Here is a 57,671-nt window from a genome sequence, read left to right on the forward strand (position 1 = left end):
TGATTAAACTTTAACAAAACACAAAAGGATTTTTTTTGGTTTATTGAAAATTATTCTTTTAAATTAATGAGTTAGCTGTTTCTGGATGGGCACTAGTTACTAGTTACTAGTTGCTAGATGCTAGATGCTAGATGTGAGACGTTAGACGTAAGACGTCCGAAATTGCCGTCATCTCGTACCGGGATGCCGGACCACTCGTATCTCGTATCTCGTATCTTACATCTCACGTCTCACGTCTCACATCTAGCATCTCGCATCTCGCATCTCGCATCTCGCATCTCGCATCTCGTATCTCACATTTACAAATAATCAAACAAACTCAACTGATTAATTGAAGTATACGTCTGCTGTACCGCTTCGAGCACAAACTCTTCATAGGTAAGCTGGCTGACGGCGGCGGCGTAGTCTAAATCTTCCAGGTCGGAGCGGATTTCCTGCGCCGAGAGAATGTTATCCGCCAGCTGGTCCGACATATCTTCGGTGGCGTTCAACCGGGTACCGATGTTTGCGCGCACGCTGGAGACGTTATCGATGGCGTTATCTAAATTACTCAACGCATCTTCAATGGCAGCGCTGTAAAGCTCGGTGTATTCGGAATCGCTGCCGTAGTTTTCCAGTGCGTAGATGAGCTTTTCAATGGTCACGAACATGCTTTGCGAGGATGAGGTTTCAATGTAGAACTCATCCCCGGCATCCGGGTCGCCGGTAATTTCCACGGTCATGCCGGCAACGGAAATATCCTGCCCTTCCACGTATTCGACGTTTTCCAGCCCATCTATCACGCGCCCGTCAGACTGGCGGTACACGGTGTAATTGGTTTGTGGCGGGTCAACATCCAGTTCGTTCTGAAACTCAATCACGATGTCTTCCGGGAAGTAGGCATCCAGCGCTTCCTGATCCACCGTGATGCCCTGAGAAACAATGCCAGAGCCGGTGTTAGAGCTGCTGCCCGAGGTATAAAAAGAGTTACTGACGGAATCGATATCCAGAAACACATCTTTACCGGAATCGCTCGAAGCCAGCGTAATACTGCTGCTGATCTGCATATAGCGAACACCCTCGTCGCCCTCGTAGCTGTAACCGCCGCCGGGGGATTCTACAAAGGCTGGCTCTTCGCTCTGGTAACCGGCGAACAAGTAATCTCCGGTGCCATCGGTGCTGTTGGCGAGTGCGACAATTTCTTCCAGATACTGTTGCATTTCATCGGCCATCGATTGCAGATCGGTATCGGTATAAACGCCTTCGTTACCGGCCTGAACCGTCAGCTCACGGATGCTGCCGAGTACATTATTCACACTGGAAAGCACGCCGTCTTCCAGCTCAAGGCGGGAATCCAGCAGCGTGATGTTATCTTCGTACTGCTCCATCTGGTTGATTTCCTGATCGAGCTGCAATACACGCGCGTAAGCGACCGGGTCGTCCGATGCAGTCAGCAGTTCTTTACCGGACGATATTTTGGCACTGGTTTCGTTTATTTGCACCTGCAGGTTCAGCATATCGCCCAGAGACTGGTTATAACTCCACGATGTAGAAATACGATCGGCCATTTTTCATCTCACTTTTCACTGTTTTTAGGGTTAGAGCTGTTGGCCTGAAGGCCAACCTACAAAAGATGTTGCCTCTGTAGGTCAGGCTTTAGTCCGACTCTAACTTGTTGGCCTGAAGGCCAACCTACAAATGACGCTGTCTCTGTAGGTCAGGCTTTAGTCCGACGTTTACTTGTTGGCCTGAAGGCCAACCTACAAATGACGTTGCCTCTGTAGGACGGGCTTTAGTCCGACTTTAACTTGTTGGCCTGAAGGCCAACCTACAAAAGACGTTGCCTCTGTAGGACGGGCTTTAGTCCGACTCTAAATTGTTGGCCTGAAGGCCAACCTACGAAAGACGTTGCCCCTGTAGGTCGGGCTTTAGCCCGACTCAAACCGGTTGGCCTAAAGGCCAACCTACAAATTAAAACGATGCCAATAAGGTATCGAATAACTCTTGCGCAATCGTAATAACTTTAGCGTTTGCGCTGTACAGCGCCTGATACTCAATCAGGTAGGCTGCTTCTTCATCCAAATTCACACCGGAAATGCTGTCGACTTCCGCCGCGGTGGTTTCCAAAATAGTTTCCGCTGCGGCCGCCTGAACCTCTGCCGTGGAGGTCATGGTGCCCACCTGCTCGACCGACTGCGCATAGCTTTCGGTAAAGGTAATTTCACCGCCGACCAGATCGGATGTTTCCAGAGCGACCAGATCGAGCGCGTTGCGGTTATCGGAGGTGCCGCCTTCGTTCCACTCAATCACAAACTCGTCACCGTCTACCGGCGTGCCGGAGATTTCGAAGGTGAAGCCAAGGTAGGTGCTTTCGGCATCCGGTATGCCATTGAAGATACCGCCAATTTCCGGGTCGGTTTCCAGGCTGATGCCATCAGACATCACAATATCGACCTCACCGCCCATGTTCACGGCAGATACTTCATCCGGGTCGCCGGTGCCGGTCACCGTCATATAAACCTGATAGCTCAGATTGCCGTTGGCATCGACAGAAACCGAGGCGCTGCTGCTGTCATCCAGCTGATCGGTAATCTGCTCTTCAAAGGCAGCGAGCAGCGAGTCGGAATCGGCATAGTATTGATCCATGGTGATGTAGCCGGTGCGGCCATCGGGCAGATAGATTTCATACTCATAGGGGCCGCCTTCGGTGAAGTCGTAACCGGTCAGGCTGTTGATCTCGCCATTGGTATTGCCGGATATCGGGTCAATGGTGTAACTCTGGCCGTTACTCAGTTGGAACGAATCGCCCGGGTCGATGTAATCGGTCAGGCCATCGACCAGAACCTCCTGCGGTTCATCGCCGGTCATTTCAATCAGAATGTCATCGCCATTCGCACTGGTAATGGTGAGCGTGGTGCCGTCCGATTTAGCAGTAATGCCCATGTACGAAAGTTCATAATTGCTGTTGATGCGGTCGGCGAGGAAATCCGGCGTCATTTCATCCGGCACTTCTTCCGGGTAGCCGTCCATGTAGGTGCTCTGATTGGAAGATTCAACCACATCGGTAATGTTGACGCCGTTAATCCAGACTTCGAAATCATTGGAAGGATTGTAAGTGGTGCCGTTGTTCGTGAAGTTGGTCAGCTGCACTTCGGTATAGGCGCGGGCTTCAATGCCATCGACCAGGTTCAGCGCATTCGCGATATCGGCCGCTGAGGTTCCGGTTTCAGTGGAGACTTCATCCAGCAGGCTGGTTTCGCCGGTTTCAGGGTCGGTGTAGTAGAACTCAAAGCGTTCAGCGTTGATGCCGTTTTCCAGGCTATCGAAGCTGCCCTGGGTGCCGGTTTCTGCCGCAGCCGGCAACCGGGCGCGCCAGCTGCTAACCTGCGTTTCACCTGGGTCGTCGGTAAAGATGGTGTTGGTTGCACCCGGCACATAGCTGAGGTTTTCCATCGGCGGGTCGAGCGCGGTTGGGTTGCTCGGGTCGGTGTTGTCATAAACCGAGTAGGTTGTCTCGCTGGTGAACACAATAATCAGAGGCGGTGAAAGCTCACCATCTACAGAGAACATACTGGTATCGGTACTGAGCATGGTGCCCTGATCGATCACACCGGTGCCGTTATTGCTCAGGCTGGTATCTGCACGAATGGGGTACGCCAGGGCAATTTCTTCCGCTTCGGTGATTGCCACATCAACTGCGGCTGCAGCGTTTGCATAGGGGTTTACAGTAAAGGAATCTCCCTCTTTAAAGGTGCCCGATTCTATAACCAGTTTGAGGCCATCGAATTCAATTTCCTGCGGGAAGGTATTTTCCAGTGACCCTTCGGCAACAACATCGCCATCGCTGTTGGTAATTTCAAAGCGGGAGGAATCCGGCCCCGGTACCGAGAGCGTATACTCGCTGCCGGTCAGCGCGCTGGTATCGTCAATATAAACACTGAAGTAGTTATCGTTCGATGATGTATTGCTGCCATAGGCAGATACCCGGTTACTGACCAGATCTTCACTGTTCATGTCTGCGAAGAAGTTTCCACCCCAATCGCCGTTCAGGTCGATACCCACCGAATGGGTGGCGTTGGTTTCTTCAACAAAGGTAATGGCCAGCAGGCCTAAGTTATTGATGGTTTCGTCGAGCGCGTTTTCGCGGAAGTTGATCATACCGGCAATGGCACCGCTGGTAATTTCATTGGTAATGTCGATCGAGGTTGTGGAACCCACAAAGGTGATGCCGGTTTGAGTCGGGTCTTCTTCCGATGGTGTGGCTTCCAGCGAATAAGCACTGTTACCCAGCACTAGTGCCTGGCCGCTGCCAATATAAATATCGTATGCGCCATCCACTTCAACCACATCGGTATCCACATAGGCTGAAAGCTCCAGAATGGCCTGGTCACGCGCGTCCAGTAAATCGTTCGGCGCTGCCGTTTCAGAGCTTCCTTCGGCGGCAATAATTTCCGCATTCAGCGTGGCAATGGTGGTGGCCAGTGAGTTCACCTGTGCGATTGAGGCTTCTAACTGGCTGTTGAGGGTATCTTCAATATCACCCAGATAATCTGCTATGGAGTTGAACTGACTGGCCAGGCTTTCGGCTTCGGCCAGCACAACATCGCGCGATGGCACATAAGATGGGTCATCCGCCGCTGTTTGCAGCGCGGCAAAGTAATCATCCATGGCCGACTGTAAACCGGTAGAGTCATTGGACAGCAGCGTATCCACCTGCGCCAGTAGGTCGGCATAGGTTTCCAGGTCGTAGTAATCGGAAGTATCGGACTGCAATTGCAGCGTCAGGTATTCATCGGTTATGCGTGATACTTCTGAAACGCTCACACCATTGCCAACATAGCCAAAGCCGTAATAGGTTGAGTTGGCGGTTTCCATGGAAACCTGCTGGCGCGAATAACCTTCGGTATTGGCGTTAGAGATGTTGTTACCGGTGGTATCCAGCGCGGTTTGCGCAACACTCAGGCCGGAGACGGCAGTTGATAGCAAGCTCATTTATCGCTCCTTAAACCTCATCAAACCATTCGCTTTGCGAAATGCGCAAAATTTTATCGGCGTAGTTCGGGTCGGTTGCGTAACCGGCTTTCTGCAGCGCGTTTACGTATTCGGCATCGTTACCGGCATTGGCAACGGCCTGTTCATAACGGCGGTTGCCGGTAATAAATTCCGCATAATCGTTGAAGGATTGTTCGGCGTTTTTATAGGCGCGGAACGGTTCTTTCACCTTAATGGCGCGGCCGTCGATGTATTCTGTTGTCATGGTTGAAGCCGATTCACCCTGCCAGCCGTTTCCGGCTTTAATGCCGAAAAAGTTGAAACTGGAATCTCCGCTTTCGGTTTCAATCTGGCTTTGGCCCCAACCGGTTTCCAGCGCCGCCTGGGCAACCAGAACCTTGGCGGAAACACCAATAATTTCCGCTGCCCGCTTCGCCAGTGGCAACAATTGTTCAATGAAATCTTTTGGGCTGCTGAAGCTTAAATTAAATGGCTTGGCTTCCGTTACCGGCTGCTGTTCAATGGAATTTGCGTCTTCAAAGAATTGGCTTTCGGTGAGTTGGGAGTAATCCAGGCTCGGAATAACCGGCCGGCTCGATTCGCTCAAAGGCTTGGGCTCAAATTCTTCGGTATTGGCATCGTTACCCATCAGCTGGCGGTAAAGCACCTCGGCAATACCAAAACCGCCCTGCTGCGATAAGCTCAGCGTGAGCTGCTCATCGTACATATCGCGGTAAAAATCGGTCTGGTAGGAGTTCATCAGATCGGAGCGCAGTACATCGTTGGCCTCGCGCATGCTGGCCATCACCATATCCATATACATTGATTCAAACTGCTGGGCGACTGCACGCAATGCCTCTGGGTCATCCTTACGGGCACTTTGTTTTAACGCATTCAGACTGTTGAGGTCGTTATAGTTAAAAGCGGCATCGAGTTGTGCGGGCATCGCCATTCTCCGGTTAAATATTGCCGCTATTTACGGTAAACAGCGGGCCTGGAAAATATATAGCTAGGGGTGTGCCAAGTTTGGGAAGACGGGAGATGCTAGATGCTAGTTGCTAGTTGCTAGTTGCTAGTTGCTAGTTGCTAGTTGCTAGTTGCTAGTTGCTAGTTGCTAGTATCATGCATCTAGCAGTATCAGAGATGCCAACCGGGACTTTCTGCGCAGGTGCCGAGGGGTGTTTGAGGCCGAAGGCCGAGTTCCCGAACACCGAAGTGGGAAGTACCGGTTGGTGGCATCTAGCATCTAGCATCTAGCATCTAGCATCTAACCACCCTAAATAATTATCAACTCCGCCTTCAACGCCCCAGCACTCTTAAGGGCTTCCAATATCGCCATTAAGTCGCCGGGTGCTGCGCCAACCTCATTAACGGCGTTGACCAGATCGTTCAGCGTGACGGTTGGGCCGAACAGGAACATGGGGCTGTTTTCCTGGGCGATGGCAATATCGGTATCCGGCACAACCACCGTTTCGCCTGCCGAGAAGCCTTCCGGCTGAGCGGCGGTTAAATCGTTCTGGATGGTGACGGTTAAATCGCCGTGAGTAATCGCCACCGGTTCAATGGCCACATGTTTGCCAACCACAATAGTGCCGGTGCGGGAGTTAATGATGACCTTGGCGGATTCTTCACCCGGCGTCACCTCAAGATTTTCCAGCACACTTAAAAAGCTGACGCGCTGGTTGGCATCGCGCGGTGCCGTCACCCGGATCGAGGTGGCATCGACGGCATAGGCAGAATCCGGCCCCAGTAAATCGGTAATGGTTTCTGCCATACGCTTGGCGGTGGTGAAATCCGGGCGGTGCAGGTTGAAAGTGAGGTGATCGCCCTGCGAAAAAGACGTCGGTACGGCGCGCTCTACGGTGGCACCATTGGGGATACGGCCGGTGCTTTCAATGTTGACCTGAATGGAAGAGCCATCGGCACCTTCAGCGCCAAAACCACTGACGATCATACTACCCTGAGCCACGGCATAAACGTTGCCGTCTGCGCCACGCAACGGCGTGAGCAACAGGCTGCCGCCGCGCAGGCTATCGGCATTACCCAGACTGGAAACGGTGATATCTATCTCCTGCCCCGGCTTTGAAAAGGCCGGCAAGGTAGCGTGCACACTGACGGCCGCAACATTGGCCAGCTTCGGGTCTTCATCATCGGCAATGGTAATGCCGAACTGCTCCATCATGTTACGGAAGGTCTGGTCAGTGAAATCCGATTTATCGCCGGTGCCATCCAAACCAACCACCAGGCCATAGCCCACCAGCTGATTGCTGCGCACACCCTGTACCGAGGCTAAATCTTTAATCCGATCGGCAAAGCCAAACGAAGCAGACAGACACAGCAATAGCGTAATGCTTAATGTTCTTGTGATTGCCAGCGTTTTCATAGTTGTCATCTCTTTGGCGTTATTTTCTTTGTTTAACTTACAGAGCAAGGTTTATGCCCTTTGGTAGTGGCTGGACGTGAGAGGTAAGACGTGGGATGTAAGACGTAAGATGTAAGATGTGAGACGTAAAAGAACACTGCACGCTAGAACCCTGGCGTCTTTCCCCTCACATCTAGCACCTAGCATCTAACCCCTCACATCTCACGTCTAACCTCTCACGTCCAACACCTAAAACGGCATCAACGAAGAATTAAAAAACGCCGACAGCCACCCTTGCTTAGAAGCACTCTGCACCGCACCGGAACCACTGTAGGTAATGCGCGCATCGGCCAGCTTTTGGCTGGAAACGGTGTTATCCAGGTTAATGTCATCCGGACGCAGCATGCCTTTAATGCGGATGAATTCGGCACCGGTGTTCAGGGTGATCCATTTTTCCCCGCGTACTTTCAGCACGCCATTGGGCAGTACCTCTGCCACGGTGACGGTAATGTTGCCTTCCAGCGAGTTGGATTGATCCGCATCGCCCGAGCCGCTGAACGAACGGTCGCCATCGACAGAGGCGCTTAACGAGCTGACCTCAAACCCGGCAACCGTTGGCACGCCTAAACTGGCGCTGGAGCTCTTACTGGAAGAAGCCGCGGAGGATTTGGAACCCTGCGTGCTTTCATCGAGCACCACGGTAATAATGTCGCCAACCTTGCGGGCTTTTTTATCGCCGTACAGGCTCAGCCCGTAGGCATCGGAAAACAGCGAGCCACCGGCATTCGGCGGCGGCATCAGTGAATCGCTCGGCACCGGCGCGTATTCCGGGTCGCCCGGCTTTTCACTTTGCGGCAAGGAAGAAACCTGCATGCTGCCGCAAGCGCTCAGGTAAGCGGTAATCAGCAACAGTAACGTCGTTTTGATTAGGTTCATTGTTTTATCCTTACGCCTTATCTGCTTTATAAGTGCGTTGAGTTACAGGTTCGAGGTTATGAAACCAAGCATAGAGTCAGCGGTACTGACCACCTTGGAGTTCATCTCGTAAGCACGCTGCGTCGCAATCAGATCCACCATTTCTTCCACGATAGAAATATTCGAGGCTTCCAGCGCGCCCTGCTCCAATGAGCCAAAGCCGTCGTAGCTCGGGTCACCAATCACGGCTTCACCGCTGGCATCGGTTTCCTGAAACAGGTTATTACCAATGGCTTCCAGGCCGGCGTAGTTGATAAAATCGGCAATCTCGATGGTGCCAATCTCTTCACCGGTGGTTTCACCTTCATACACTGCGGTGACAATGCCATCGGTGCCGATGGTGATGGTATCGGCCTGATCCGGCACCACGATGTTTGGCTCCAGCAGATAACCGCTGGAGGTCACCAGGTTGCCTTCGGAATCAATCTGGAAGCTGCCGTCGCGGGTATAGGCTAAATCGCCGTCTGGCATGGTAATTTGAAACATGCCACGGCCGTTGATCGCCAAGTCCAGCGTTTCGCCGGTCACTTCGATATCGCCCTGGGTAAATTGCTTCTGAGTGGCAACTACGCGCGTACCACAACCCAATTGCAGGCCACTGGGCAGTTGCGTGCTCTGGGAAGACTGGCCGCCCGGTTGACGCTGCACCTGATAAATTAAATCTTCAAATACGGCACGGTCTTTTTTAAAGGCCGTGGTAGAGGCATTGGCCATGTTGTTGGAAATAGCGGACAGCGAGGTATCCTGTGCTTCCAACCCGGTTTTGCCCACCCAAAGTGCTTTCATCATAATTTAAACCCTCTCAATTCGGTGCTGACCGACGGCTGTTAGCTCAGTGACAGCACGCGTGCTGCCGCCTCAGACATTTCATCAGCCGTTTTCATCATCTTCACCTGAGTTTCGTACTGGCGACTGATGGCCAGAATGTTGGTCAGTTCGGTCACGGCGTTTACGTTAGAGCCTTCTACAAAACCTGAAACCAGACTCAGTGTTTCATCGTTTTCCAGAATGGCTTCACCCTGATACGGCCGGAACAGACCATCTTCATTCTTCTCGAAATTTTGCAGATCCGGGTTGACCATCTTGATGGAATCAACCACCACCAACTGCTCAGCGCCGGCACCGGCCGGGCGAATGGTGATAGTGCCGTCTGCGCCAATGTCTACCCGTTCAAATTCCGGCAACACGATGGGACCGCCTTCGCCCATGACCGGTTGGCCTGACCCGTTAATGAGTTCACCCAAAGGTGTTACCGAAAAATCGCCGCGGCGGGTATAGGCTTCCTGCCCGGAAGCATCAAGCACCGCGAAAAATCCATCACCGGCAATGGCGGCATCCAGTGGATTGCCGGTTTCAATCAGGGCTCCATCATCGAAATCTGAAGACGGACGCTCTGTGAGTGCGAAGGCACGAGATGGATGGTGGTCACCCCATACCGGAATCGCTCTGGCCTGCTCGAAATCTGCTTTAAAGCCATAGGTGCCGGTGTTGGCAAGGTTGTTGGAATGCGCCGTTTGCGAATACATGTTGTTCTTCGCACCGGTCATTGCAATGTAGACTGCACGATCCATTTCGTACTCCTGTAATTCATAGCCATAAGTGGCAATTACAGAGAGTAAAGCGAGAGCCGTGCCAGTTTTGTTTTTTAATTTCAGAGTACGCCGAATGCACCGTATTTAAAGGGCTGTAGTGATTCAGGTAAGGAGCTGAACAACTCACATAGCAAAATATAAACAGAATTGTGGAGGAAAATGGCAAGCCATTTCCACTGCGGAGAAAAAGCGGCAACCGGTATTGCCGCTTGTTTTTGCGAAGAGGCCTAATACTAACATCATCCCGTACAGACGAGGATCCATCACCCTTTACATTGCTTGCCTCACCTCTGTAGAACTCATCCCGATATGTCGGAGCGGGATACCACACCACTTACATCTAGCATCTAGCATCTAGCATCTAGCATCTAGCATCTAGCACCTAGCATCTAGCAACTAGCACCTAGCATCTAGCAACCAACGTCTCACGCCCCACCCCTTACCTCAAATTAATAATCGTCTGCGTCACTTCATTGGCAGTCTCAATCGTCTTGGCACTGGCCTGATAGTTACGTTGCGCAATAATCAGCTGTACCAGCTCTTCGGAAAGATCGACCGTTGAGTCTTCCAGTGCTGAGGATTCAATAGACCCCAGAGTACCGGTGCCCGGTTCGCCAATGGTGGGCTCTCCGGATTCAGAACTTTCCGTCCATTCTGTATCACCGGAGGGCGTTAAGCCTTCTGTGTTGGTAAAGGTCGCCAGAGCTACCTGTCCAATCACTTCCGATTCACCGTTGGTGTATTGGGCGTAAATAATACCGGAGCCGTCGATTTCCAGGTCAGTCAGCTCACCACTGGTGTAACCGTCCTGGGCGAAATCGTAGCGTGCGAATTCACTGCCGTACTGGGTGGAGTCGGTAAATGAAATGGCGAAGTTGGAGTTTTCCGCATCGCTATCGATCGGCAACACACCGCCTTCGGCCACATTCAGTGAAGAGAACGAGCCATTGGAGGCACCTTCGCTGTCAATTGGATCCCAGTTGGAAATCAGGAACTCACCAGTTGAGTCTTCATCCAGAGAGCCATCGGCATTGAAATACATCTGGAACGAAGCCATGGTTGGCTCCAGGTTATCCGGGTAATCCAGCGTAGCATCCGGGTCACCGACGTTTTCACCATCGATTTGCACGTACACAGTCCAGGAGCTCAGATTGCTGCCGTCGGCCTCATTCTTGACGTAGTACATCTGCATTTCGTGCTGATTACCCAGTGAATCGTATACCGTAATGGATGCGGTTTCGTTGTAGGTATCGGTGTTGTCCGGGTCGAATGAGTTGATGGTGTACTCTTCATAGGAAGCACTGGTTAAACCGTTGAATAAACCGGTTACGCTTGGATCCGGGTCTTCCAGGGTGTAGCCATCGTTAAGCACAATCTCTATAGAACCACCGACTACGGCGAACGTTTCGGCATCTTCATCACCACCTAAGGTAGCGGTTGTTGCGCCATCAGAACCCTGCAGTGAAATCTGGTCAGTCTCGACAACTGAATCCACCTCAACCGAGATATCGATACCAATGGAGGAAGTCAGCAGAATATTGCCGGTATCTTCATCCAACGATGCTGTAATGCTGGAAAGCGTTGTTGATGAGTAGCTATTGATTTCATCCACGATGTCGGCAAAGTCGTCAGACTCAATAACCTGACCGTTAATGTACAAATCCATTAAGCCACTGTTGACGTAATCTTCAGCAAACAGGGTTAAGTCGGTTTCGGCCGTTGCCGTTACACCACCATAACCACTGAGCAGTGATGCAATTTCAGAGGCCTGTGAGCCTTCCTCGATCACGATCTCGGTCGTCACATCGTCCGCTTCGTTGTAGAGCTGAACGGTCTGCGCCGGATAACCGTTGGTGGTTGCAGCCTCACCAATGGTCAACAGGCTGCTGTCGTACTGATCTGCCTGCAGCAGGCCATACAGTTCATTAACGTCCAGGTCATCACCGGTTGCCTGAATATTGGTAATAGAAATTGTCGATTCTTCACCGGCTTCAGTCGCAACAAAGGTTAAAATTTCGTTGCCATCTTCGTCTTCAGAAACAACAGCCTGCACGCCAATGTAGTCAGCTTCATCTACTGAGGCCAGTTCGCGGTTGATCGATGTTGCCAGCTGGTCGATCGAGTAGATGGTTTCATCGAGAGAAATGGTTACAGAACCGGAGCGGCCATCTTCATCCGGGTCGGGTACGACCAGGTTGATGGTGAAGGAGTTGGATTTATCGACTGAGTCAGTGCCCAGCGTCGTCGTTGTGCTATCCAATCCCAGAGTTTCAAGTGCTTCGCTATCCCCGGAAATATCAATATCATAACCGGACCCAATTTCGGTCCGTTCAAATACCAGTCGACCATTAACGTGTGATACGTCAATCTCGCCTGACAGTGCAGAATTAGAAGATATTTCATCACTGATTGCAGCCACCAGGCCATCATAGGTCGTGTACGTACCTTCCGGAATTACAATGGTTTGCCCATCTGCACCATCAATAGAAATTTCCAGAACGTTATTGGCTAAAACTTCCTCTTCTCCGGCATCGTAATCCGGCGTGGATGATCCATCATCCTGCATACCAATGGCAGACATAGTGAAGGACGTTGTTTCAGAAACCACAGTACCACTGTAATCACTAATGTTGATCGTTTGGCTTCCGACTCCAGTTGCCGAACCAGCAGTTAAAACCAGCTCGTTTGCCGCACTCAAGCTGACGTCAATCACATCAGTGCTACCAAATTCATCTTCGATTTCGGTTTCTAATTCTGACAGGAATGTTGTTGTATCGGCCCAACCTCCAGCTGGAACCTGCATTGTCACCTGCTCCGTAGTGGTTCCAATTGTAATGTCGAACGCCAGCCAGTTGCCGGCATCCGTACTAGCAACAGCACCACTGGTATCCACATAAGTGCTAATAGGTAATGCACTGGTAAGTGTCGCATAGGTTCCGGAATCGTAATCGGTAAAGGTAAGCTCAGAAGTACTATTGCCCTGTACAGTAACGGCATCGCCTTCGGATGAAGACAAATCAATAGAGCCATTGTTGGCGAACAGATCGGTACCAGCCACTGCTGCAGTAACACTGGGTGATGTTATAGATGTCGTGGTATTCAGACCAAAATATTCAAGATCAGTTGCACCAGCAGTACCATCGGTAATCGCTAGCGTTGAGGCCGTACCACTGTCCAAACGATCGAAATAAAGCGTACCGTCGATCGCATAAGCCGACACCTCTCCATCAACCGCACTGCCTGATATAGCGCCGTTAATAGCCAAAGCCAGAGCATCCGCATCTGCATATGTACCACTACCGATCGAAATCGTTGCCGAGTTGGTATCGGTAGCGATTGTCATCGTGTTATTTGCATCCACACCCTGGGATGTTGAGGGCGAATACAAAGAGGAGGTCGTTATACCTAAAACCTCGACATCGAAATCACTGGTTAAGGTTGACGTAGTAAAGTAAACATCAACGTCACCAGCGACATCTGAAGTAAACACCAGCCTGTCATTTACGACGGATGCTGTAATGCCTGCCCCTTCAGCAGTAAACTCGGCATTCAGATCTGAAACCAGGGCACTGAAGTCAGCGTATCCGGTACTTGGAATGGTGATACTTATTGGGTACGAAGTGCCTGCAACACTTGCATAAAAATCAATGGTGTCATTGGCGTAGGCAGATAGAAAACCGGATTCTGTATCAATGGATGTTAAGTCTCGACCACTACTTACTGTAGTCGTGCTTGCAGAGTTGGTGACTGTTAAGCCAGCTTCACTGGTGCCGTAAACTACGACACTTTGGTTTTCAAAATTCAGGTAACTGTCACCTAATAAATTACCAACATTATCTTCAATATTAACGATCGATGTTCCATCCGTTGCATAAGTTCCTGCAGCCTCGAAAGAAACACCTCCAACATTATTGACAGTAGCCTGAACCATGCCAGCAAGATCAGAGTCTGCGTTGATAGCAGAATTAATAGCGTCTACCAGATCGTCAACACTTTCATAAATATTCTCACTGGAAAACGGTACAATGGTGCCCACTAATGAGTTGGTTTCTGTATCAATGTTCGAGCCCGATAGTGTGATATCTATCGAGTACGAAGACTCGGCAGAATCCGGTTGCCACGGAAAATCAATATCACTGTTATCATGCACAATCCCGCCTGACCACGCAGAAGCAACACCTGCCGTCGTCGGATAACCGACTGATGACAAGGTTGTGGAAACATCATCTTCAGACCCTGTCTGCACCTGACCAATTGCAAAGCCATTCGTTTCAGTAATGCTTCCTTCCGACGCCAGAACCTCTGCATAAGAAGGTACGTTCAACTGTGTTTCAACTTCGGTTGTACGCTGCGGTGCAATGTTATCGGCATCCACCTGTAAATCGGTCAAAATACCGCTGACAACGCCATTGTTATCAACACCATACCCCTGCAGCGTCGCGCCAGAGACCGAAACCACATAGCCTTCAGTATCTAAACCAAAGCCACCGGAGCGGCTATAGGTTGTTGTACCGTTGTCGTATTCCAGTACGAAGAAGCCGTCGCCATCAATGGCTAAATCCAATGATGAATCTGAAGCGGTAATGGTGCCCTGTTCGAAGCTCTGACCAATATTGGTGACCGTCACCCCAGAGCCAACAATATCGCTGCCGGAGCCCAACAGCGAAGTAGTATAGGCATCGCCAAACTCGGTGGTGCTGGCCTTAAAGCCGGTGGTGCTGGCGTTAGCGATGTTGTTACCCGTTACACTCAAGTCAGTATTTGCTGCGGCAACACCGCTCAATCCGATACTAAAGCTCATAGCTCACTTCCTCTTCACTTACCGGCAACTTTTAGCCGCCTTAAATTCTGTTCCTCAACCGCTCAGGCTAAGGTCACTTTTTTAAATTGGGTTATCAGGCTGTTTCGTTGATCGATGCAACATCGGTCATATAGGCTGGTTCGCCGTTATCCAGATTCAGCTGTATGGTTCCGTCGTCCAGAATGGTGACCGATTCAACAAACTGCGATGTGTTGACGTTCATCGAAGTGGTCGCGCCGGCAACAGAGCCGGTGATGGTGAAGGTATACTCACCGGCTTCATGTGGAATGATGCTGCCGTCTTCATCGGTTTCGAACTGGTCGTAATCGATCTCCATCAGCTCACCATTCACTTCCAGATTGGCGCCATCCCACTTAAAGCTCAGGTCACCGCTGGATTGATTGCCGATGGAGACGTTCTCCACCACCTGGCCACTGCTGTTGGTGATTTGCAGCGATAAATCGGTGGCTCCGGCAGAGATATCGGCAGAGCCATAAACCAGATCTCCCCAATACAGCGTGCTGGTGTTGTTGCCATCGATCGTGACGTTGCCACCCACCAGAGAACTGGCCTGCAGCGCCTGTGACGACTGGAATGAGGTAGAAAGCTCGTTAATGGTGTCAGAGATTTCTTCCAGGCTTTCAACGGTAGAAAACTGCGCCAGCTCGGCAATGAAGTCTGAGCTGTCGGATGGGTCGGTCGGGTCCTGGTTTTCCAGCTCGGTGATCATCAGCTCCAAGAATTCGTCCTGGCCTAAGCTGTTGTCGTTATCTTCATCCGTCGTCGAGGTAGTGCTCGACGTTGTTGAAAATCCGTACTGGGAAAAGAGGTCGGTACTGGTAATATCGGTCATTGCTTAACCTCCTATTGGCCCAGTGTTAGGGTTTTCTGCATCAGCGTTTTCGCGGTGTTGAACACCTCTACGTTGATGGTGAAACTGCGCTGAGCCGACATCATGTCTGCCATTTCTTCAACAACGTTCACGTTCGAGTAATAAACGTACCCTTCTTCATCCGCGAAGGGGTGGGAAGGCTCGTAGCGGATATCCAGCGGTGCGTCTGTTTCAACGATGGCCGCTACCTGAACGCCGTTGCCGACGTCGTAATCCATATCCACATCGTTAAACGAGCGATCCATGATGTCTGACTGAATGTTCTGAAACACCGGCTTGCGGGCGCGGTAGGTATCTTCAATGCTGGAACTCACACTCTGCGCATTGGCAAGGTTACTCGCTGTCGTGTTCAAGCGAACCGACTGGGCATTCATGCCTGATCCGGAGATGTCGAAAATATTACCTAAGCTCATGATTATTCTCCCCGAAGCGCGTTTATCAGGCCTTTGAACTTGCCGTTCAGAAATTCGAAGCTGGCGTTGTAGTCCATGGCGTTTTCAGTGAATTTTGTATTCTCTACGTTTTCGTCAACGGTATTGCCATCGATAGAAGGCTGCAGCGAATTGCGGTATAAAACTTCCCAGCCATCGCCGGAGCCGGTGGCAATGTGCCGGTCGTCGGTACGGGCAGTCGACAGGCTTGCCTGCTTGCTGACTTCACCGCTCAGAATGGCGTTGAAATCAATATCGCGGGCCTTGTACCCAGGGGTATCTGCATTGGCCAGGTTATTGGCCAGAATAGAAGAGCGCTCTGAACGAAGCATCAATGCATCATCGTGAATGCCGAGTGAATTTTGAAAACCTAATGCAGACATTGCTTTCCCCTATTGCCGCTTTTTGCAAGTTTCCAATAACAGAGCAATTGCAATGCCAATTTATTTTTTCTTTATATTTCAATAGTTTACCGAATAGCGGAAGGTAAAAAAGAGGAAGGGAACGGCAAAGCGGCAATGGGTTGGAGGTGAGAGGTGGGAGGTGGGAGGTGAGATGTGAGATGTGAGATGTGAGATGTAAGACGTGAGACGTGAGATGTAAGACGTGAGACGTGAGATGTGAGATGTGAGATGTGAGATGTGAGACGTGAGATGTGAGATGTGAGATGTGAGATGCGAGATGCTAGATGCTAGATGTGAGTGGCCCGGCAGGCAGCACGTCTTACGTCTTACGTCCTACGTCTCACCCTCTCACTTCTTCCGGTAAATAATCCCCGGCCGGCAATGCACCATCTCATAGTATTCATTCAGGCCGTTGATGGCCTCAGATGCGCCAACCATCAGGTAACCACCCGGGTTAAGGCTGGCATGCATGCGTTTCAGGATGTCCTGCTTGAATTCGCCGGTGAAGTAAATGAGCACATTACGGCAAAAGATGATGTCGAACTTACCTAACAGGCTGTAGCTGTCTTGCAGGTTCATCTGACGGAATTCCACACACGAGGCAATTTTAGGGTCTATTTTGAAACGCCCTGCCGTGGTTTCTTTAAAGTGTTTCTTCAGGCGGCTGGTATCCAAACCCCGGCCAATCGCCAGGCTCGGGTACTCACCGGCTTTCGCCTGTTCCAGCGCGGAAGGTGAAATATCGGTGGCGACAATTTTCTCGCCCATGCCGGCAACGCCCTTACGTGCTTTGTAGTCCTGAATAATCATCGACATGGAATACGGTTCTTGCCCGGTGGAACAGGCAGCAGACCAGATTCTCAGCGGGCGCATGTTTCTGGCGGCGTAAAACTCCGGCAGCAGCTTTTCTTCAAGAATACGGAACGGGTGACTATCACGAAACCAGAGGGTTTCGTTGGTGGTCATGGCATCGATCACCTGAGTTTTCAGGTTACGGTGCGTGTTCAGGTTTATTTTACTTAGAAGCTCGTTCAGCGTTTTCAAGTCGTTATCGGCCATCAGGCGTCGCAAACGGCTGGACACCAGATACTGCTTGTTAGCACCCAGGCAAATGCCGCTGTGCTTCTCAAGGTATAAACAAAATTCTTCGTAACCGGCGGTTATATCAGCCATTCAGGATTTAACCTCTGCAGCCAAACGTGCCGTTACGACAATATTGCTTTCACTCACCTGTTGATTCAATCGTATTTCCTACTTTGACTCTTCTGAAGGCGTTTGCGGAGCAGTTAAGCCCAAACTGACAACCCTGTCGATAACCATTTTACCCAGCAAATCCGGCTGGAATTTCGCCAGGAAGTCATCCGCGCCCACTTTACTGACCATCGCCTTGTTGAACACTCCGCTTAAGGAAGTATGCAAAACCACATACAAATCTTTCAGGCGGGGGTTGGAGCGAATTTCAGCGGTCAGGGTATAGCCGTCCATTTCCGGCATTTCAATATCTGAAATAAGAATGGGGTACTTATCCGCCGGGTTGATGCCCTGCTCGAGCAGGTCCATCAAATGGTCATGGGCTTCCTTACCGTCATTGAACTGACGAACCACAAAGCCGACCTTTTCCAGCGTTTTGCTGATCTGCTTACGGGCAATTTTAGAGTCGTCGGCAATCATCACCTCTATTTGCGGCGCTGATGCGGCAACCTCTTCGGTAATGATGTCATCGGAAAGGTCATCATTGACGGGCGAAACCTCAGCGAGAATCTTTTCAACGTCGATAATTTCCACCAGCTCGTCTTTGTACTTGGTCACTGCGGTCAAATAATGTTCATGACCCGTACCTTTCGGGGGTGGCTGAATGTCTTCCCAGTTCATATTAATGATGCGTTCAACACCATTCACCAGAAAGCCCTGAACGCGAATATTATATTCGGTGATAATAACGAACTTGTTTTCCAGATCCTGAATTGGCGGGTTACCCGTAGCCAGGCTCAAATCGAGAATAGGCAGCGTGCCACCGCGGATGTGAGCGACCCCGCGCACCACCGAACTGCTCTGTGGCAGGTTTGTCAGCTTGGGGCATTGCAGAACTTCTTTTACTTTAAATACGTTAATACCGTAAATCTGCTTTCCTTCCAGTCGGAACAACAATAACTCTAAACGGTTTTGACCAACCAGCTGGGTACGCTGGTTTACACTTTCCATTACACCGGCCATAAAGGACTCCGTAACTCAGGCACGGCATTTGCAATTTCCCAGTTAAAACTACCGCCACGCCAGAAAACTGACTGATTATGATTCCTAAGCATAGACGGCTATTCAGGTTGAACAACTGCAATGCCCGACATTTTTATTCCTTATCGGCGGCCTGCCCGATGAGTTTATGCCTGCCCTGCAAATTTCTTTTGATATGGGCTATAACGGCGTTTGGCGCCGCGTTTAACTTCGCCTCTGCCGCTGCGTTTGAACAACACAGAACTCAAATAGAAAGCTATGCTGCCGATTCAATCTACTCAAGCTTTGCCGGCATTGCCGCTTCCGACATTGAATACAGTTTAAAATTACCGCCCGCTGATGCGCTGAATAAAGAATGCCCGTCTGCACTGTCATTTGAATGGCGCTCACAACCCGAAGCCGGCAACAACACGTTGCTTGCCGAATGTACGGCCACCGGCTGGAAGGCTTATATTCCCGCGCAGATAGAGATATACCGTATGGTTGTGGTGGCCGCGGCCCCGCTGAGCAGGAATCAGCCAATTCATTCTTCCGATTTATCCTTAAGCCGGCTGCCAACCAGCCGATTAAGAAGCGGCTACTTCAGTAAAGCGGAAGATGTTGATGGTTTTGAGGTTCAAAGAACGGTAAAAATTGGCCAGGTCATTACCCCTTATATTGCCAAGGCCCCGGCTTCAGTAAAAAGAGGCGACTGGGTAACGATTGTATCCGGCAGCGGCGGGCTGAGGGTAACCTCAACCGGAGAAGCACTGAAAGATGGCTCTATCGGTGATCAGATTCCGGTGAAAAATGTAAAGACCAACGCCAGAATTAAAGCCTGGGTAATCGATAAAGGCATGGTTTCAACACAAAAAGGACGCGACTAACCGCGCCGGAAGCCGCGAATTTCAGTGGGTTTCAGTTTCTTTTTTAAAAAACCAAAAAAAACATTAAAGTAATCGGCACAACCGCCGCTAACTACTACAGATAAGTATATTTAACGAGGGCAACAACAGATGGCTATTAATGTTAATGCGCCTACCACGACTCAGGTCGGCGCCAACAAAACGGCTAAGCACACCGGTCCGGATCAGGCGCTGGAAGCAAAAAGCGGCAATGGCACAGATACTGCTTTATCGGATGAAGTAGTAGAACTTTCCGACCGTGGCCGAACCATGGAAGCGCTGGAATCCAGCGTGCAAAACATGCCTGACGTTGATCAGGACAAGGTAGACAGCATTCGGAATGCTATTACAAATGGCGAGTATGAAATTGATTATGACAAGCTCGCGTCTGCATTCCGTCGATTTGAGAGTGAGCTGTAACAGCCATAATCACTGCCTTCGGACTGCAGAGCGCAGCTTCCGATATATAAGGCAGTGTTTATGGATGCTCAAAGTGCTAACCAGAAGAGCTTTAAACATTTACAGGAATCCCTGCGGGAAACCCTGTCTATTGCAACCGAATTCGGCGAACTTCTTCTTAACGAGAAGAAACAGCTGACCTCAAAAAACCGGGATGAAATCAATGCCCTCCTCCCTCAGAAAGAGCTACTGATCGACCAACTGGCGGGTATGCAGGGGTCGATACTGAAGATCTGCGAAAGCTTTGGCATAGAACCCAGCTATGTTGCCTTAAGAGCTTACCTGTATAGGTCCGGAATCAGCGAGGCGGAAAACGTCCTGAAAGACTGGACAGCCCTCAAGAACGTACTGATTAAAAATCAGGCGCTCAATAAAACAAACGAAGCTATAGTTAAAGAATTGTTACGTCGCAATCAGATAAAACGGCAGATTGTTCATAACCTGGCGCGAGAGACAGACACGTACTCAGCACAGGGTCAGCAATCGGACTATTCAAAACAAGGATGGGTGGAGCAGGTATAAGCCATGTATATTGATCCATTGACGCTATTCATCACCGCTGAAATTTTTGTGGTGTATGTCATTATCAATGTATTCCTGTTCTATAAAAGCCGACTGCTGAAAGTGCTGGTTGCCCTGCTGAAAGAGATGCGCTTTGAAAGGCTGCGCCGACAGCAGGCAAAACAGAATGCGCTTGCGCTGGAGCGTAAAAATAACAAAGGCCCCACCCTATCCAAACAGCCAGCAGAAACACAGAGCCCGGCTACTGAGAGCCAGGGTGAAATTGCCCGGCTGCTCGAAAAACTGAAACAAAACCATCCTCAGGATCTGACCAACTCTCTGGAGCTTGACCAGGCCGAACAATGGCTGAGAATCCGCTTTTTGGAGCTGGAGCAGGAGCTTCTGGACGGCAATATTGATGAACAAACCTGGCAGGAGCTGGCGCTGGAGGCCATTGAGCGCTTAAAGAGCGAATCAAATGAGTTTCAGGAATCAATCGAACACCGCAAGGAAGACGCCGAGGAAGAACGCTATACCGGCCAGTTGGAAACAGACCTTCACGAAGCTCAGAATAAGCTGACCGAAGCCATGATTAAGATCCGTCAACTAGAGGGCGAGCTGGAAGACCTAAAAGCCATCTCCGCGCCAGATGAAAACTACATGGAAACGCCGGTTCAGGGCAAATATGAAGACCAGCTGTATCAACTGAAATGCGATAACTTCGATCTTAACGAAACAATCAACAAACTGAAGCTGGAACTGCAGCAGATGGACCCGGCTTCGCAGGCTGCAGCTTACACAGACCTTCTGGAACAGCAAATTAGCAACCTTGAGCAATACATTAAGAGCGCCGATGTCTCGACCGGCCTGCTCGAAAAAGAAGTTACCGCGGCTCAGGCAAGAATTGCTCAATTGGAATCAGGTCAAAGCAACACAGCGACAGGAAATTCCGGCACCGGCGAATCAGCCTCGCTTCAACCATTGCAGCAACATCACGAAACCCAGACCGTAGTTGTTGAGACCCTGAAGACCAACATTGAAAAACTGCGGGCCGGTGAAGATGCAGAGGCGCTGCTGAACGATCAGGCCCAGCAAATCGCCCGACTGGAACAGATACTTAAAGAAAGCAAGCAGTGCATCACCATTCTGGAATCTGAACTGGATCAGTCCCATAAAGATCTTTCCAAACTGGAATCCGAGGTCGCCCGAAGCAAGTCTGAAAAGCTGGCGAATAAGCTCGATGAGCTGTCTTCCGTTCAGGACGGTCAAAAAAGTGGCCTTGGTGAACTGAAAAACATTGTCAGTGAGTTCCAGCAGGGTGGCGACAACAGCAAGCTTATTGAACAGCACCAGCAGCAGGTTGAACGCCTTGAAGGCTTCCTTGCTGAATCCGATACACTGATCGGCCAGCTGGAGGCTGAAATAGAGGATTTATCCACCAGACTTCAACAAGGTGGCAATACTGCTGATAACAACAGCTCCGATACACAGGCCGGCAATGCCAGCGACGAAAATCTGGCTGAAATGGAAAGCCTGCTGCACCAGTACATGAGCGACACTCAAAGCCTGTTGAAAACCACTGCACGGCTGGAAGAGGAAAACATTGAGCTCAAACAGAAGCTGGAAAACCTACCCTCAGAACCGGCGGAAACCATTATTGATTTCGATGATGAGGAACCTCCGGTCGTTACCGATGTCGAAATAGTCAAACCTTCTAAAACAAATGCATGACGCCAATCGGCCGAAACTGTGCGATAAATCAACAATTTAGGCAAAATCCCGCGCGCTCACCAAAAAGACGGGTGGACAGACTGCCTTTCCTTCACTAGCCAATTTTGTTTAAATAAAGAACTTAACTAAAACAACAGCTTATGTCCCTGACCAATGTACGGGTCGATACGACAGCAGCTTTTCATTACCTAATTTCAGGCGGGTATTTATGAGTTCAAACGTATTTTCTGACCAAATTAACATTCTCGTTGCCGATGACCACCCGCTCTTCAGGCAGGCGCTTTCTGAGGCGCTGTCGCAAACAGACTTCAAAATTAATATTTCTCAGGTGCAAACGCTGGCAGATGCTTTGGAAGCAGCGGATCAGGGCGATCTCGATTTAATTCTGCTCGACCTGAAAATGCCCGACAGCGTAGGCCTGATGGGGCTGATTGAGCTGCGCGAAAAACACCCGGAAACCGCCATTGCCGTGGTAACGGCCAACGAATCCAGCCAGACCATGCGCAAAGTTAAATCTGCCGGTGCTATTGGCTACCTGATTAAATCCATGGAACTGGACGCCTTGGTGAAAGCGCTCAATACCCTACTGAAGGGCGAGCAGTACTTCTCACTGGAAGGTGTGGTCGATCAGAAAGACGTCGATAACGATATAGATGCAATGAAGAAGCTTGCCTCACTGACACCACAGCAGCAAAACGTTCTCAGCCTGATCAGCCGTGGCTACCTGAACAAGCAAATCGCTTACGAACTGAACATCAAGGAAACGACCGTTAAAACACACGTTTCTGAAATCTTCCGTAAGCTGGGCATTTTCAACCGAACTCAGGCGGCTATCTTTAACCAATACCTGAATGTCCCTGAATAACGCTCGCCATTTTTACCGCTAAGTGGTCATTCTGATTCATAGATTGACCACTGCAGTGGTATCATTCAGTCACTTCATTTTAATAGCCCTTTAATATGACTGAATTAAACAATCATGAACGCTACAAAATCATCAGCCGTGTCAACTGGATATGTACGGCTATTGATACCCTGCTCTCCGTTCTGAAGCTATCCATAGGCGTTATAACCCGCTCACCCGGCCTTATTGCCGATGGCCTGCACAGCCTTTCCGATTTAGCCACCGATGTTCTGGCGCTCATTCTGGGTAAACTGGCCCAACACGGACCGGACGAAGACCACCCTTATGGCCATGCACGTTACGAAACCATAGGCACCGCCGTGCTTGGCTCTGTGCTGCTGGTTATTGCGCTGGGTATCGGTTTTGAAAACCTGCTGGCAATGCTTCACGGTGAATACGTGAAGCCCAGCATGATTGCTCTGATTACTGTCGGCATTTCCGTTGTCAGCAAGGAGCTGTTGTTTCACTACACCATGAAGTGGGCAAAGGTCACCCGCTCCAACCTGCTGGAAGCCAATGCCTGGCATTCACGTTCAGACAGCCTTTCATCCGTTGCGGTGTTCATCGGCATTATCTTTTCTATGCTGGGCTTTGAGTTTTTCGAGTACATTGCAGCACTGTTGGTTGCCCTGCTTATCGGCAAAATGGGGGCCAGCCTGGCGTGGAATGCCGTGCAGGACTTAATCGACAGAGGCGTACCGGCAGAACAGCAGCAAGCCTATATGGACACCCTGGAAGACACCACCGACATTATTGGCGCACACCAGATGCGAACACGGCTGATGGGGTCAGATGTGATTGTTGATGCTCATATCCAGGTAAACCCGAAAATCTCGATCTCTGAAGCCCACCAGATCAACGACTACGCGATCAGCAGCCTGAGAAAGACACACCCTGAAATCAAAGATGTTACCTTGCACATCGACTTTGAAGAAGACAACGTAAACAAGGAAACAAAGCTGAAACCCAAGCGCAAGGAGCTTGAGCAGAAGCTGACAGAAAGGGGTATAGAAAGCTTTGAAAACCTCAGCATTCATTATTCTAATAACGAGGTTATGGCTGACCTGCACTACTCCGATGACGCGGAAGAGGCAGATTTAAAAGACAAATGCCAAAGTGTTGTTGAAGAAACCAGTTGGTTAAAGTCGATCACTATCTATCGCAAGGTCTGATTAAACAGACGCAGTTCGGGCAGTGCTTAACCACTGCCCTGTCACTCCGCTCAGATCAATCAATCTGAATCAAAATGGCATCGCTGGAAACAACCTGACCGGCTTCATCGACCACCTCAACAACCCACTCACCATCCCATTCCGGCTGAAAGCGCTTGGTTGAATAGACACGCCAGCGTGGACCGGCAACATTGAACATCACCTCAGCCATGGCATCTCCATTGAACAACCAGCGGTGCGTTACGGTCGTACCCTCGTAGCCTCGCAGGTCGGTGAAGTAAAAGATGGGGTTAACATTCATGGCATCGGTCAGGGCATCCACCGGCTCCCGGTCAATAACCGCCGATGTAAACTGATGACGAGAAACTTCCGGCTCTGCCATCACGAATGCTGAAGTCAACGCAAGCGCCAGAACCGCCAAAGATTTTTTCATTTCAGAAACCTTACAAGGAAAATTTAAGGCCTGAATTTTAGGCAGAAACAAAAACAGGGAATGTCAGCCAGCTCACATTCCCTGCTTAGAAGTTGATGAATAATGTATTACAGCTGTGACGGGATCGGCGGTAACGGTGGGACCACAGCCGCATTCTGAGCACGGTGACGCAAACAATGATCCATTAATACCAGCGCCAGCATGGCTTCTGCAATTGGCACAGCACGAATCCCGACACAGGGGTCATGTCGGCCTTTGGTAACCACATCAATATTTTCACCCTGACGGTTAATACTGCGACCCGGGGTCGTAATGGACGATGTAGGTTTCAGCGCAATATTCACCAGAACATCCTGGCCGGTGCTGATGCCACCCACAATACCCCCGGCGTGATTGCTGACAAAACCTTCAGCCCTCATTTCATCGCGGTGCTCAGTGCCCTTCTGGCTGACGACATCGAAGCCATCGCCGATTTCAACACCCTTCACAGCGTTGATGCTCATCATGGCGTGTGCGATTTCTGCATCCAGCCGATCAAAAATAGGCTCACCCCAACCCGGAATCATACCGGTGGCTACAACCGACACCTTGGCACCCACCGAATCCTGCTCGCTGCGCAGGTTGACCATGTAATCATTCAGTTCCTGAAGCTTGCTTTCGTCACCACAAAAAAAGGCATTCTGTTCAATCTGTGCTTTATCTTTGCAGTCCAGCTCTATTGGGCCGAGCTGGCTTAAATAGCCATAAATCTCGACACCAAAGGTTTCTTTCAGATACTTTTTAGCAATGGCACCGGCCGCAACACGCATTGCCGTTTCACGCGCAGAGCTGCGCCCACCACCCCGGTAATCGCGAAAACCAAATTTCTGATCATAGGCATAATCGGCATGGGCAGGACGATAAGTATTTTCAATATTTGAATAGTCTTTGCTGCGCTGATCGGTGTTTTCAATGATCAGGCCAATCGGCGTACCGGTGGTTTTACCCTCGAACAGACCGGATAAAATTTTCACCTTATCGTCTTCACGTCGCTGGGTCGTATGTTTGCTGGTGCCTGGTTTGCGGCGGTCGAGATCGACCTGCAGATCAGCTTCGGTGAGTTCCAGACCCGGCGGGCAGCCATCTACAATTGCGCCTAACGCCGCGCCATGACTTTCTCCGAAGGTGGTCAGGGTAAATAAACGACCGTAACTATTTCCAGACATTGAATGTGATCTCTCTCAGTTCTTAATTTTCAGTATTAGAATTATCAGCCGCCGGGCTTAAAAGCACGCTTAACGGCAGCGACGACTTTCAAACAGGGAATGATGTTTTCTCAGCTCCGCGGCTTCGATAACAAACACGCCGTGGCCTCCAGATGCAAACTCCGGCCAGTGAAAATCCACTTCCGGGAAGGCATCCATAAGCGCTACAGCGCTATTACCCACCTCACCAACCAGACAGCCGTGCTCGGTCAGATAATCCGGCGCCCGGGCGAGTATATCACGGACCAGATCGAGGCCATCTTCTCCGGCAGCCAGACCAAGGCGTGGCTCGTGAGAGAACTCCTGCGGCATATCATCCAGATCTTCGACATCCACATACGGAGGGTTAGTGACGATCAGGTCGTATTTTTTATCCGGTAAGGATTCAAAAAGGTCACTCAAATAGGCATCGACCTGGTAGCCGAGGTCTTTGCTGCTGATGTTCTCGACGGCAATCGAAAGCGCCTCTTCGCTGATGTCGCTGATGTCCACATGGGCCTCAGGGAACGCACGGGCCATGGCGATACCAATGCAGCCACTGCCGGTACACATATCCAGCATTTCCGAAGGAGGCTCTTGCAGCCAGGGCTGGAAGCCTTCGTTAATCAACTCGGCGATGGGCGATCGCGGTATCAGTACACTGGGCGTAATGCGAAACGGCTCTGAACAGAACCAGGATTCTTCCAGTAGGTATGCGGTAGGAATCTTCTCAATGCAGCGCGATTTAATCAGCGTATACAGCACTTCCTGTTCTTGCGGGATCAGGGCGGCATGCTCGGCTATTTCCGGCACGTCCCAGTCCAAACTCAGGCCCCGTAAAATCAGAAACCGGCTTTCCTGCCAAGGCGACGCAAAGCCATGCCCGTAATAACATCCATTTCTTTCCATCTGGCTGGCGCTGAAACGAATCCAGTCGCCTACCGTTTTCAAACCTAAAACCTGTTCAAACTCGGGAAAACTCGGGGATTTGGAAGATTGCATAAAATTGGTTTCATCAAAAAAACGGGCAGTATACCTGCCCGCCTGAACTATAGAAAAGCTAATTAAGCTAGCGAACCCACTCCAGCCGTGCACATCCGGGCAGGAAATCACCGGATAAACAGACTAAATCGGCGGTGCCAAGCGCGACATTAGCCGCTTCGTCACCACAGAGTGACCGCACCAACCTGGTCAGCAGGGGGTTATGCGCCACGATCAGTTGAGCAGAAAGCCCCGGCTGAATCACATCTGAAACAACAGGGTCGAGCGGGCAATCCGGAGTCACCCGATCATCGATCAGCCGACGTTGAACACTCAGCCCTTCTTCCACCAGGATATCCGCACTCTGCAGCGCCCGCAGGTAGGGGCTGACCACCATCAGCTCAACGCTGTCTATAAAGCGGGATTTACTGGCAACCGAAGCCCTTCCGGTCGCGGTTAGCGGGCGGGAGGCATCATCCCGGGCAATGACTTCAGCTTCGCCATGGCGCATTAAATAGAGATACATTCAGGCGTCTCCATCCGGCCAGTCCCGGAACGGGAACACCTTTTCATCCGATTGAAAGGTCAGATACGCCAGTATGGCGCTCTGAAACTTCAGCAATGAAGATGAAAACCTGAACAAGCTTTCAATCGGCTCTTCCTGAAACCACTGGACAACCCACTGAATCAGCGCAATCACCGCCGTCACCAACAGACTTATCTTCAGGAAGATCCAGAACAGCACCATAAACACCAGCCTGAACGCCAGAAACTCCCGTTTTTCTTTAGTCATAGCAAAACCTCAATGCATTTTTATTAGGGTTAACGTTGCTAAACACCAGCAGACATGAATTCAACATCCTGCGCCAGATCGCCAGACATCAGTTGCTTGGCAATCACATCAATCGGGCAGTCTTTATAGATGATCTGATAAAGCCCTTTGACCAGTGGCATGTAGATATTCAGTTCTTCAGACTTTTCATAAACCATGCGCAAGGTATTAATACCCTCGGCGGTTTCTCCGATATTCTTAATGGCCTGCTTCAGGGTTTGCCCTTCACCGATATAATAGCCAACCCGGTAATTGCGGCTGAGTTTTGAAGAACAGGTGACAATAAGATCACCAACCCCGGCCAAGCCCAGAAAGGTCATCGGGTTAGCCCCAAGGCGAACAGCAAAACGCGACATTTCAGCCAACGAGCGGGTAATAATTGCAGCGCGGGTGTTTTCAGCCATACCCAGTGCAACGGCCAGGCCAGTAATAATGGCGTAGATGTTTTTTAACGCCCCTGCCATTTCAACGCCGTAAATATCCGGGTTGCCATACACACGAAACGAGCTGCAGCTGAGCATTTCCTGCACGTCCTGACGCAGATCCTGACTGTAGGAGGCGATCACCGTGGCAGAAATTTGATTGTCAGCAATCTCTTTAGCGAGGTTCGGGCCGGAAATAACACCCACCTGATGCCCCGGTGCGACCTCCATCAACAACTGGCTCATCAATTTAAAGCCGTGCGGCTCAATGCCTTTGGTGAGGCTAATCAAACGCGCCTGCGCTGGCAGAAACGGCGCCATTTCTTCAACAACTGCGCGGAAGGCCTTACTCGGTACCGCAACAAAAATATAGTCCGCCTGACTGACTGAGTCTTTAAGGCTCAGCGATGGCGTCAGCCCAGCGTGCAGCTTGTAGCCGGGCAAATAGCGGGAATTCTCCCGGTTGTCGATGATATCCTGCGCCTGCTTTTCACTGCGCATCCAGAGAGTAACCTGGTGATTATTGATGGCGGCAATATTAGCGATAGCTGTCCCAAAGCTACCACCACCCAAAACAGTAACCTTACTTGGCGCAAGGGAATTGGATGTGTTCACGAAGAATCCTTAGCTGATTTGATTTTCAATGCACTCAACGAGATCCAGAAAGGTCTTCCTGTTGGTCTCATTCAGTGACATCAGAATTTTATGTGCTTCCAGAACCCTATCCCGGGCTGCGTTTTCATCGGGCTCACCGGCGTTCTGCTCTTCAAGATCGGCAGCTTCAACCAGATCGGACTGGTCCACAATAGTGAACACCAGGTCACGAAAACCCATTGATTCTATAACCCGGGTGATATCAGGTTTGGAGGAAATTAATAACGGAGTTTGCCCCATCTTTGGCGTGGACAAACGGGAAATTTTGGCAAGCATGCCCAGACTGGTGCTGTCGATACCCTCTGCTTCGGTCACATCAACAATCACAGAGTTGAACCTTGCATCGTCGACCATCGAATCCAGACAGGAGTCGATCGTCGTACAGAGCGTCATACGAACATCACCAGTCAGCTTAATGACGTAATTTCCCTGATGGTTTGCCATCAGGACTCGGCCATTGCTCATAAACCTCTACACCTTTTTAAGATTTCTCAACCGTTAATACGGTAATATCGTCTGGCGCGTTCATTGTTTGACCATTTTCACGCAACTTAGCGAGATAATCATACATAGTATGGGTAGGTTGAGCACCTAACTCAAGCAACCTGTCTTCCTTTTCTGCAAGAGTTTCATCTTCCATCAACTCGAAAATACCATCAGACAGTAAGGTGAGTGATTTGAAGCCTTTCATATCGAGCTTTCTGGTCTCGTAAGAGGCATCTTCAAACAGGCCAACGGCCAGTGCTTCCGGTTCAATCGTCTCACAGCCACCCTCCCGACTGATGATCGGAGACGGGAAGTGAGCCGCCATTGAATAGGTCATACGATCTTCAACGGTGTTCAAAATTCCATAAAACAGCGTAGCGTGCTTATTGGTTTGGGTTTTCAGTAGCTCCAGATTAATCTGCCTGAGCAGCGGCCCGGGGCTGGAAATCAAATCTGAAGTACCATTTTCATATTCGGCCCGGTAGCGGCTGATCTGCGTTTTAATCAACAGGGTAATCAGTGCTGAGCTGGCTCCATGCCCGGATACATCGGCGATATAAAACACGATGGTGCTGGGGTCGAGTTCGAAGTAGTCCACCAGGTCACCACTCAGATAGGTCGATGGCTCCATATCGTGGCGAACTTCATATTTACCCTGTGTCAGGGTATAGCGTGGCAGCAGCTGTTGCTGTACGGCGCGCCCGGCCTGTAAATCAAGCTTGAGCCGATCGACGTGATCCTGAAGTTCCTGATTCCGTTTTTCCAGTTCTGCCCGGTACCTGAGGTTGTCTTTAACAAGCAGTGAACGTTCCAGCGCCCGTTCAACAGAATGCTCCAGCACCTGCAGGTCGACCACCGGCTTCATCAGGTAATCGGCGGCTCCCAGCCTTAATGCCTCTACTACGTCAGTCATGACCCCTGCCCCGGAAACCACGATGACCGGCGTCTCATCAGACTGATCCATAATATTACTGAGCAACTGAAGCCCGTCAATTCCCGGCATTCGCAGGTCACAAATTACAAGGTCGGGCTGTTTGGATTCAAAAATAGAAAGCCCTTCAGAGCCGTTGGAGGCTTCGAGAATCCGATAACCACTGTCCTCAAAATAGGCCACGATGGACTCACGGATTGCCTGTTCATCTTCAACAATAAGGAGGGTTGAATCGTTTATTGCCATTTTCTGGTCAGATCTCAAGAATAAAGGGCCAACTTAGCTATACTCCGATCAGAACGCAACATTTTGCTTGTACTGATCCTGACAGATTTGCGTCATAAAGGGCTTAACACCTAACAACAACAGGAGTGTCTCATGGGCCAGCTCGACCGCGACTTTGAAGAAAAGCGAAACTTCATCCGTATGCAAATGAATTCTGTAGCCAAACTCACTATCGATGGCTCTCAAACTATGGACGTCACCTGCCAGGATTTAAGCGCATCAGGGCTTTCTCTGTTATCCAGCCAACCCATTCAGCTAGAGGCCGAAGTCTCTGTCACTATTCCGTCACCCAACGCCCAGTTTCAGGCAATGCATTCAAGCGGCAGGGTTATCCGTTGCGACAAGCAGTCTGAAAGCGAGTACCAGATCGGGATTGAAATCTCAGCAATGAGCTAACCTGCAAGCCGCAGGTTAGATGATTCAGGCGGGCTGTTGCTCACTCATCCAGCGCGATAAAGACTGCTCAGCCTGTGTTTTGTGCTTTCTGGTTCGTGCCGGATGAGCGGTTGTTTTGGCGTTACCAACCGGCTCAGAAACAGACGCATCGATTGATTGGTTGTGGATCAGCTCAAAGGCACTGACCTGACTTTTAATGCTCGCTTTCACCGGCTCAGGCGCTGAAGCAGCCGTAGATTTTTTTAGTCGGGCTTCCAATAGAGAAAAACGACGACCAAGGCCAATCGCGCCCTGATTCACCATCTTAATCTCGCGGCTGGCGTTGCATTGAAAGGTTGTGACCTGCTGCTGCAGGCCGGCGATACGTTTAAGGCACAGCGCTGTTGCCACTGAAAGAGACAAAAAACCAACAGTTAGAATTATTTCCAGGATGGATAGTTGAACCCCACCAAGCGCCACCATAACAATCTCCAAAGTTTTGACACGTTTGGTGGTACTCAGCAGGAATCAGGCCAGAAATGGAATAGCCTCAGATATCCGAAAGCTCTGCCCACTCAGACTCAGTAAGCAGGTTTTTAATTTCAATCAGAATCAGCAGTTCGTCATTTTTATGGCTAACACCCTGAATGTAACGGGCGTTTTCTTCGTTGCCGACGTTCGGAGCCACTTCAATTTCTGATTGGCGCAGGTAAACCACTTCAGCAACCGCATCGACCAGAATACCAACGACCTGATTTTCCGTTTCAAGAATAACAATGCGGGTATTGTCGGTAATATCGGAGGTCGGCAGACCGAAACGCTCTCGGGTATCCACTACGGTCACGACGTTACCGCGCAGGTTGATGATGCCAATCACATAGGAAGGCGCACCCGGTACCGGCGCGATCTCACTGTAGCGCAACACCTCTCGCACCTGCATGACGTTAATGCCATAGGTTTCGTTTTCCAGACGGAAAGTCACCCATTGCAGAATCGGGTCATCACCGGTTTTGGCTGTCTGAGCAGTCATTTATAGTTCTCCACAACTCGAATTTTAATACTATAGTTCAGGTTCATTTTACCTGCAGGAATAATCCCTTCAGGGCTAAATCGGTGTTCAGGCGCAGCTATTTACTGTTGCCGCAGAATTCTGGCAAAGCCATCGATATCTACCAGAGCGCACATTTCCGAGATCACCGTTCCGGCAAGCCAGGGTCGCGCGGTTCTGTTAGAGCGCCACTTCACTGAGTCTGGCTCAAGCGTCACCGAGCCATCAATAGAATGCGCTGCGAGCGCCCAGTCTGAGTTATGCATGCTGACAGCAAACTTCAGAGTCTTGGTATCTTCAGCCCGATAACGCTCGGGCATTACCAGCTGAGAGGTATCGACAACCCGGATGTTTTTCTCCTGAAGCACCGGCAGCAACCCCAGGAACCAGCCGGGCTGATCGTATAGTGAGGTCAGCTCGCGATCCAACGGGAAGATGTTACCCAGCAGCACCAACGGCACCGCCAGCTTGAGCCCGCTGACCGTGAAGACCAGGCAGTCGAAGCGATCCTGCGCCCATTCTGGCCTGCCGTTAGCAGACCAGGTTGGGGAGAAGTCTTTCTTAGGTTCCGGCTCTGGTTCCGGTTCTGGTTCTGGCTCTGGTTCTGGCTCTGGCTCTGGTTCTGGCTCTGGTTCTGGCTCTGGTTCTGGCTCTGGTTCTGGCTCTGGCTCTGGCTCTGGCTCTGGCTCTGGCTCTGGCTCTGGCTGAACAACAGTCTCAACGATTTCCTCGACCACTTCCTCGGTTTCTGCCGCCGTTGTTGCTTCATGCAGCATTTCATCCAGATACGACATAACGGCCAGACGGCTGGCTGCCGCTTTCGGTTTGGTCGCTGTGGCTACGGGTTTAGGTCGATTCATATTAACTACTTAAATCTTTTTACTGGTTTAATCAGGCTAACAGTGTTTTCAGTAACATCCGGTAGGCTCTGGCCGCTCTCGACTCTGCATCGAGCTGGCTGATTGCCTTACCCAGGCGGCTGGCATCGCGCAACTTGGTATCGATCGGAATGGCCGAGTTCCATATTTTACCTTCATATTGCTCACGCAGTGCTTTTAAACTCTGAATAGACGCCTGTGTCCTGCGATCAAACATAGTCGGGATGACCAGATAATCCATCTGCCGCCGTTGCGACCGCATCACCATCTCGATGGTATTAACCATGCGTTCCAAGCCTTTAATGGCCAGGAATTCTGTCTGCACTGGCACCAGCAGTTTCTGGCAGGCCGCCAGAGAATTAATCAACAAAACGCCCAACAGCGGCGGCGTGTCGATAATGGCGTAATCGAAGTCATCCCACAGGCAGGCCAGAGTTTTAGAAACCACCAGGCCAAGACCATCCTGCTTACTGACATTACGCTCCAGAGTCGCCAGCGCTGTAGAGGCCGGGATCATGCTCACGCCGTCGATGGGCGTATCAACCATCACGGCCTTAGCCTGCTGTTCGGTGACCTTGCCCTGATTCATAAACAGATCAAAGCCGGACGGGCTGATCTCATCCGGGTTCATACCAAAATAACTGGTCAATGAACCCTGCGGGTCGAGATCAAACAACAACACCCGATGCCCCTGCTCTGCCAGCAACGCGCCAATAGAAACGACAGATGTCGTCTTACCGACGCCACCTTTCTGATTTGCTACTGACCATACATGCATACAACACCTTTCAATCTATTCATTGCCTCGACTCTGCCTCTACGCCAAAGCCGGAAACCACTATGGAAATTCTTCCGTTAAAGGTAGCCGAGTCGGCTACCAAGGCCGGCTGATATGGCCCGAATGCCACTACGGAAAGCCGCTGCCCGGGAATGCCCGCTCGCTGCAGGTAGCGCACTACATTGGCGGAGCGCAGGGTTGATAGCATCCAAGCATCTGCACTTTCCGAACCTTCGGCAGCACTGCTGTAGCCTTCAACCTTTACCGGCAGGTTGACTTCACTGAGTAATTTGCCGATTTCATATAAAACTGCCTCTGCCTGATTAGTAATATCGGCCGAGCCGGATAAAAATGTAACGGAATCTGAAAGCTGTATTTCTATCCACGACTCACTGCCGCTGACGCTGAACAGCTGCTGTTCGATCAGCTGCTGAAATGACTCGCCGAGTTGCTGCTGAATATCGATCAGCGAAGATTGCTGATGATACTGAGCGCTGTCGTTTAAATCGACATAGGTCGCCGGCAATGGCTCCGGTTGATACAGCGGGTTGAAGAAATCCGGGCCTTCCGGTGTGGCCGGCATTTGCAATGGCTCTATCGCGGTTGGCTGGACATCAAAGATTTGCAACAGTGTGTCGCTGACCTGACGGAATTTTTCCTTTTCCAGCGAGCTGATGGAAAACAGGAAGACGAAAAAAGCAAAGAGCAACGTCAGGAAATCGGCATACGAAATCATCCAGCGATGCTCGTTCGCTGAACGACTCTGAAAGCGCTGCCGGTGATCGCGGTTCACAACCGGTACTCCCGAAGCCTGCGCTCCATAACACGCGGGTTTTCACCTTCCACGATGGCCAGAAAACCATCCAGAACCATCTCTTCAAACTGGCTGCGCGCCATGGCTTCATTGCGCAAGCGGCCGGAAACCGGCAATAAAAACAGGTTTGCGAAACCGACACCGTAAATCGTGGCGACAAAGGCCGTGGCAATACCGGAGCCGATCAACTGAACATCGTCCACCTGTGTCATGACCTGAATCAAGCCCAGCACTGCGCCGATAATACCCATCGTAGGCGCATAGCCTCCGAGTGATTCAAACAGGTCTGCCGCTCGCAGCCACTCGTTTTCGCGCGATTCCGTTGTGACAGAAAGGCTTTTGTGAATTTTGTCTTTCTCTGCACCGTCGACAATCAGCTGCAACCCCAAACGCAGGTAATTATCCGGTTCTTTAGATGATTCAGGGTCCAGGCTGAGCGGCCCGCTGCGGCGCGCCATCTGACACCAGCGAACCAGCTTACCAATGCAGATATCGGCGCTGTGCGCGGGTTTCCAGAAGATGTTCGGAAACAGCCGCCAGGCAGCCTTCCAGGTTTTGAAATCGGCCTGGATCATACCGGCGGCCAGTGTGCCACCAATCACGATTAATGCAGCAGGGAAATTTGACAGCGAACCCGGCTGTCCGCCTTCAAGCAAATGCCCACCAAAAACGGCAAACCAGGCCAGAAGTAAGCCGAAAAATGCGATCATTTCAATTCCTTGCTGTTTGTTGCGTCTAAATGAGTGGAGCAACCACCTGCGAGATAGCGTGCCTGCCCTGCCGGAAAAAGGTTTCCGCTCAGGTCACCACATTAATGATCCGGCGGGCAATATCTGGTAGTGGAATCACTTCATCTGCCAGGTTTGCTTTTACTACAGCAGAAGGCATGCCATCAATCACGCAGGTACTGCCTTCCTGCGCCCAGATCACATTCTGAGCCTGCTTCAGTAAACGGGCCCCCTCTCTGCCGTCGGCACCCATACCGGTTAAAACGATCGCCAGAGCACTCTTGTTGTAGTGCTTCACGGCACTGCCGAAGGTGAGATCAACGGATGGTTTGTAGTTCAGGCGGGCATCGCCGGCCAGAACTTTAAGCTTGTTTTTTCCGGTGAGCATCATCTGCATTCCACCGGGTGCCAGGTAGGCCATACCCGGCTTGATGATGTCACCGTCTTCCGCTTCCTTTACACCAATGCGGCACTGGCTGTTCAGGCGCTCAGCAAAAGCGCCGGTAAAGGAGCCGGGCATGTGCTGAATAAGCAAGACCGGCACCGGGAAATTTGCCGGTAACTGGGTCAACACCTTTTGCAGTGCAACCGGGCCACCGGTAGAGGTACCGATCATGACCAGTTCAAAGCGTTGAGTATACTTGCGGGCTGCGGTGGTACGGGCCACCGGGCTTCGCGGTGCAGCCGGTGCGCCTCTGCGCAACAGCGACGAAGGCCGGGCAATAGTCTGCAGCTTTTCAACCAAGGCCTGTCTTAAGGCTTCAGTATTGCCGGAGGCTTTTTCGTAACTCTTGGGTAGGAAATCAACCGCACCGGCATCCAGTGCATCCAGGGTTACCCGGGCACCCTGCAGAGTCAGCGAGGAGAACATTAAAATAGGGGTTGGCTGCCTGCGCATAATTTCACGCACTGCGGTAATGCCATCCATTAATGGCATTTCGTAGTCCATCGTGATGACATCCGGTTTCAGGCTGACAACCTTATCAATAGCATCACGGCCGTTGGCGGCTTCACCGACAACGGTCAGATTAGGACTGGAGTTGATGATGGATTTGATTTGATGGCGAAAAAACGAAGAATCATCAACAATCAAAACCTTAATGGACATGCAGCAACCTCAAAACCCTGTATGGATTATTAATTATAAACGTGCGCTTTCAGCAAGCTTGGAATATCCAGAATCAGGGCTATACGCCCGTCCCCGGTTATGGTGGCGCCGGCTAAACCATCGGTTCCCTGCAGCATCTCACCAAGTGGTTTAATCACCACCTCTTCCTGACCAACCAGCTGATCAACCACAAAACCGACACTCTGAGTACCCACTGTCACCACCACAACATGACCTTCAATGCGCTCACTGGCCACATGCGCTTTGTTATGGATGAGCCAGCGCTTCAGGTAATACAGCGGTATTGGCTTGCCCCGAACGAGCACAACTTCCTGACCATCAACAACATTGGTTTGTGACAGATCCAGGTGGAAAATTTCGTTCACGCTCACCAGCGGTAATGCAAATGCCTGATCTTCCAACATCACCATAAGCGTCGGCATAATGGCCAGCGTTAACGGTACCTTAATACTGATAGTCGTGCCGACATTACGGGCCGATTCGATATCAATAGTTCCGTTCAGTTGTGATATTTTTGTTTTCACAACATCCATGCCGACACCCCGGCCGGATACATCGGAGATGACATCCTTGGTGCTGAAGCCGGGTGCGAAGATAAGGTTGAAGCATTCTTTATCCGTCAAACGGTCGGCAGCATCCTGATCCATCACTCCGCGGTTAACGGCAATGCTGCGCAGTTTATCCGGGTCCATACCGCTGCCATCGTCTTTGATGGTCAACAGAATATGATCACCTTCCTGCTCCGCCGAGAGAATGATTTTGCCAGTGCGCGGCTTGCCATTTTTTTCACGTACATCTGGCTGCTCCACACCATGGTCAACCGAGTTGCGCACCAGGTGGACCAGTGGGTCGGCCAACGCGTCGACCAGATTTTTATCGAGATCGGTTTCTTCACCGACCAGCTCTAAAATGACTTCTTTTTTCAGGTTACGCGCTAAATCCCGCACAACCCGTGGGAAACGACCGAATACTTTTTTGATCGGCTGCATTCGGGTTTTCATCACCGACATTTGCAGATCAGCGGTCACCACATTCAGGTTGGCGACGGCTTTCTGCAGCGTTTCGTTTTCCAGCTCGGCCCCCAAACGAACCAGCCGGTTACGCACCAGAACCAGTTCACCCACCATATTCATGATGTCATCCAAACGCTGGGTATCTACCCGTACGGTTGCATCCTGAGTCGGTGGCTGGACTTTTGCCGGAGCGGCAGCCGGTTTCTGTACCGCCTTTGCAGCAGGCGCTTCAGCCTTCACGGGTTTCACCGGCTGAGGTGCAGGTGTCGCCGGTGCAGCGGGCTTCGCAGCGGCGGGTGCCGCTTTTTTCGGTTCACTGGCGCCGGGAACAGCAAACTTGCCTTTGCCGTGCAACTGATCCAGCAGTGCCTCGAATTCTTCATCAGAAATTTCATCGCTGTCACCGCCAGACACAGCCGGTGTTACCGGCTCGGCTTTCGGGGCAGGCGTTTCACTGACGGGCGGAGCAGCCTTTGCTTCTTGCGGCGGAGCGGGGCTTGCAGACATCTTGCCTTTACCGTGAATCTGATCGAGCAATGCTTCAAATTCTTCATCAGTAATTTCATCATCACCGCCTGCGGCAACGATCGGTTCAGGCTCTGCGACGTCTTTTACAGCAGAAGGCGGCGAGATAGCATCCAGCAACTGCTCGAACTCTGCATCGGTAATGTCGTCACCGGGTACGCCTGTCTGTGCGGTCGCATCACTGGCAACAGCCTCGGCAACCGGGGTTTGTTCAGCAGCAGGCACGGGAACTTCCGGCTCGGCCGAATCTGTTTCTGCCGCCGGTTTTGCAAAATGATGCAGGCGCTCAATCAAATCATGATCTGCAGGTGTCAGAGGCTCGCCATTCTGAACATTGCCAAACATCTCATTAACGGCATCCAATGCATTCAGAACATGGTCCATTAAATCAGCATCTACGGCGCGGTGGCCGTTGCGCAATGTATCGAATACGTTTTCCGCTGCATGACAGCAATCGACCAACTCCGTAAGTTGCAAGAAGCCAGCACCACCTTTAACGGTATGAAAACCACGAAATATCGCATTCAGTAAATCTTTGTCATCAGGCGTATTTTCCAGTGTAACCAGCTGCTCTGAGAGCTGTTCCAGAATTTCGCCTGCTTCGACAAGAAAGTCCTGAAGGATTTCGTCATCCGCCTCGAAGCCCATAGTTTGTGCCCCTTAAAAACCTAAACTAGATAAAAGATCGTCTACATCATCCTGGCTGGCCATCACATCTTCTTTTTCTTTATCAACCTGTGGGCCATGGCCTTTCATATTCATATCGGCCGCTTTAGCCGGATCTTCACCACTGGTGGCAATTCCAGTAATAGCCTCAACCTGACTGGCCATATAAACCAGATCTACCAGGCTGGCTTCAACCTCTTTAACCAGTGAGGTCACCTTATTGATAACCTGCCCGGTTAAATCCTGAAAATCCTGAGCCAGCAGAATATCGGTCATGTTGGCCGACAGTTTATTGCTGTCAGTATCCAGAGATTTGAAATAGTCATCTAACCGCCAGTACAACGCCCGGAACTCATCCGGCGTCATATCGCGCTGCACCAGACGCTCCCACTCTTTTTTCAGCTCGGCGGCTTCCTGTTTCAGGTTATCTGCAATGGGCAGACTTTCTTCAACCAGATCGAGTGTTTTATTGGCAGCGTTCTCTGTCAGTTGCACGACATAATCCAACCGGTCTGTGGCATCGGTTATCTCAGACGATGTTTCAGTTTTGGTATCGATCTGAAAATTGGTTATGGCACTGTGCAGCGCACGAGTCAGCCGGCCAACTTCCTGATACAGACCTTTATCACGCACATTCTGCATTTCCTGCAGATCTTTCAGAGCAGACTGATGATCACCGTCTGCAATGTTGTTATATAAGTCAAACGCCTTAATGCGAAGCGCTTCCATGACGTCTGCTTCATCCGGTAAATCCGGAGTACGCGCCTGTTGCAATTGAGCCAGTACACCAACAGCTGCTTCTATGTTCCCGGTATCGACGTGCTCTAATAAGATCGAGGCCTGCTCTTTCAGAAGACCGACGAACTCATCCGAGACGTGAGTGATATCACTCATATTGCCCCCTCGCGTTCAGTCTAACTAGCCTTCCACGCGCTCAAATATTTTTTCTATTTTTTCTTTAAGTGCCGCTGCAGTAAAAGGTTTTACGACATAACCATTCACACCGGCCTGAGCTGCTGCGACGATTTGATCGCGCTTTGCTTCCGCAGTAACCATCAGTACAGGAATACCCTTCAGGCGCTCATCGGCCCGAATTTTCTGCAAGAGCTCAATACCGGTCATGCCGGGCATATTCCAGTCAGTGACAACAAAATCGAAATCGCCACTTTGCAACATCGGCCATGCCGTTGTGCCATCGTCCGCTTCGTGAGTATTGGTAAATCCCAGATCCCGCAGAAGATTCTTAACAATGCGACGCATTGTTGAAAAATCGTCGACGACCAGAATTTTCATATTTTTATCCAAGATGACCTCCTATAGCCTTATCCGGACAATAACTGCTTTATTCATAATAGACCGTGCTACGGTGCTATCCACTATTTTAGATGTTTCCCCTGCCTGCCATTAAGGCGAAGCGCAAGCTGATGAACATCGTTCAATCAGCGAAAGAAAAATTTGCGCGCAGGGTAACATTAATTGACCGTCTCAGCTTCTGCCTTTATCGGCCATTTTTTAGGAATATTTATGAATAAACAGAAAAAATAAATAAACGATCAATTTATGTCCAGTCACGCATTTTGGCGCGTAACCTCATTGTCGCCTGGGAATGAATTTGACTCACCCGTGATTCACTGACATCCAACACCGCTCCAATTTCTTTCAGGTTCAGCTCTTCATCGTAGTACAAGGAAAGTACCAACTGCTCGCGCTCAGGCAATGCGCGGATAGCATCGGCAAGCTGAGTGTTCATCTGATCGTTTTGATGACCTGAATGCGGTGCGGCTTCTTCGGTGACAGCAGGCTGGGGATCGTGAACATCAGCATTGTTGTTTTCAATCAGCTCTTCAAAGCTGAACAATCTGGAGCCTTGGGTATCTTTCAGCAGCGAATAATATTCCTGCAATGGAATGCCCAGCTCTTCTGCCACTTCCTGATCGCTGGCATCGCGGCCTTCACGCATTTCAATGGTGTGTATTGCTTCGGATATCCGCCGGGAATTACGGTGAACACTGCGGGGTACCCAATCGCCCTTGCGGATTTCATCGAGCATGGAACCACGAATACGGATGCCAGCATAGGTTTCAAAACTGGCACCCTTTGAGTAATCGTAATTGCTTGCCGCTTCAAATAAGCCAATCATGCCGGACTGCACCAGATCGTCCAACTGGACACTTTCCGGCAAGCGGGCCAGCAGGTGATGAGCAATGCGCTTAACAAGCACACCGTACTGTTCGACCAGCTGTTGATAATCTACTTTTGGTTGCGTGTCATACATGCTGTAACTCTGCGCAGACATTTCAGGCAGCTCCCGCGCCCTGAATGAGCCTTTCAACAAAAAATTCCAGGTTACCTTTGGGTGTACTCGGTAACGGCCATGTCACTACTTTTTGTGCCAGAGCGCGGTAGGCAGAAGCGGCCGCAGAACGCGGGTAGGCCTCCAGTACGGCTTTCTGTCGCTGTACAGATTTACGCACGCAGTCGTCCATTGGAATGGAACCACCATACTGCAGCGAAACATCCAGAAAGCGATCGGTCACTTTCACCAACTTATTAAACAGTTGCTGACCGTCTTTGGCAGACCTCACCATATTGGAAACCATACGGAAACGGTTCATACGGCAGTCGCGGTTCAATACTTTTATCAAAGCATAGGCATCGGTAATAGACGTCGGCTCGTCGGTGACCACAACAATGGCCTCTTGAGCCGCACGCACAAAGCTGGTTACGGTTTTGGAAATGCCGGCAGCGGTATCGACAATAAGCACATCAATAAAATCAGCTAACTCGCTGAATGCGGTAATAATACCGGCGTGCTCTATTTCACCCAGGTTGGCCATCTGCTGAGTGCCGGATGCCGCCGGAATAATCTTAATGCCGGCCGGGCCTTCAACCATAATATCGGCCAGCTGCGCTTCGCCTCTCAGCACATCACTGATGTTTTTGTTTACTGAAAGTCCGAGCAGAATATCAAGATTTGCAAGCCCTAAGTCTGCGTCGAGAATAACAACCCGCTTGCCCAACTCAGCGAGACCAATCGCCAGGTTCACGGATACATTGCTTTTTCCCACGCCACCTTTACCACCGGTGACGGCAACTACCTGTACAGGGTTCAAATTATTCATTACCTATTTCCTCGATTCACCCCAGTATAGATCAGCCTTGAAAATTTGCAGTCACACAAGACTAAATAAGCTACTGATCTGAATACGATTTCTATTACTTTTAATTATGTTCGAATCTGCCCGGCAGTTTACCCTGCCGTTGCCAGTTGCGCCGGTTCTTTTTTCAGCGCATCCAACAGCCGGCTGATCAAAGCGCGGGCGTCCGCTTTTTCGATATCCTGCGGAATATTCTGCCCGGTGGTACAGAACCAGACCGGCCAGCTGTTTCGCAGAACCGGCTCAATAACACTGCCGAAACTGGCTGATTCATCCAACTTAGAAAGCACAACCGCAGCAAACGCCTTGCGGGCATGCAGACCAATAAACTGATTCACCGAAGCGCTGTGCATATTTGACGGCAATACCAGCAGAGTCCGCAGCTGATTGCGCAAGGCAGTATCTTCCATCAGATTATTCCAGTGTGCGATCGCCGGGCGACTGCCGCTGGTATCGATTAGCACCAGGCGCTTTTCGCTCAGTTGCGCCAACGTTTCCTGCAGCGAATCGTGCTCGGTTAAGGCATGGAATTCAATCCCCAGTATATCGGCAACAGAATTAAGAATTTCCTGACCGCCAACCTGAAACCAATCCAGGGAGACCAGGGCGACCGATTCCGCACCATGATCACGAACGGCATGGGCAGCCAGCTTAGCAATCGTCGTCGATTTGCCGGCACCGGTTGGCCCGGTTAACGCAAAGACGCCTCCGTTGTCGAACGGTTCATAAATTGGCGTTGGAATAGCCGACGCAAGCCGGGACATGGTTTTGCGCCAGTTGGTTTCGATGGCTTCCTCTTTATCAAATTGAGCCAGCAGCTTACGGGTCAACCGACCGCTGAAACCCAACGTGTGCAACCTGGCTTCCAGTCGCTCGTACTGCGGGGAGATATCCGTGACCACCGCCGGCTCGCGCAACTGTTCAGCCTGGGCTTTGAGCATATCCTTGAGCCCGTCAATTTCCCGACGCAGCATGGAAATATCAGATTGCACTGCGGCTTGCTCCACTGGCGGGGTTGCTGCAGCCGGCGCTGGTTTTTTTGCAGGCTGTTTAGGCGCCTGCACGGCGGCCTTAGTCATAGAGCGCACATCGGCGGTAATACGGGTATTTAGGTATGGCTGCTTTACGGTGGCATGAGGCTCAAAGGCCTGAGTGTTTTTATCTGACATGGCGGCAAACAGCTGCTTCATGGTTTCGCTGTCGAGCTGCGGTGCAGGCTGATCGGGCTCAGCCTTAATAATGTCTGATTCCTGCTGATCCACAGGCTGGCTTTCCAGAAAGAGTTCGTATTCCGCTTCGTCAACACCGGCAACGATTTCCAGTCCATTGGCCAGCCGCCGGTTAGAAAGAATAACCGCCTCCGGGCCCAGGGTTTCGCTGATGGTTTTTAACCCGGCCTGCATGTTTCCGGCTGTGAATCGTTTTATCTTCATGGATCGCTCCTCATTGCCTTAATGGTTTGCTTTATTGGCCACCAACGCTGGCAACAATGGTTATATGCTTGTTATCGGGTATTTCCTGAAAACTCAGCACTTTTAAATTCTTCACACCGTGTCTGACGAACCGGGCCAGCAGCATGCGTAGTGCCGCCGGCACAAGCAGAATGGCGGGTTTCCCCTCGGCATCCAGCTTTTGAACCATTTCTCCGAGTGACTGCTGCAGGCGCTCTGCCATTCCTGGCTCCAGCGCCACACTGTCAAGATTTCCATCAGATCCGGCCTGCTGAACTGTTTTGTGCAACAACTGTTCCAAACCGCGATCCAATGTCACCACCGGAATTTCTTTTTCATTGCCGACGATTCGCTGAACAATCATTCTTGAAAGACCCATACGTGCGGCGTTCGTCAACACGCCAATATCCTGGGTCTTCGGCTGTATATTGGTGATCGCCTCGGCAATGGTGCGCATGTCTTTGATTGGTACCTCTTCAATCAACAGGTTCTGCAGCACCTTCAGCAACAGGCTCAGCGTCAAAGTATTGGGCACCAGCTCTTCGGCCAGTTTGGGGGAGTGATTGGACAGCAGATCCAGCATTTTCTGAACTTCTTCGTGACCGAGTAATTCATAGGCATGCTGTGAGAGCACATGGTTGACGTGGGTTGCGACCACGGTACTGGTATCGACCACGGTATAGCCCAGGGTTTGAGCTTTATCTTTTTCTGTCGGGCTGATCCAAATAGCCTCCAGGCCGAAGGCCGGGTCTTTGGTTTTAATACCGTCGAGCGGACCGAACACCTGGCCGGGGTTGATCGCCAGTTCTCTGTCGGTATAAACCTCGCCCTCTGCCACGCCGACCCCCATCAACGTCAATTGATAGGCATTGGGCATAAGATCGAGGTTGTCGCGGATATGAATGGACGGGATCAGGAAGCCCTGCTCCTGAGAAAGTTTTTTACGAATGCCTTTTATGCGCCCAAGCAGCGCGCCACCCTGAGAGCGATCCACCAGCGGAATCAGCCGGTAGCCCACTTCAAGGCCAATAATATCGACTGGCTGAACGTCATCCCAGCTGAGCTCTTTGGTTTCCATCGGCGGTGGAGCCTTAGGCGGAGCGCCTTCGCCAGGCTTTTTACCCCGCTCGCCGCGCTTCAGCGATGGAGCTTCGGCCGGCAATGCCTTCATCGGCAAAATGGTTTCCCCCGCGTCTGTACGCTCTTTGAGAATAATCAGCAGCGCCCCAATACCGGCAGCGGCAGACAGACTCAAAAACACAAAGTGCGGCATGCCCGGCAACACCCCCATAACGAACAGCACAAAGCTGGTAATCGCCAGGGCACGGGGCGTTGCAAACATCTGGCTGACAATTTGATCGCCCATTTCACCGCTGGATGAGTTGCGGGTCACCATAATGGCGGCCGCCACCGAGAGCAGCAGCGAAGGAATCTGTGCAACCAGACCGTCACCGATGGTCAGCAAGGCATATTTCTGAACAGCATCGGCAAACTCTAGGTTGTGCTGCATCATTCCGATAATCAATCCACCAATGATGTTGATCACCAGAATCAGAATGCCGGCCACAGCGTCACCGCGCACAAACTTCGAGGCACCGTCCATTGAACCGTAGAAATCGGCTTCCTGCGCGATTTCAGCACGACGGGTTTTTGCCGTATCGGCATCAATCAGGCCTGCATTGAGGTCGGCATCGATCGCCATCTGCTTACCGGGCATGGCATCCAGGGTAAAGCGGGCACTCACTTCAGAGACACGACCGGCACCCTTGGTGACCACCACGAAGTTGATGATCATCAGAATCGCGAACACCACCAGCCCCACAGCGTAGTTACCGCCAATCAGCACTTCACCAAACGACTGAATCACCTTACCGGCGGCATCACCACCTTCATGGCCATACATTAAGACAACACGCGTGGAGGCAACGTTGAGCGACAGACGCATCAGCGTTGCCACCAGAAGAATGCTGGGGAATACGGCAAAGTCGAGCGGCCGCAACACATAAATGGCCACCAGCAGCACCACGATAGATAGCGCGATATTGAAGGTAAAGAAGGTGTCCAGCAGCAGCGTTGGTACTGGCAGGGTCATTAAACCCAACAGCAGCAGCAACATAATTGGCACACCCATTAGCCGCTGCCCAGCCGCCTTAGCGCTGTGCCCGGTGCCTTTTAATACTGCCTGACCATCTACATTGCGCAGTTGAGATCCTGCGGTGCGAAAGTTATCTAATAGCGCCATTCGTCAATTTTCTGTCAAATAATTATCACTAAAGGGTGCATCGCAAAGATCAGGCCAAAAAAAACCGGCGCTCCAAACGGAGGGCCGGCCAGCAGGCACCTGTGTGCAGTTTCTTTGGTTAAACTACTGAATATCCGCCTCCCAGATGACGGAACCGGTTTGTGCTTGCTGCACCATTTCGCCGTAGCGAACCTCCAGTTCGAGGCGACGGATTTTTAGCGTTGGCGTCAAAAAGTGGTTTTCAATCGTCCAGGAATCTTCCGCAATAATCAGGCAATCCAACTTCTGATGACCTTCCAGTTTGCCATTCACCTTATTGAGCGTTGCCTCCAGAGATTGCTGAATTCTGGACTTTTCTGAACGATCAACATGCTCTGCCAGAACCACCACCGCAACCGGCTGCTTGCGGCCGCTTCCCATGACGCATATCTGTTCTATATCGGAGTTTTCAGCAAGCATCGACTCAATCGGCACCGGTGCAACATACTTACCCTTGCCAGTTTTGAAAGCTTCCTTCACCCGGCCGATGATTTTAAAAGCGCCACTGTTGGTCAGCGTGGCTTTATCACCCGTTCTAAACCAGCCATCAACAAAGCTCTGCTCCGTTGCCTCCTTATTTTTGTAATACTGCTCAAAAACCGCTTCGCCACGAATCAGAATTTCACCTTCTTCGGAAAGTGACATTTCCACGCAATCAGCCGGCACACCAATGGTGCCAATCAGAGTGTCTTTAAACGGCAGGTTACAGCAGGAAAGCCCGGTGGTTTCGGTCATGCCCCAACCTTCAGAGATTCGGATTCCGATCGACCGGTACCAGTGCAGAATAGATTCGGATATGGGCGCAGAGCCAGAGCCGAAAATACGCACCTGATCCAGCCCCAAGCCCTTGCGGATCTTACGGGCAATCAAACCACCAACCAGAGGAATGCGCAGCAGGCGCTTCAGTTTTTCTGCCGGAAGCTTTTCAAAAACGCCGAGTTGGAAGCGCGTCCACAACCGCGGCACCGAAAGAAACAGCGTTGGTTGTGCGTGCTTTATATCGTCCAGAAAGGTATCCAGCGATTCGACAAAATAGAAGGTTGCCCCGCCATACAAGCCCGGCCCCTGAATAACGCCACGCTCGGTAATGTGGGCCAGCGGCAGGTAGGAAATCAGCCGGTCATCGCCGGTCACGTTAAACCATTTGCAGTGGGTTTCATTCACGGAGGCGTAATTTAGGTAGCTGATAACGACACCCTTTGGGTTGCCAGTACTGCCTGAGGTATAAACAATGCTCATCACTTCATCGAGTGCGGCCAGATGCACTTCTGCCATAGGCTCGTACTGTTTCAGCCAATCACTCCATTGCTGATCACTGCGCGCTGTCGGGTACGGGAAAGCAACCTTAATGATTTGATCATCCAGCGCAGCATCCGCGGCCTTTGTGCTATCGAGCTTACCCAGAAATACCGCTTTGGATTCACTGTGCTGCAATATATAACGGATGGTTTCAGCACCGGCCGTTGCATAAACCGGCACACTGACCATACCGGCCATCATGATGGCCCAATCGGCAATAAACCACTCAGCAGAATTCTTCGCCAGAATGGCCACCCTATCTCCCTTTACCAGGCCGTTTTCTATCAGACCCGTAGCAATTCTGCGCGCCTGCTCTTCAGCCTGTTGCCAGCTTGTGGTGAGCCAGCGACGCTCTACAGGCTGATTGAAGATGATTTTTTCCGGATGATTTTTGCTATGCTGCAACAACACCTGAATGGGCGTTCGATACTCCATGATTCAGACCTTTTTATTGTCATTTTGACTTTAACTCCAGCAAATTTTTGAAAATGCACAAGCCACCGTACAAAAAATAACTAAAATGGCACCCTGTTAAATTTTGTGCTTTGTCACTAAGGCCCTAACGCTTGAACAGATTAAATTCGTCACAACAAACCATTTTTCTGGCTATATTCTTAGCAGCATCACTGATCGGGAATATCTTTCTGTTCAGCGGCAATAGCGGCAAAGCCTCTCAACTTGAACAGCAATCCGCCGAACTGAATAAACGTTCCTCTGAAATTGAACAGCTAACCAATCAGCTGGCTGAAAACCAGCGGAAAACCAGACAGAGTGAAAGCACCCTCAGCTCGGTAGGAGGACAACAGCGCGAGTTGCAAGCGATTGCGAAGGAAATGCAGGTGCAGCTACTGGAACTGACCGAGGCCTATCAGAAAAACCTGGTTACCGCCGAACAGACCAAACAACAGTTGAGTGCTGCAGAAGCGCAACGGAAAGAGCTGGAAGCCCGGCTGAGAGATCAACAAGCTAGCCTGCAGGAAGCGCAAAAAACCATCAGCAATCAACAGCGCCTGCTGCGCGCTAATACACTGCCCGGCGACAGCGAAAAGCAATTGAAGAACCAGCAGGCGCTTTCTTCCCTTTCCGGCAAGCTAAAAGCCGATTACCCAAATGTGCTGCTCCGTCAAAGCCAGTCCGGAGCGGGTGTGATAGAGATACCACTGACCTATCTGTTTGAACAGGGCACCACCAAGTTGAATGCCAGTTCACCCGAGTTGTTAAAGCCAATCACAGCAACCCTGTTAGAGCTGCCCGACACCAGCATAGAGGTCATTGGCCATTCAGATTCCAGACCGATTGTTTCTGACATGGGGTTAATTTACCCGACTAACTGGGAGCTCAGTTCTGCCCGAGCCAGCAAGGTAGCACAGCAACTGAAAGAAACCGGCATTGCCGAGCAACGCCTGACCGTGATGGGTAAGGCGGCAAACGTGCCGGTGCGCGACGAACAAAATGAGCTGGCCTGGCAGATCAACCGCCGCATAGAAATACGCTTCAACTAGCTCCGTTATCTTTATTCCGCAAAGAGCGCGGCACGGTTGGTAAGCGGCTGACCACCAGCAGGCAAACAATCATTATGCCCACCAGCATCCATTGCAGCGGTGGAATGCCGACAATGAATATCGACATACCAAAGGTCAGGCAAATAATGATCAGAACCCGCTTCTTGGTACGCTTTTCTATAAAGTTTTCGTTCTGCCAGTTGGCAATGATCGGCCCGAACATCGGGCTGTTCAGCAGCCAGCGATGAAACCGTGGTGAAGTCTCTGCAAAGCAGGCTGCTGAAATTAACAAAAAGGGCGTGGTTGGGACCAGCGGCAGCAACACGCCAATAGCGCCCAGCACAAGGCTGAGCCACCCTGCTGCAAAGATGGCGTGCCGCTTAACCGGGTTCAACTGATATAACCCCACTCCAACAAACGACGATAGGCATACTCAGCCTGATCACCCTGCTGAACCTGCGACAGATACGTTTTATAAGCGGCCGCCGCGGAGTTTCTATCACCCTTCATTTCATAGCCATAGCCAATAAAGAATTCGACCAGTGAATTATTGGTAATCACCTCTTTATAGGCATTGAACTGACTGATGGCAGCGTCCGGCTCGGAGGTTTCCAGGTAGCTGATGCCCAGCATATAGGCCGGCAGAACTTCATTCGGCTTCAGGAATTGAGCCTCTTTCAGTGAACCGGTTGCATTTTTATAACGGCCGGTTGCCATCTGATACTTGGCATGAATTACCCAGTAGCCATAGTCATCCAGCCCTTGCCTGGAAGCGATATTCAGTTGTTCAAGCGCGGTTTCGTTTTCACCACCGGAAAGCGCCAGGTCCGCATTGGACAGCGCCTTAATCATGGCACGCTGCTCGCGCAGGCCGATGGTGTAATCCATGTAGCGTTCTTTACCCAGGTTGCGGCTGGCGTATTGGTTGTAACCGGATAACTGACTGTTGGCGTTGGCCAGACGTTCAGAGCTCATCGGGTGGCTGGAAAACATAATCTCCATAGTGCTGGGTTCAGCACTGCTCAAGCCGTCAAGCATCTCCATTAAGCCCACCATCCCCTTGGGGTTAGCACCCATTTTCACACCGTATTCCATCCCCAGTGCATCAGCCTCACGCTCGTCATTGCGACTGTACTTGGCCAGCAATGCTGTTGCGCTTAATGACCCGACACCGGCTACGATATCGCCATAACCGCTGTCACCCAGCGCTGCAGAGGCAGCACCCACAGCCGCCTGAGCCAGAATGCCTTTGGTTGTGCGCTCGGCAGCATGGCGGGCGTTCACATGACCGACCTCGTGGCCAATCAGCGCCACCAGCTCTGCTTCCGACTCCATCTCTACCATGATGCCACGGGTGATACCGGTAGCGCCGGCCGGAAAGGTGTAGGCATTAATATGGTTGGCATCCAGCACCCTGAAGCTGTAGGGCATGCCCGGACGATGGCTGACCGCAGCAATCTGACTACCCAGGCTGGTTACATAGTTCTGTAATTCATTGTTGGCCGTCGGCCCATAGTCGACAGAAAACTGCATCGGGCTTTGCGCGGCATCAATCTGCTTTTCATCTTCTTCAGAAAGTAATGAAAACGTTGGGCTGCCGGTGACCGGATCGTAGGCACAACCGGTAAAAACAGTAGGAATGGCAACACTGGTCGTTGCAAGGCCGGCCCAATGTAAAAACTTACGTCTGTCCATAACACACCCTTAGTGGTTAGTAATGATCGTTCTTTTTAACAACACTTGATGAATGAAGATAATAGCAGCCGCCCGTTGTCATATAAAAATGCATTACAAATATGACAATTTACAGCCTCAATAATCAGTCATTTTCGCTGCAGAACAAAAAAGCGGTTGCATAACCGAATTCGACTGGTATTATGCGCCCCGCTTGCAGCAAAGCGATGTGTGTCCCGTTCGTCTAGTGGCCTAGGACACCGCCCTTTCACGGCGGTAACAGGGGTTCGAGTCCCCTACGGGATGCCACCTTCCTTTTTAGATATCCCTCATTTTAATCGTTGTACTCGCCGTGACAGGCCGGTGTCTGCACCGCACTCTTTCCTGTTCTGGCACGACGCTAACAGCGGTTCGAGTCCCCTACGGGATGCCACCTTCCTTTTTAGATCTGTTTTTTAACGAATCAGTACATCTGAACTTTCTTGTTAATTGATGTTTCCTCTGTACGACGATTCACGCCTATCAGTAAATACATTGTCACTGTAGCCAGCACTATTACTAACGCCGCTATTACAAAACCAAACTGAACAATATGCCTGGAAGCTAAAAAGGCGATCAGCAGGTAGCTTAAATTCTGAACCAGTGTTGAAAATAGGGCGACCAACCCATCCGCCCGTCCTCGCTGATTCACGTCGATCCGAATATGCATCCAGTTAATCCGAGCGATACGGTTCAACGCATTCGAAAAACCGAACCCGGCTACAAAAATTAAAAGAAACAGTGGCGATATAAACACACTCATGCCAACCAACATCAGCGCCGACAGTGCCAGAGCAGCTAACATGATATTTTTAAGGCTGGAAAGCGCCAGAAGCCGGGTTATAAAAATCCCTGTCACCAGTGACCCAACACCAAAGAAAAGGTAATAGCTCGCAAACCAGCGGCCCGATACCCCTTGCTCTGCAAACCAAATAGGTACCAACTTGCTTAAATAGGTCAGTACCGGATAGGAAAGGCTGGATAGCAAAAGTATTGAATAGAAAACCGGGTCATTACGGTAAATCGTTTTGCTCTCAAAAAGCTGCCTACGGAAGCTGAGTGCATCCGGCCTTCTGAGCTTTTGCCGGTAGGGTGTGAGCAGATAGCAAGCCATACCCAGCAGCGATGTAACCGCTGCAAACATTGCAAAGCTTTGCATTGCCCAGCTCTCCAGCAGAACAACCCCAACAGCACCGGCCAACAGTGTTGTCCCCTGTACAACCACCTCCTGCTTACCCGACAGAGCCGCGTATTCATGCCGGTCATAGTTCTCCTGAGTAAAGGCATTGTTTGCACTCCAGCCCAGGTTGCTGACCACCCAGAAAATGAGCTGGGCTGAGGCCAACACCCAGTTAGAAGCAAAACCTAACGCATAAGAGAGCATAATCCCAAAAGCTGTTATAGCCTGTATTGCCAGTACCCAGACCAAAATCTTCTTTCGCGAATGCCGGTCGACCAGCGTCGAGAAAAACGGCGTAAGCACAAAACTCACGGCAGTACAGACCAGTGTAACCAGTGCCACAAAGGCCCCCATATTAGGCGACGACAGCATCACCCACGGTAACGCCATTAGAAAAAGTCCTGTGGAGATCCCATCAAAAAAGTGCCCTGCCAAAAAGAAAGTTGTTCTGAATTTCACCGGATGTTTCCTTATTTCCTGAAAGTGGCGAGAATCCTATTACCTCAAGTTAAGTTGAGGTAAAGTACTATTTTCAGGCATCAGTTTTTCAGGAGCTTAGGCATGGAGCTATCCGTAGGTGAAGTCGCAAAGAGAGCCGGCATAAAGGTATCCACCCTGCACTTTTACGAGCAGAAGAACTTAATTACCAGCACCCGCAACAACGGCAATCAGCGTCGCTATTCGAAATATATTCTAAGAAGAATTGCCGTGATAAAGGCGGCTCAGCAGGTAGGCCTAACCCTGGAGGAAATTTCTGAATCACTCTCCGTTCTGCCGCTGAATAAGGCACCGACCAAAAAACAGTGGGAGGCCATGGCCAAAGGCTGGCATCAAACGCTACAGGCGCGCATCAACAAACTGCAGAGGCTGCAGCAAGACCTGGGTAGTTGTATCGGTTGCGGCTGCATGTCGCTGACCGCCTGCAAGTTACACAATCCGGATGATATCTATGGCGGAGAGAATAACGGTTCAAAGTTAATCGATTAATAAACTGTTTACAGGCTACCAATATATTCAGCGCAACAAAAAAGCCAGCAAACGCTGGCTTAACATCCGCTGCAATCAGCCACTTTTTACATCAGATTTGATTCATCGTCGTAATTTTCGTGGTCGTTTTCCAGTACGTAGAAGCTGACTTTAGCCGTGTCATCGTCATCACTGGTTTTATCGTTCAGATATATTCCAGCTTTAAAGTACATGAAGTCTGAAGAGTTATCGTATCCGCTGTCTGCCATATCGACTTCGCGGTACGCCAGTTGCTCTCCATCCTGACTGATGGTAACCATCAGCATATCACCATCAACTTCAATGCTGTAAGAGAATATTTCGTCCAGTTCTATGCCATAAATGAGAGTACCACTCACAACATCCAACATAGAAACACACAAAAAATACAATATAGAAAAACAAAAAATTGCAAACTGAGTCTATATAATTTAATCCCTTTTGAATTCCATGATGGAATAACCAAAGTTTGAGAAAATGCGCAAAGAATTTGCACTGCCACCCAGCCTAATATAATCACTCTAAATACACGATTTTTTGAGTTTTATGTAATTTAGACACGAGCAGTACCATGTAAGCGACCTTGTACGGCTTAAAGGTACCAATTCTTGCAATGAGGATCTTTCCATGAATTTTCCAAAAAACAAATTGCATCGCTGCATTACAGCAAGCGCTTTGGCGCTTAGTGTTCCAATCACTGCCTTAGCGCTAACAGCAAATGAACCAACTGGAGACTTAGTTCAGGCACTCCAGATGTCACTGTACTTTTATGATGCTGAAGAGTCAGGTCCCAGCGTCAGTTCGGGAAATCAACGCCTGGAATGGCGTGGCGATTCTGAACCCAGCGACTCCGAAATTCCATTGGAATATAACTTGGTTTCAGGCGTAAATTTAGACGAAGATTTCATTGAGCAGTATCGGGATAATTTAGACCCAGATGGCAATGGCACTGTCGACCTTTCCGGTGGCTTTCATGATGCCGGCGACCACGTAAAGTTTGGTTTGCCACAATCATATGCAGCCTCTACTTTAGGTTGGGGCCTATATGAGTTCAGGGATTCCTTTGAAGCCACCGGATCACTCGATCATGCATTGGAAGAATTGAAGTGGTTTACTGACTATTTTTTACGATCTACCTTTCGTGATGACAATGGTGATGTCATTGCATTTAACTATATGGTGGGTGATGGTTCAACGGACCACAACTATTGGGGCCCTCCGGAATTACAGTTAAGCGACGAATTTCCCCGCCCGGCCTCATTTGCTTACGAGGGCGACCCAGCCTCCGACCAAGCCGCAGGCGCAGCTGCAGCATTAACCTTGATGTATCTGAACTATTCAGAAATAGACAGTGACTATGCTGACGAATGTCTGGAATATGCTAAGGCTCTGTATGAATTTGCTGTTAATAACCGAGGCTTAGGCACTGACGATGGTTTTTATACATCCAGCTATGATGAAGATGAAATGTCGTGGGCTGCAGTTTGGCTGTATATAGCAACGGACAATACCGATTATTTGGATGATATCGTCGCGATCGACGCCAACGGCAACTACACCGGCTACTTAAGCAAAATCATCAGTACGACAGCCGATAGCTGGCAGAACATTTGGGTGCATTCGTGGGATACCGTTTGGGGAGGAGTATTCGCTAAGCTCGCACCGGTGAGCGAAGGCTATGTTTCTGACGATTTGAATGATAATTTCTGGTATTACTTCCAGTGGAATTTGGAATACTGGACAGCCGGCGAAGTTGAACACTCAGATACCAGCGACACAAACTACCTGACAGCAAGCCCTGCTGGATTTTCAGTAATCAATACCTGGGGGTCTGCCCGCTATAATACCGCTGCTCAGTTATGCGCATTGGTATACAGAAAATACGCAGGAGAAACCGAAAAAGCCATCGCCTTAACCGACTGGGCGTTGTCACAAATGAATTATATTATGGGCGATAACCCGCTGGAAAAATCTTATATAGTCGGGTACGGCGATAGCTACGTGCAGCACCCCCACCACCGGGCCGCACACGGAGGTGAAGACAACAGCATGTTGATTCCTGCAGAACACAAACACACGCTTTGGGGTGCACTGGCAGCAGGACCAGATATTGATGACTATCATAACGACGATATTACCGATTACGTGTATAACGAAGTTGCCATTGATTACAACGCAGGCTTTGTCGGAGCGCTGGCCGGCTTTATTGAGTACTACGGTGAAGATCAAGTTTATGACAGCTGGGAACCGGAAGCCGAAGAAGAAGTGCTTGGGTTATACAGCATGGCAAAACTCGAGCAGGATAACGATGAGCGCACGCAAATCACGCTGCAACTGAACAATAAGACCAGCCAGCCACCCACGCTTTATGATGCCTTCTCGTTGAAATACTTCTTCAATATTTCAGAGCTCATCGAAAACGGCCAGAGCATCGACGACGTCAGTTATGAAATTTACTACGATGAGTCCTCCTACTTCGATGGTGCAGCAACAGTAACCGGCCCGATAGCATGGGATGCCACTAACGGTATTTACTACATGAATATCGCTTGGGACGGCATTAATATTTGGGGCGATATGCAAATTCAATTTGCATTACTGGCCGATCAGGACAGCACTTGGACAGCCTATTGGGATTCCAGTAATGACTGGAGCATGACCGATGTTACAGCTGCCAGCCTGGATTACTCCCCTTATGTTCCACTCTACATCGATGGAGAATTGATCTATGGCTCTGAGCCTGTAATCTCAGAAAGCAGCGGGGAGACAGATAGCACTGAAAACAATGATGACTCTGAAACGATTGACGATAGTGGCACAACTGATGGCTCGGGTGACACCGATGATACAGTCGATAGCAGCGGCGTCCCTGAATGCAATGTTGACTACAGTGTCGTGAATGAATGGAGTACGGGTTACATCGGCTCTGTAACCATCAGCAATAATGGCGAAGGAGAAGCCATCAGCTGGCAAACGACAATCACCTACAGCGACAACACAGAAATTGTGAACAGCTGGCAGGCCGATGTCTCCGGTGAATCACCCACTTATTCTGCCAGCAGTCAATCCTGGAACGGTTCAATTGACGCAGGAGATAGTGTTTCCTGGGGGTTTGAAGCGAGCATCAATGACAGTTATGAATTGCCTGCAGTGAGCGTAACCTGTGAATAAATAATTACCATGAATAAAAAAACCGGCTGGCAAGCCGGTTTTTCTTGAAAACAAAACGATTAGTAACTGTAACCGTCGTGGGCGTTACTTAATGCATAGAAGCTCACCATTGCGGTGTCATCTTCATCACTGGTCTTATCGTTTAGATAAATACCTGCTTTGAAGTACATGTAGTTTTCTTCATCGTCATACAGGCTGGATGCCATATTCACCTGACGGTAGGCCAGTTCGCTGCCTGCTTCATCGTAGATAAATACTGAAAGCAAGTCGCCATCCACATCAATTTTGTATGAGAAGATTTCATCCAGTGGTATACCGTCTGATGGGTCCATTTCGGAAAGATCATCGCTATAGCCGGTACCGCCCTGGTCGTCTTCTTCATCTATGAATTCACCCAGCAGGTTGTACCACATTTCAACTTCACCGTCCGCTTTGCCTGCAACAGAAGGCTCATGTGCGAAGTATAATGCGCCGTTCGTCGAATTAGGCTGCTTATGGTAATACAAGCGAACCGGCTCATTATCTTCTGCGTGGATCTGGCCCACAATAATACGGCCCACCTGCTCTTCATTTGTAGAGGTGGTGGTCACCCGGTTGACTGCCAGTGTTGCCGTCATGGTGCCATCAATGCCACCAAAGTCATCGTAGGCATCGTTATCAATTGTGGAAAACGCCCAGTTATTGCCACCATCGGAAGTACCAATACTGGTATCGCCACGGCGCAACATTTCCCGCAGTTCAGTACGAGTGTAGGTTGTACCGGAAGAAGTTTTGTAACCGCCAACGGTGCAAACAAAAACCATGGCACCGGTATCGTCATCGGTATAAAAGTATTCACTTTCGTAATACTCAAGGCCAGTCTCGCCATCGAAGGTTAATTCTGAATTGTCCTCATGCCATTGCTCGTTTAGCTGATCTTCTTTAATAGAATCTGCCTTACCATCATCATTGGTATCCGTCGGAACACTTAAGTACCAATCCCACAGGTCAAAGTTTTGCGCCGGGGCTAAGCTGGCATCTAAGCCATAGTCAACGCCAGAACTACTGTCTTCTTCAACGGTTTCTTCATCGTCAGTATTTTCATCGACGCTCCCGTCTTCAGAGTTGTCTTCACTGTCGTCGGTTGAATCCGAATCCGAACAACCAAAGATCTGCACTTCGATATAGCTGTTCCAGTCGTTATCTTCCTCGCTGTTACCTTCGCCATAAACCCGCACATATCGCGCATAGGTATTGGTCAACTCAAATGCCTCCAGTCCACCGCTTTCACCATCACTGGTCAGCGTACTGGATGCATAAGCCCAAGTCTCACCATCTTCTGAGGTTTGCACGCTGAAATAAGATGAACGCTCATCGGCCTTCAGGAAGGCGATCGCAATATCGGTTACCGTTGCTGCTGCACCCAGATCAAACTGAATCCAGTTATAGGTGCCTTCTGAAGACCAACGGGAATCGTTCGAAAAATCATCATCTATGGTCAATTCCGGTTTATAAGAATCCTGATAATTGCCCTCATCAGTTGCGCTTTCTATAGTTAATGGCAGCGATGAAGAGCAGGTTAATGATTCCGTGGTGCCTTCATCAACGTCCTCTGCAGTGTCAGTGTCTGCTTCTACTGCACTTTCCACTGAATTTATTATTTCCTCAATGTCTTCTTCAATAGAACAGCCTGTTATACCGGTTAGTAAGCAGGCAGATACCATAAAAGCGGTAAACTTATTCATGTAATTCCCCAAAATCCAGTTGCCAGATAAGGCAACACGATAATTAAAAGAAGCTTTAGAATGCCGGCTTACAACAAACAGCCGACGCTACTTATAGATGGCTGCGAGGTTAATTTGTAATACAAAAAGACAAAAGCTCCTCTTTAAAATATACAGAATAAGTTCACGTTTTAGACACGATCTTTTTCTAATTTTTCCTACTGGTTCTTATTTTTACAGTTGAAATCTCACCGATTGTATTCATGAAATTCCCCGGCAACATCCGGCCAAAAGGCAGGGCCTACTCCGTTAAAGTTGCGCTGGCGATAGGAATTACTGACAATGCATCTCAATTCAATCTTCGGAGTTGTCGCATGATTTCCAAATGGGCAAAGCGCTTTTATCAAATGGCACAGCTGGTGGGCTCCTGGAGTAAAGACCCTTCCACACAGGTGGGCGCAGTCATTACCAAGAGCAACCGGATTGTCTCGCTAGGCTTTAATGGTTATCCGCATGGCATATCCGACAGTGCAGAAACCGATGACCGGGAAATGAAACTACTAAAAACGCTGCATGCAGAAGAGAATGCCATCCTGTTTGCGAAGCGTGATCTGACAGAATGTGAAATTTGGGTTACCCACTTCCCGTGCCCGAACTGTGCAGCCAAGATTATTCAAACCGGAATCAATATCGTTC

52 protein-coding genes and 1 tRNA gene (1 of these 53 running past the window's edge) are annotated in these 57,671 nt (G+C 50.3%); 12 read left to right on the forward strand and 41 right to left on the reverse strand.

Features of this window, described 5'->3' with window-relative positions; all coding sequences use genetic code 11:
* Nucleotides 1–299: 299 nt before the first annotated feature.
* The 13 genes from flgL to BCF53_RS12830 form a co-directional block, all read right to left on the reverse strand.
* A complete protein-coding gene (flgL, locus tag BCF53_RS12770) occupies nt 300–1,547 on the reverse strand; it encodes a flagellar hook-associated protein FlgL (RefSeq protein WP_132702130.1) in 1,248 nt (415 codons plus the stop codon).
* A gap of 403 nt (nt 1,548–1,950) precedes the next feature.
* Nucleotides 1,951–4,971, reverse strand: a complete 3,021-nt coding sequence (gene flgK, locus BCF53_RS12775; RefSeq protein ID WP_132702131.1) for a flagellar hook-associated protein FlgK — start codon at nt 4,969–4,971, stop codon at nt 1,951–1,953.
* A gap of 10 nt (nt 4,972–4,981) precedes the next feature.
* On the reverse strand, nt 4,982–5,917 hold the full coding sequence (flgJ, locus tag BCF53_RS12780) for a flagellar assembly peptidoglycan hydrolase FlgJ (protein WP_165901915.1): 936 nt from the start codon (nt 5,915–5,917) through the stop codon (nt 4,982–4,984).
* Between the two features lie 330 nt (nt 5,918–6,247).
* Nucleotides 6,248–7,354 carry a flagellar basal body P-ring protein FlgI gene (locus tag BCF53_RS12785; protein ID WP_132702133.1) on the reverse strand — a complete coding sequence of 369 codons (1,107 nt, stop codon included), beginning with the start codon at nt 7,352–7,354 and terminating at the stop codon, nt 6,248–6,250.
* Nucleotides 7,355–7,582: 228 nt separating this feature from the next.
* Nucleotides 7,583–8,269 (reverse strand): flagellar basal body L-ring protein FlgH, encoded by a 687-nt coding sequence (gene flgH, locus BCF53_RS12790; protein ID WP_132702134.1) that lies wholly within the window; start codon nt 8,267–8,269, stop codon nt 7,583–7,585.
* Between the two features lie 42 nt (nt 8,270–8,311).
* Complete coding sequence (gene flgG, locus BCF53_RS12795; RefSeq protein ID WP_132702135.1) at nt 8,312–9,097, reverse strand: flagellar basal-body rod protein FlgG; 786 nt, start codon at nt 9,095–9,097, stop codon at nt 8,312–8,314.
* 38 nt (nt 9,098–9,135) lie between these two features.
* Complete coding sequence (locus BCF53_RS12800) at nt 9,136–9,879, reverse strand: flagellar basal body rod protein FlgF (RefSeq protein ID WP_132702136.1); 744 nt, start codon at nt 9,877–9,879, stop codon at nt 9,136–9,138.
* 460 nt (nt 9,880–10,339) lie between these two features.
* Nucleotides 10,340–14,701 (reverse strand): flagellar hook-basal body complex protein, encoded by a 4,362-nt coding sequence (locus BCF53_RS12805; protein ID WP_132702137.1) that lies wholly within the window; start codon nt 14,699–14,701, stop codon nt 10,340–10,342.
* Between the two features lie 94 nt (nt 14,702–14,795).
* Nucleotides 14,796–15,554: a flagellar hook assembly protein FlgD gene (locus BCF53_RS12810; protein WP_132702138.1), complete on the reverse strand. Its 759-nt coding sequence runs from the start codon at nt 15,552–15,554 to the stop codon at nt 14,796–14,798.
* A gap of 11 nt (nt 15,555–15,565) precedes the next feature.
* Nucleotides 15,566–16,006 carry a flagellar basal body rod protein FlgC gene (flgC, locus tag BCF53_RS12815; protein WP_132702139.1) on the reverse strand — a complete coding sequence of 147 codons (441 nt, stop codon included), beginning with the start codon at nt 16,004–16,006 and terminating at the stop codon, nt 15,566–15,568.
* Nucleotides 16,007–16,008: 2 nt separating this feature from the next.
* Nucleotides 16,009–16,407, reverse strand: a complete 399-nt coding sequence (gene flgB / locus BCF53_RS12820; protein WP_132702140.1) for a flagellar basal body rod protein FlgB — start codon at nt 16,405–16,407, stop codon at nt 16,009–16,011.
* Nucleotides 16,408–16,776: 369 nt separating this feature from the next.
* The gene (locus tag BCF53_RS12825; protein WP_132702141.1) at nt 16,777–17,601 is read right to left on the reverse strand and encodes a CheR family methyltransferase; all 825 of its coding nucleotides are present in this window, start codon (nt 17,599–17,601) and stop codon (nt 16,777–16,779) included.
* A 78-nt stretch (nt 17,602–17,679) separates the two neighbouring features.
* The gene (locus tag BCF53_RS12830; RefSeq protein ID WP_132702142.1) at nt 17,680–18,642 is read right to left on the reverse strand and encodes a chemotaxis protein CheV; all 963 of its coding nucleotides are present in this window, start codon (nt 18,640–18,642) and stop codon (nt 17,680–17,682) included.
* A 188-nt stretch (nt 18,643–18,830) separates the two neighbouring features.
* On the opposite strand from BCF53_RS12830, the gene flgA reads away from it, so the two are divergent.
* The 6 genes from flgA to BCF53_RS12860 all read left to right on the forward strand — a co-directional run bounded on the left by flgA (nt 18,831) and on the right by BCF53_RS12860 (nt 24,311).
* Entirely contained in the window at nt 18,831–19,526 is a 696-nt protein-coding gene (flgA, locus tag BCF53_RS12835; RefSeq protein ID WP_165901916.1) for a flagellar basal body P-ring formation chaperone FlgA, read from the forward strand.
* A gap of 129 nt (nt 19,527–19,655) precedes the next feature.
* Nucleotides 19,656–19,964 (forward strand): flagellar biosynthesis anti-sigma factor FlgM, encoded by a 309-nt coding sequence (gene flgM / locus BCF53_RS12840; protein WP_132702144.1) that lies wholly within the window; start codon nt 19,656–19,658, stop codon nt 19,962–19,964.
* Between the two features lie 60 nt (nt 19,965–20,024).
* Nucleotides 20,025–20,525: a flagellar export chaperone FlgN gene (gene flgN / locus BCF53_RS12845; protein ID WP_132702145.1), complete on the forward strand. Its 501-nt coding sequence runs from the start codon at nt 20,025–20,027 to the stop codon at nt 20,523–20,525.
* 3 nt (nt 20,526–20,528) lie between these two features.
* Entirely contained in the window at nt 20,529–22,235 is a 1,707-nt protein-coding gene (locus BCF53_RS12850) for a coiled-coil domain-containing protein (RefSeq protein ID WP_132702146.1), read from the forward strand.
* 208 nt (nt 22,236–22,443) lie between these two features.
* Nucleotides 22,444–23,100, forward strand: a complete 657-nt coding sequence (locus tag BCF53_RS12855; RefSeq protein ID WP_132702147.1) for a response regulator — start codon at nt 22,444–22,446, stop codon at nt 23,098–23,100.
* 95 nt (nt 23,101–23,195) lie between these two features.
* Entirely contained in the window at nt 23,196–24,311 is a 1,116-nt protein-coding gene (locus BCF53_RS12860) for a cation diffusion facilitator family transporter (RefSeq protein ID WP_132702148.1), read from the forward strand.
* Nucleotides 24,312–24,366: 55 nt separating this feature from the next.
* On the opposite strand, the gene BCF53_RS12865 is transcribed toward BCF53_RS12860, so the two are convergent.
* From BCF53_RS12865 to BCF53_RS12900, 8 genes are all read right to left on the reverse strand, one after another.
* Entirely contained in the window at nt 24,367–24,744 is a 378-nt protein-coding gene (locus BCF53_RS12865; RefSeq protein WP_132702149.1) for a DUF2914 domain-containing protein, read from the reverse strand.
* 107 nt (nt 24,745–24,851) lie between these two features.
* Nucleotides 24,852–25,949, reverse strand: coding sequence for a chorismate synthase (gene aroC / locus BCF53_RS12870; RefSeq protein ID WP_132702150.1), 1,098 nt, complete (start codon nt 25,947–25,949; stop codon nt 24,852–24,854).
* A 69-nt stretch (nt 25,950–26,018) separates the two neighbouring features.
* Nucleotides 26,019–26,969 carry a 50S ribosomal protein L3 N(5)-glutamine methyltransferase gene (gene prmB, locus BCF53_RS12875; protein ID WP_132702151.1) on the reverse strand — a complete coding sequence of 317 codons (951 nt, stop codon included), beginning with the start codon at nt 26,967–26,969 and terminating at the stop codon, nt 26,019–26,021.
* A gap of 67 nt (nt 26,970–27,036) precedes the next feature.
* Nucleotides 27,037–27,474 (reverse strand): SixA phosphatase family protein, encoded by a 438-nt coding sequence (locus BCF53_RS12880; protein WP_132702152.1) that lies wholly within the window; start codon nt 27,472–27,474, stop codon nt 27,037–27,039.
* Nucleotides 27,475–27,741, reverse strand: coding sequence for a DUF4389 domain-containing protein (locus BCF53_RS12885; RefSeq protein ID WP_132702153.1), 267 nt, complete (start codon nt 27,739–27,741; stop codon nt 27,475–27,477). It abuts the gene before it with no gap.
* Nucleotides 27,742–27,779: 38 nt separating this feature from the next.
* The gene (locus BCF53_RS12890) at nt 27,780–28,817 is read right to left on the reverse strand and encodes an NAD(P)H-dependent glycerol-3-phosphate dehydrogenase (protein WP_132702154.1); all 1,038 of its coding nucleotides are present in this window, start codon (nt 28,815–28,817) and stop codon (nt 27,780–27,782) included.
* Nucleotides 28,818–28,826: 9 nt separating this feature from the next.
* The gene (locus tag BCF53_RS12895) at nt 28,827–29,321 is read right to left on the reverse strand and encodes an STAS domain-containing protein (RefSeq protein WP_132702155.1); all 495 of its coding nucleotides are present in this window, start codon (nt 29,319–29,321) and stop codon (nt 28,827–28,829) included.
* Nucleotides 29,322–29,337: 16 nt separating this feature from the next.
* Nucleotides 29,338–30,519, reverse strand: a complete 1,182-nt coding sequence (locus BCF53_RS12900; protein WP_132702156.1) for a response regulator — start codon at nt 30,517–30,519, stop codon at nt 29,338–29,340.
* A gap of 132 nt (nt 30,520–30,651) precedes the next feature.
* Between BCF53_RS12900 and BCF53_RS12905 the strand changes: the two genes are divergently transcribed.
* Nucleotides 30,652–30,954 (forward strand): PilZ domain-containing protein, encoded by a 303-nt coding sequence (locus tag BCF53_RS12905; RefSeq protein WP_132702157.1) that lies wholly within the window; start codon nt 30,652–30,654, stop codon nt 30,952–30,954.
* A 24-nt stretch (nt 30,955–30,978) separates the two neighbouring features.
* Here the strand turns inward: BCF53_RS12905 and BCF53_RS12910 are convergent, their stop codons facing one another.
* From BCF53_RS12910 to BCF53_RS12980, 15 genes are all read right to left on the reverse strand, one after another.
* Nucleotides 30,979–31,416: a hypothetical protein gene (locus BCF53_RS12910; protein ID WP_132702158.1), complete on the reverse strand. Its 438-nt coding sequence runs from the start codon at nt 31,414–31,416 to the stop codon at nt 30,979–30,981.
* Nucleotides 31,417–31,483: 67 nt separating this feature from the next.
* A complete protein-coding gene (locus BCF53_RS12915; RefSeq protein WP_132702159.1) occupies nt 31,484–31,963 on the reverse strand; it encodes a chemotaxis protein CheW in 480 nt (159 codons plus the stop codon).
* A 101-nt stretch (nt 31,964–32,064) separates the two neighbouring features.
* Nucleotides 32,065–32,841 (reverse strand): chemotaxis protein CheW, encoded by a 777-nt coding sequence (locus tag BCF53_RS12920; RefSeq protein ID WP_132702160.1) that lies wholly within the window; start codon nt 32,839–32,841, stop codon nt 32,065–32,067.
* Nucleotides 32,842–32,872: 31 nt separating this feature from the next.
* Nucleotides 32,873–33,637, reverse strand: a complete 765-nt coding sequence (locus BCF53_RS12925) for a ParA family protein (RefSeq protein WP_132702161.1) — start codon at nt 33,635–33,637, stop codon at nt 32,873–32,875.
* A 19-nt stretch (nt 33,638–33,656) separates the two neighbouring features.
* Nucleotides 33,657–34,430, reverse strand: coding sequence for a flagellar motor protein MotB (locus BCF53_RS12930; protein WP_132702162.1), 774 nt, complete (start codon nt 34,428–34,430; stop codon nt 33,657–33,659).
* Nucleotides 34,427–35,161 (reverse strand): flagellar motor protein, encoded by a 735-nt coding sequence (locus BCF53_RS12935; RefSeq protein WP_207902730.1) that lies wholly within the window; start codon nt 35,159–35,161, stop codon nt 34,427–34,429. Before BCF53_RS12935 ends, BCF53_RS12930 begins: the two co-directional genes overlap by 4 nt.
* Nucleotides 35,162–35,249: 88 nt before the next feature.
* Nucleotides 35,250–36,287 (reverse strand): protein-glutamate methylesterase/protein-glutamine glutaminase, encoded by a 1,038-nt coding sequence (locus tag BCF53_RS12940; RefSeq protein ID WP_132702163.1) that lies wholly within the window; start codon nt 36,285–36,287, stop codon nt 35,250–35,252.
* 29 nt (nt 36,288–36,316) lie between these two features.
* Nucleotides 36,317–38,494 carry a chemotaxis protein CheA gene (locus BCF53_RS12945; protein WP_132702164.1) on the reverse strand — a complete coding sequence of 726 codons (2,178 nt, stop codon included), beginning with the start codon at nt 38,492–38,494 and terminating at the stop codon, nt 36,317–36,319.
* Nucleotides 38,495–38,506: 12 nt separating this feature from the next.
* Nucleotides 38,507–39,406, reverse strand: coding sequence for a protein phosphatase CheZ (locus tag BCF53_RS12950; RefSeq protein WP_132702165.1), 900 nt, complete (start codon nt 39,404–39,406; stop codon nt 38,507–38,509).
* A 24-nt stretch (nt 39,407–39,430) separates the two neighbouring features.
* Nucleotides 39,431–39,805, reverse strand: coding sequence for a chemotaxis response regulator CheY (gene cheY, locus BCF53_RS12955; protein ID WP_481404356.1), 375 nt, complete (start codon nt 39,803–39,805; stop codon nt 39,431–39,433).
* A gap of 265 nt (nt 39,806–40,070) precedes the next feature.
* A complete protein-coding gene (locus tag BCF53_RS12960) occupies nt 40,071–40,787 on the reverse strand; it encodes an RNA polymerase sigma factor FliA (protein WP_132702246.1) in 717 nt (238 codons plus the stop codon).
* Between the two features lie 22 nt (nt 40,788–40,809).
* On the reverse strand, nt 40,810–41,634 hold the full coding sequence (locus BCF53_RS12965; RefSeq protein WP_132702167.1) for a MinD/ParA family protein: 825 nt from the start codon (nt 41,632–41,634) through the stop codon (nt 40,810–40,812).
* A gap of 128 nt (nt 41,635–41,762) precedes the next feature.
* On the reverse strand, nt 41,763–43,103 hold the full coding sequence (flhF, locus tag BCF53_RS12970) for a flagellar biosynthesis GTPase FlhF (RefSeq protein ID WP_132702168.1): 1,341 nt from the start codon (nt 43,101–43,103) through the stop codon (nt 41,763–41,765).
* A 31-nt stretch (nt 43,104–43,134) separates the two neighbouring features.
* A complete protein-coding gene (flhA, locus tag BCF53_RS12975) occupies nt 43,135–45,363 on the reverse strand; it encodes a flagellar biosynthesis protein FlhA (protein ID WP_132702169.1) in 2,229 nt (742 codons plus the stop codon).
* Between the two features lie 123 nt (nt 45,364–45,486).
* On the reverse strand, nt 45,487–47,136 hold the full coding sequence (locus tag BCF53_RS12980; RefSeq protein ID WP_132702170.1) for an AMP-binding protein: 1,650 nt from the start codon (nt 47,134–47,136) through the stop codon (nt 45,487–45,489).
* Between the two features lie 131 nt (nt 47,137–47,267).
* Between BCF53_RS12980 and BCF53_RS12985 the strand changes: the two genes are divergently transcribed.
* Nucleotides 47,268–48,203 (forward strand): OmpA/MotB family protein, encoded by a 936-nt coding sequence (locus BCF53_RS12985; RefSeq protein WP_132702171.1) that lies wholly within the window; start codon nt 47,268–47,270, stop codon nt 48,201–48,203.
* On the opposite strand, the gene BCF53_RS12990 is transcribed toward BCF53_RS12985, so the two are convergent.
* Together BCF53_RS12990 and BCF53_RS12995 are read right to left on the reverse strand one after the other, a co-directional pair.
* Nucleotides 48,196–48,597 (reverse strand): YbaN family protein, encoded by a 402-nt coding sequence (locus tag BCF53_RS12990; RefSeq protein ID WP_132702172.1) that lies wholly within the window; start codon nt 48,595–48,597, stop codon nt 48,196–48,198. The genes BCF53_RS12985 and BCF53_RS12990 overlap by 8 nt on opposite strands.
* The gene (locus BCF53_RS12995; RefSeq protein ID WP_132702173.1) at nt 48,594–49,898 is read right to left on the reverse strand and encodes a M48 family metalloprotease; all 1,305 of its coding nucleotides are present in this window, start codon (nt 49,896–49,898) and stop codon (nt 48,594–48,596) included. The genes BCF53_RS12990 and BCF53_RS12995 overlap by 4 nt, the downstream gene beginning before the upstream one ends.
* A gap of 212 nt (nt 49,899–50,110) precedes the next feature.
* Between BCF53_RS12995 and BCF53_RS13000 the strand changes: the two genes are divergently transcribed.
* Nucleotides 50,111–50,186: transfer RNA gene (locus tag BCF53_RS13000), tRNA-Glu, on the forward strand.
* Between the two features lie 154 nt (nt 50,187–50,340).
* Here BCF53_RS13000 and BCF53_RS13005 read toward each other — a convergent pair.
* On the reverse strand, nt 50,341–51,555 hold the full coding sequence (locus BCF53_RS13005) for an MFS transporter (protein ID WP_132702174.1): 1,215 nt from the start codon (nt 51,553–51,555) through the stop codon (nt 50,341–50,343).
* Nucleotides 51,556–51,657: 102 nt separating this feature from the next.
* Between BCF53_RS13005 and soxR the strand changes: the two genes are divergently transcribed.
* Nucleotides 51,658–52,083, forward strand: coding sequence for a redox-sensitive transcriptional activator SoxR (gene soxR, locus BCF53_RS13010; protein ID WP_132702175.1), 426 nt, complete (start codon nt 51,658–51,660; stop codon nt 52,081–52,083).
* An 86-nt stretch (nt 52,084–52,169) separates the two neighbouring features.
* Here the strand turns inward: soxR and BCF53_RS13015 are convergent, their stop codons facing one another.
* Nucleotides 52,170–52,460 (reverse strand): polysaccharide lyase family 7 protein, encoded by a 291-nt coding sequence (locus tag BCF53_RS13015; RefSeq protein WP_207902733.1) that lies wholly within the window; start codon nt 52,458–52,460, stop codon nt 52,170–52,172.
* A 394-nt stretch (nt 52,461–52,854) separates the two neighbouring features.
* Between BCF53_RS13015 and BCF53_RS13020 the strand changes: the two genes are divergently transcribed.
* Entirely contained in the window at nt 52,855–55,272 is a 2,418-nt protein-coding gene (locus BCF53_RS13020; protein ID WP_165901917.1) for a glycoside hydrolase family 9 protein, read from the forward strand.
* A gap of 59 nt (nt 55,273–55,331) precedes the next feature.
* On the opposite strand, the gene BCF53_RS13025 is transcribed toward BCF53_RS13020, so the two are convergent.
* Nucleotides 55,332–56,996, reverse strand: coding sequence for a polysaccharide lyase family 7 protein (locus tag BCF53_RS13025; protein WP_132702178.1), 1,665 nt, complete (start codon nt 56,994–56,996; stop codon nt 55,332–55,334).
* Nucleotides 56,997–57,349: 353 nt separating this feature from the next.
* Here BCF53_RS13025 and BCF53_RS13030 point away from each other — a divergent pair, with 353 nt between their 5' ends.
* A protein-coding gene (locus BCF53_RS13030) for a dCMP deaminase family protein (protein WP_132702179.1) crosses the window boundary here: on the forward strand, nt 57,350–57,671 show its 5' portion. It continues 125 nt past the right edge of the window; the window shows 322 of its 447 coding nt (coding positions 1–322); its start codon is at nt 57,350–57,352; its stop codon lies beyond the right edge, outside the window.

This window comes from Reinekea marinisedimentorum, from assembly GCF_004341165.1.
Classification (GTDB): Bacteria; Pseudomonadota; Gammaproteobacteria; order Pseudomonadales; family Natronospirillaceae; genus Reinekea; species Reinekea marinisedimentorum.

Bases quoted from the DNA above. Each gene is read 5' to 3' on its own strand.
- BCF53_RS13020 (WP_165901917.1), top strand. From the start codon at position 52,855: ATGTCACTGTACTTTTATGATGCTGAAGAGTCAGGTCCCAGCGTCAGT.
- soxR (WP_132702175.1), top strand. From the start codon at position 51,658: ATGGAGCTATCCGTAGGTGAAGTCGCAAAGAGAGCCGGCATAAAGGTA.
- flgH (WP_132702134.1), bottom strand. From the start codon at position 8,269: ATGAACCTAATCAAAACGACGTTACTGTTGCTGATTACCGCTTACCTG.
- BCF53_RS12800 (WP_132702136.1), bottom strand. From the start codon at position 9,879: ATGGATCGTGCAGTCTACATTGCAATGACCGGTGCGAAGAACAACATG.
- flgC (WP_132702139.1), bottom strand. From the start codon at position 16,006: ATGAGCTTAGGTAATATTTTCGACATCTCCGGATCAGGCATGAATGCC.
- BCF53_RS12860 (WP_132702148.1), top strand. From the start codon at position 23,196: ATGACTGAATTAAACAATCATGAACGCTACAAAATCATCAGCCGTGTC.
- BCF53_RS12855 (WP_132702147.1), top strand. From the start codon at position 22,444: ATGAGTTCAAACGTATTTTCTGACCAAATTAACATTCTCGTTGCCGAT.
- BCF53_RS12895 (WP_132702155.1), bottom strand. From the start codon at position 29,321: ATGAGCAATGGCCGAGTCCTGATGGCAAACCATCAGGGAAATTACGTC.
- flgM (WP_132702144.1), top strand. From the start codon at position 19,656: ATGGCTATTAATGTTAATGCGCCTACCACGACTCAGGTCGGCGCCAAC.
- BCF53_RS13025 (WP_132702178.1), bottom strand. From the start codon at position 56,996: ATGAATAAGTTTACCGCTTTTATGGTATCTGCCTGCTTACTAACCGGT.
- BCF53_RS12935 (WP_207902730.1), bottom strand. From the start codon at position 35,161: ATGATCGCATTTTTCGGCTTACTTCTGGCCTGGTTTGCCGTTTTTGGT.
- BCF53_RS12880 (WP_132702152.1), bottom strand. From the start codon at position 27,474: ATGTATCTCTATTTAATGCGCCATGGCGAAGCTGAAGTCATTGCCCGG.
- BCF53_RS12905 (WP_132702157.1), top strand. From the start codon at position 30,652: ATGGGCCAGCTCGACCGCGACTTTGAAGAAAAGCGAAACTTCATCCGT.
- flgJ (WP_165901915.1), bottom strand. From the start codon at position 5,917: ATGCCCGCACAACTCGATGCCGCTTTTAACTATAACGACCTCAACAGT.
- flhA (WP_132702169.1), bottom strand. From the start codon at position 45,363: ATGGCGCTATTAGATAACTTTCGCACCGCAGGATCTCAACTGCGCAAT.
- BCF53_RS12850 (WP_132702146.1), top strand. From the start codon at position 20,529: ATGTATATTGATCCATTGACGCTATTCATCACCGCTGAAATTTTTGTG.
- BCF53_RS12910 (WP_132702158.1), bottom strand. From the start codon at position 31,416: ATGGTGGCGCTTGGTGGGGTTCAACTATCCATCCTGGAAATAATTCTA.
- BCF53_RS12885 (WP_132702153.1), bottom strand. From the start codon at position 27,741: ATGACTAAAGAAAAACGGGAGTTTCTGGCGTTCAGGCTGGTGTTTATG.
- BCF53_RS12980 (WP_132702170.1), bottom strand. From the start codon at position 47,136: ATGGAGTATCGAACGCCCATTCAGGTGTTGTTGCAGCATAGCAAAAAT.
- BCF53_RS12940 (WP_132702163.1), bottom strand. From the start codon at position 36,287: ATGTCCATTAAGGTTTTGATTGTTGATGATTCTTCGTTTTTTCGCCAT.
- flhF (WP_132702168.1), bottom strand. From the start codon at position 43,103: ATGAAGATAAAACGATTCACAGCCGGAAACATGCAGGCCGGGTTAAAA.
- BCF53_RS12785 (WP_132702133.1), bottom strand. From the start codon at position 7,354: ATGAAAACGCTGGCAATCACAAGAACATTAAGCATTACGCTATTGCTG.
- flgL (WP_132702130.1), bottom strand. From the start codon at position 1,547: ATGGCCGATCGTATTTCTACATCGTGGAGTTATAACCAGTCTCTGGGC.
- prmB (WP_132702151.1), bottom strand. From the start codon at position 26,969: ATGCAATCTTCCAAATCCCCGAGTTTTCCCGAGTTTGAACAGGTTTTA.
- flgG (WP_132702135.1), bottom strand. From the start codon at position 9,097: ATGATGAAAGCACTTTGGGTGGGCAAAACCGGGTTGGAAGCACAGGAT.
- flgN (WP_132702145.1), top strand. From the start codon at position 20,025: ATGGATGCTCAAAGTGCTAACCAGAAGAGCTTTAAACATTTACAGGAA.
- BCF53_RS12965 (WP_132702167.1), bottom strand. From the start codon at position 41,634: ATGAATAATTTGAACCCTGTACAGGTAGTTGCCGTCACCGGTGGTAAA.
- BCF53_RS12825 (WP_132702141.1), bottom strand. From the start codon at position 17,601: ATGGCTGATATAACCGCCGGTTACGAAGAATTTTGTTTATACCTTGAG.
- BCF53_RS12805 (WP_132702137.1), bottom strand. From the start codon at position 14,701: ATGAGCTTTAGTATCGGATTGAGCGGTGTTGCCGCAGCAAATACTGAC.
- flgK (WP_132702131.1), bottom strand. From the start codon at position 4,971: ATGAGCTTGCTATCAACTGCCGTCTCCGGCCTGAGTGTTGCGCAAACC.
- BCF53_RS12915 (WP_132702159.1), bottom strand. From the start codon at position 31,963: ATGACTGCTCAGACAGCCAAAACCGGTGATGACCCGATTCTGCAATGG.
- BCF53_RS12995 (WP_132702173.1), bottom strand. From the start codon at position 49,898: ATGGACAGACGTAAGTTTTTACATTGGGCCGGCCTTGCAACGACCAGT.
- BCF53_RS12945 (WP_132702164.1), bottom strand. From the start codon at position 38,494: ATGGGCTTCGAGGCGGATGACGAAATCCTTCAGGACTTTCTTGTCGAA.
- flgB (WP_132702140.1), bottom strand. From the start codon at position 16,407: ATGTCTGCATTAGGTTTTCAAAATTCACTCGGCATTCACGATGATGCA.
- BCF53_RS12920 (WP_132702160.1), bottom strand. From the start codon at position 32,841: ATGAATCGACCTAAACCCGTAGCCACAGCGACCAAACCGAAAGCGGCA.
- BCF53_RS12810 (WP_132702138.1), bottom strand. From the start codon at position 15,554: ATGACCGATATTACCAGTACCGACCTCTTTTCCCAGTACGGATTTTCA.
- BCF53_RS12925 (WP_132702161.1), bottom strand. From the start codon at position 33,637: ATGCATGTATGGTCAGTAGCAAATCAGAAAGGTGGCGTCGGTAAGACG.
- BCF53_RS12900 (WP_132702156.1), bottom strand. From the start codon at position 30,519: ATGGCAATAAACGATTCAACCCTCCTTATTGTTGAAGATGAACAGGCA.
- BCF53_RS12865 (WP_132702149.1), bottom strand. From the start codon at position 24,744: ATGAAAAAATCTTTGGCGGTTCTGGCGCTTGCGTTGACTTCAGCATTC.
- BCF53_RS12830 (WP_132702142.1), bottom strand. From the start codon at position 18,642: ATGGCCGGTGTAATGGAAAGTGTAAACCAGCGTACCCAGCTGGTTGGT.
- BCF53_RS12950 (WP_132702165.1), bottom strand. From the start codon at position 39,406: ATGAGTGATATCACTCACGTCTCGGATGAGTTCGTCGGTCTTCTGAAA.
- aroC (WP_132702150.1), bottom strand. From the start codon at position 25,949: ATGTCTGGAAATAGTTACGGTCGTTTATTTACCCTGACCACCTTCGGA.
- BCF53_RS12960 (WP_132702246.1), bottom strand. From the start codon at position 40,787: ATGTATGACACGCAACCAAAAGTAGATTATCAACAGCTGGTCGAACAG.
- cheY (WP_481404356.1), bottom strand. From the start codon at position 39,805: ATGAAAATTCTGGTCGTCGACGATTTTTCAACAATGCGTCGCATTGTT.